At 64.2% G+C, this 48,107-nt stretch carries 51 protein-coding genes and 1 pseudogene (1 of these 52 cut by a window edge); 11 read left to right on the top strand and 41 right to left on the bottom strand.

Annotated features, from left to right (window positions below):
- Positions 1-1,042: pseudogene (locus tag QZ634_RS20430) on the bottom strand (methionine aminotransferase); the annotation flags it as partial.
- A 55-nt stretch (positions 1,043-1,097) separates the two neighbouring features.
- Here QZ634_RS20430 and QZ634_RS20425 point away from each other — a divergent pair.
- Entirely contained in the window at positions 1,098-2,342 is a 1,245-nt protein-coding gene (locus QZ634_RS20425) for a poly(3-hydroxybutyrate) depolymerase (RefSeq protein ID WP_291991331.1), read from the top strand.
- A gap of 25 nt (positions 2,343-2,367) precedes the next feature.
- Here the strand turns inward: QZ634_RS20425 and lysM are convergent, their stop codons facing one another.
- The 23 genes from lysM to QZ634_RS20310 all read right to left on the bottom strand — a co-directional run bounded on the left by lysM (position 2,368) and on the right by QZ634_RS20310 (position 21,776).
- Positions 2,368-2,880: a peptidoglycan-binding protein LysM gene (lysM, locus tag QZ634_RS20420; protein WP_291991330.1), complete on the bottom strand. Its 513-nt coding sequence runs from the start codon at positions 2,878-2,880 to the stop codon at positions 2,368-2,370.
- 184 nt (positions 2,881-3,064) lie between these two features.
- The gene (locus QZ634_RS20415; RefSeq protein WP_291991329.1) at positions 3,065-3,871 is read right to left on the bottom strand and encodes a phosphate ABC transporter ATP-binding protein; all 807 of its coding nucleotides are present in this window, start codon (positions 3,869-3,871) and stop codon (positions 3,065-3,067) included.
- A 212-nt stretch (positions 3,872-4,083) separates the two neighbouring features.
- The gene (locus QZ634_RS20410; RefSeq protein ID WP_291991337.1) at positions 4,084-4,305 is read right to left on the bottom strand and encodes an ATP-binding cassette domain-containing protein; all 222 of its coding nucleotides are present in this window, start codon (positions 4,303-4,305) and stop codon (positions 4,084-4,086) included.
- Positions 4,275-4,451 carry a hypothetical protein gene (locus QZ634_RS20405; RefSeq protein ID WP_291991328.1) on the bottom strand — a complete coding sequence of 59 codons (177 nt, stop codon included), beginning with the start codon at positions 4,449-4,451 and terminating at the stop codon, positions 4,275-4,277. The genes QZ634_RS20410 and QZ634_RS20405 overlap by 31 nt, the downstream gene beginning before the upstream one ends.
- Positions 4,448-4,807, bottom strand: coding sequence for a hypothetical protein (locus tag QZ634_RS20400; RefSeq protein ID WP_291991327.1), 360 nt, complete (start codon positions 4,805-4,807; stop codon positions 4,448-4,450). Before QZ634_RS20400 ends, QZ634_RS20405 begins: the two co-directional genes overlap by 4 nt.
- Complete coding sequence (pstA, locus tag QZ634_RS20395; protein WP_291991326.1) at positions 4,801-5,691, bottom strand: phosphate ABC transporter permease PstA; 891 nt, start codon at positions 5,689-5,691, stop codon at positions 4,801-4,803. Before pstA ends, QZ634_RS20400 begins: the two co-directional genes overlap by 7 nt.
- A 3-nt stretch (positions 5,692-5,694) precedes the next feature.
- Positions 5,695-6,279, bottom strand: coding sequence for a phosphate ABC transporter permease subunit PstC (gene pstC, locus QZ634_RS20390; RefSeq protein WP_291991325.1), 585 nt, complete (start codon positions 6,277-6,279; stop codon positions 5,695-5,697).
- Positions 6,280-6,363: 84 nt separating this feature from the next.
- Positions 6,364-6,642: a hypothetical protein gene (locus QZ634_RS20385; RefSeq protein WP_291991324.1), complete on the bottom strand. Its 279-nt coding sequence runs from the start codon at positions 6,640-6,642 to the stop codon at positions 6,364-6,366.
- 1 nt (position 6,643) lies between these two features.
- Complete coding sequence (locus QZ634_RS20380; RefSeq protein WP_291991323.1) at positions 6,644-7,729, bottom strand: PhoU domain-containing protein; 1,086 nt, start codon at positions 7,727-7,729, stop codon at positions 6,644-6,646.
- A 90-nt stretch (positions 7,730-7,819) separates the two neighbouring features.
- Positions 7,820-8,695, bottom strand: coding sequence for a phosphate ABC transporter substrate-binding protein (locus QZ634_RS20375; protein WP_291991322.1), 876 nt, complete (start codon positions 8,693-8,695; stop codon positions 7,820-7,822).
- Positions 8,696-9,518: 823 nt separating this feature from the next.
- Positions 9,519-10,688, bottom strand: a complete 1,170-nt coding sequence (locus tag QZ634_RS20370; RefSeq protein WP_043567370.1) for a VWA domain-containing protein — start codon at positions 10,686-10,688, stop codon at positions 9,519-9,521.
- A gap of 35 nt (positions 10,689-10,723) precedes the next feature.
- Positions 10,724-11,566 carry a MoxR family ATPase gene (locus tag QZ634_RS20365; protein WP_043567372.1) on the bottom strand — a complete coding sequence of 281 codons (843 nt, stop codon included), beginning with the start codon at positions 11,564-11,566 and terminating at the stop codon, positions 10,724-10,726.
- A gap of 122 nt (positions 11,567-11,688) precedes the next feature.
- The gene (locus QZ634_RS20360) at positions 11,689-12,117 is read right to left on the bottom strand and encodes a DUF1841 family protein (protein ID WP_291991321.1); all 429 of its coding nucleotides are present in this window, start codon (positions 12,115-12,117) and stop codon (positions 11,689-11,691) included.
- A complete protein-coding gene (locus QZ634_RS20355) occupies positions 12,098-13,231 on the bottom strand; it encodes an FIST C-terminal domain-containing protein (RefSeq protein WP_291991320.1) in 1,134 nt (377 codons plus the stop codon). Before QZ634_RS20355 ends, QZ634_RS20360 begins: the two co-directional genes overlap by 20 nt.
- Positions 13,228-13,881, bottom strand: a complete 654-nt coding sequence (gene nth, locus QZ634_RS20350; protein WP_291991319.1) for an endonuclease III — start codon at positions 13,879-13,881, stop codon at positions 13,228-13,230. Before nth ends, QZ634_RS20355 begins: the two co-directional genes overlap by 4 nt.
- Positions 13,882-13,915: 34 nt before the next feature.
- Positions 13,916-14,611, bottom strand: a complete 696-nt coding sequence (locus QZ634_RS20345) for an electron transport complex subunit E (RefSeq protein ID WP_291991336.1) — start codon at positions 14,609-14,611, stop codon at positions 13,916-13,918.
- Positions 14,611-15,294, bottom strand: a complete 684-nt coding sequence (gene rsxG / locus QZ634_RS20340; RefSeq protein WP_291991318.1) for an electron transport complex subunit RsxG — start codon at positions 15,292-15,294, stop codon at positions 14,611-14,613. The genes QZ634_RS20345 and rsxG overlap by 1 nt, the downstream gene beginning before the upstream one ends.
- Positions 15,291-16,316, bottom strand: a complete 1,026-nt coding sequence (locus QZ634_RS20335; protein WP_291991317.1) for an RnfABCDGE type electron transport complex subunit D — start codon at positions 16,314-16,316, stop codon at positions 15,291-15,293. The genes rsxG and QZ634_RS20335 overlap by 4 nt, the downstream gene beginning before the upstream one ends.
- A complete protein-coding gene (gene rsxC / locus QZ634_RS20330; RefSeq protein WP_291991316.1) occupies positions 16,313-18,214 on the bottom strand; it encodes an electron transport complex subunit RsxC in 1,902 nt (633 codons plus the stop codon). The genes QZ634_RS20335 and rsxC overlap by 4 nt, the downstream gene beginning before the upstream one ends.
- 10 nt (positions 18,215-18,224) lie before the next feature.
- Positions 18,225-18,776: an electron transport complex subunit RsxB gene (gene rsxB, locus QZ634_RS20325; protein WP_291991315.1), complete on the bottom strand. Its 552-nt coding sequence runs from the start codon at positions 18,774-18,776 to the stop codon at positions 18,225-18,227.
- Between the two features lie 13 nt (positions 18,777-18,789).
- Entirely contained in the window at positions 18,790-19,374 is a 585-nt protein-coding gene (gene rsxA, locus QZ634_RS20320; protein ID WP_291991314.1) for an electron transport complex subunit RsxA, read from the bottom strand.
- A 97-nt stretch (positions 19,375-19,471) separates the two neighbouring features.
- The gene (locus QZ634_RS20315; RefSeq protein WP_291991313.1) at positions 19,472-20,527 is read right to left on the bottom strand and encodes a quinone-dependent dihydroorotate dehydrogenase; all 1,056 of its coding nucleotides are present in this window, start codon (positions 20,525-20,527) and stop codon (positions 19,472-19,474) included.
- Positions 20,528-20,570: 43 nt separating this feature from the next.
- On the bottom strand, positions 20,571-21,776 hold the full coding sequence (locus QZ634_RS20310; RefSeq protein ID WP_291991312.1) for an HDOD domain-containing protein: 1,206 nt from the start codon (positions 21,774-21,776) through the stop codon (positions 20,571-20,573).
- Between the two features lie 169 nt (positions 21,777-21,945).
- On the opposite strand from QZ634_RS20310, the gene QZ634_RS20305 reads away from it, so the two are divergent.
- The 3 genes from QZ634_RS20305 to QZ634_RS20295 are packed head-to-tail and all read left to right on the top strand — an operon-like array spanning position 21,946 to position 24,141.
- Positions 21,946-22,776 (top strand): substrate-binding domain-containing protein, encoded by an 831-nt coding sequence (locus tag QZ634_RS20305; protein ID WP_291991311.1) that lies wholly within the window; start codon positions 21,946-21,948, stop codon positions 22,774-22,776.
- Between the two features lie 10 nt (positions 22,777-22,786).
- Positions 22,787-23,479 (top strand): ABC transporter permease, encoded by a 693-nt coding sequence (locus QZ634_RS20300; RefSeq protein WP_291991310.1) that lies wholly within the window; start codon positions 22,787-22,789, stop codon positions 23,477-23,479.
- Positions 23,476-24,141, top strand: coding sequence for an ATP-binding cassette domain-containing protein (locus tag QZ634_RS20295; protein ID WP_291991309.1), 666 nt, complete (start codon positions 23,476-23,478; stop codon positions 24,139-24,141). Before QZ634_RS20300 ends, QZ634_RS20295 begins: the two co-directional genes overlap by 4 nt.
- Positions 24,142-24,198: 57 nt before the next feature.
- Here the strand turns inward: QZ634_RS20295 and truB are convergent, their stop codons facing one another.
- The 12 genes from truB to QZ634_RS20235 form a co-directional block, all read right to left on the bottom strand.
- Positions 24,199-25,092 carry a tRNA pseudouridine(55) synthase TruB gene (gene truB, locus QZ634_RS20290; RefSeq protein ID WP_291991308.1) on the bottom strand — a complete coding sequence of 298 codons (894 nt, stop codon included), beginning with the start codon at positions 25,090-25,092 and terminating at the stop codon, positions 24,199-24,201.
- Positions 25,089-25,475: a 30S ribosome-binding factor RbfA gene (gene rbfA, locus QZ634_RS20285; protein ID WP_291991307.1), complete on the bottom strand. Its 387-nt coding sequence runs from the start codon at positions 25,473-25,475 to the stop codon at positions 25,089-25,091. The genes truB and rbfA overlap by 4 nt, the downstream gene beginning before the upstream one ends.
- The gene (gene infB / locus QZ634_RS20280) at positions 25,476-28,352 is read right to left on the bottom strand and encodes a translation initiation factor IF-2 (RefSeq protein ID WP_291991306.1); all 2,877 of its coding nucleotides are present in this window, start codon (positions 28,350-28,352) and stop codon (positions 25,476-25,478) included.
- 19 nt (positions 28,353-28,371) lie between these two features.
- Positions 28,372-29,844: a transcription termination factor NusA gene (nusA, locus tag QZ634_RS20275; protein ID WP_291991305.1), complete on the bottom strand. Its 1,473-nt coding sequence runs from the start codon at positions 29,842-29,844 to the stop codon at positions 28,372-28,374.
- Positions 29,845-29,858: 14 nt separating this feature from the next.
- Positions 29,859-30,326, bottom strand: a complete 468-nt coding sequence (gene rimP, locus QZ634_RS20270; RefSeq protein ID WP_043566008.1) for a ribosome maturation factor RimP — start codon at positions 30,324-30,326, stop codon at positions 29,859-29,861.
- A 153-nt stretch (positions 30,327-30,479) separates the two neighbouring features.
- The gene (gene rluB, locus QZ634_RS20265) at positions 30,480-31,454 is read right to left on the bottom strand and encodes a 23S rRNA pseudouridine(2605) synthase RluB (protein WP_291991304.1); all 975 of its coding nucleotides are present in this window, start codon (positions 31,452-31,454) and stop codon (positions 30,480-30,482) included.
- Positions 31,444-32,034, bottom strand: coding sequence for an SMC-Scp complex subunit ScpB (gene scpB / locus QZ634_RS20260; RefSeq protein ID WP_291991303.1), 591 nt, complete (start codon positions 32,032-32,034; stop codon positions 31,444-31,446). Before scpB ends, rluB begins: the two co-directional genes overlap by 11 nt.
- Positions 32,000-32,839, bottom strand: coding sequence for a ScpA family protein (locus QZ634_RS20255; RefSeq protein WP_291991335.1), 840 nt, complete (start codon positions 32,837-32,839; stop codon positions 32,000-32,002). The genes scpB and QZ634_RS20255 overlap by 35 nt, the downstream gene beginning before the upstream one ends.
- 41 nt (positions 32,840-32,880) lie before the next feature.
- Positions 32,881-34,083, bottom strand: a complete 1,203-nt coding sequence (locus QZ634_RS20250; RefSeq protein WP_291991302.1) for a tryptophan--tRNA ligase — start codon at positions 34,081-34,083, stop codon at positions 32,881-32,883.
- A 17-nt stretch (positions 34,084-34,100) separates the two neighbouring features.
- Positions 34,101-34,754, bottom strand: a complete 654-nt coding sequence (locus QZ634_RS20245) for a site-2 protease family protein (RefSeq protein WP_291991301.1) — start codon at positions 34,752-34,754, stop codon at positions 34,101-34,103.
- A 10-nt stretch (positions 34,755-34,764) separates the two neighbouring features.
- Positions 34,765-35,391 carry an L-threonylcarbamoyladenylate synthase gene (locus QZ634_RS20240; protein WP_291991300.1) on the bottom strand — a complete coding sequence of 209 codons (627 nt, stop codon included), beginning with the start codon at positions 35,389-35,391 and terminating at the stop codon, positions 34,765-34,767.
- A gap of 15 nt (positions 35,392-35,406) precedes the next feature.
- Entirely contained in the window at positions 35,407-36,237 is an 831-nt protein-coding gene (locus tag QZ634_RS20235) for a 3',5'-nucleoside bisphosphate phosphatase (protein WP_291991298.1), read from the bottom strand.
- A gap of 418 nt (positions 36,238-36,655) precedes the next feature.
- Between QZ634_RS20235 and hpnC the strand changes: the two genes are divergently transcribed.
- The 3 genes from hpnC (at position 36,656) to hpnE (ending at position 39,656) form a co-directional block, all read left to right on the top strand.
- Positions 36,656-37,465 (top strand): squalene synthase HpnC, encoded by an 810-nt coding sequence (gene hpnC / locus QZ634_RS20230; protein WP_291991297.1) that lies wholly within the window; start codon positions 36,656-36,658, stop codon positions 37,463-37,465.
- A 62-nt stretch (positions 37,466-37,527) separates the two neighbouring features.
- The gene (hpnD, locus tag QZ634_RS20225; protein ID WP_291991296.1) at positions 37,528-38,361 is read left to right on the top strand and encodes a presqualene diphosphate synthase HpnD; all 834 of its coding nucleotides are present in this window, start codon (positions 37,528-37,530) and stop codon (positions 38,359-38,361) included.
- Positions 38,358-39,656: a hydroxysqualene dehydroxylase HpnE gene (gene hpnE / locus QZ634_RS20220; RefSeq protein WP_291991295.1), complete on the top strand. Its 1,299-nt coding sequence runs from the start codon at positions 38,358-38,360 to the stop codon at positions 39,654-39,656. Before hpnD ends, hpnE begins: the two co-directional genes overlap by 4 nt.
- An 8-nt stretch (positions 39,657-39,664) precedes the next feature.
- On the opposite strand, the gene QZ634_RS20215 is transcribed toward hpnE, so the two are convergent.
- Positions 39,665-40,066, bottom strand: coding sequence for a hypothetical protein (locus tag QZ634_RS20215; protein ID WP_291991294.1), 402 nt, complete (start codon positions 40,064-40,066; stop codon positions 39,665-39,667).
- A gap of 148 nt (positions 40,067-40,214) precedes the next feature.
- Complete coding sequence (locus QZ634_RS20210) at positions 40,215-40,904, bottom strand: ABC transporter ATP-binding protein (protein ID WP_291991293.1); 690 nt, start codon at positions 40,902-40,904, stop codon at positions 40,215-40,217.
- Positions 40,905-40,931: 27 nt separating this feature from the next.
- On the opposite strand from QZ634_RS20210, the gene QZ634_RS20205 reads away from it, so the two are divergent.
- Both QZ634_RS20205 and mnmH read left to right on the top strand, forming a co-directional pair.
- Positions 40,932-41,549, top strand: coding sequence for an arylesterase (locus QZ634_RS20205; protein ID WP_291991292.1), 618 nt, complete (start codon positions 40,932-40,934; stop codon positions 41,547-41,549).
- 45 nt (positions 41,550-41,594) lie between these two features.
- Positions 41,595-42,647: a tRNA 2-selenouridine(34) synthase MnmH gene (gene mnmH / locus QZ634_RS20200; protein WP_291991291.1), complete on the top strand. Its 1,053-nt coding sequence runs from the start codon at positions 41,595-41,597 to the stop codon at positions 42,645-42,647.
- 76 nt (positions 42,648-42,723) lie between these two features.
- Here mnmH and QZ634_RS20195 read toward each other — a convergent pair whose 3' ends face one another.
- A complete protein-coding gene (locus tag QZ634_RS20195; protein WP_291991290.1) occupies positions 42,724-43,269 on the bottom strand; it encodes a class I SAM-dependent methyltransferase in 546 nt (181 codons plus the stop codon).
- A 50-nt stretch (positions 43,270-43,319) separates the two neighbouring features.
- Between QZ634_RS20195 and QZ634_RS20190 the strand changes: the two genes are divergently transcribed.
- Positions 43,320-43,766, top strand: a complete 447-nt coding sequence (locus tag QZ634_RS20190) for an OsmC family protein (protein ID WP_291991289.1) — start codon at positions 43,320-43,322, stop codon at positions 43,764-43,766.
- 228 nt (positions 43,767-43,994) lie between these two features.
- On the top strand, positions 43,995-46,685 hold the full coding sequence (locus QZ634_RS20185) for a bifunctional acetate--CoA ligase family protein/GNAT family N-acetyltransferase (RefSeq protein WP_291991288.1): 2,691 nt from the start codon (positions 43,995-43,997) through the stop codon (positions 46,683-46,685).
- Positions 46,686-46,812: 127 nt separating this feature from the next.
- Here QZ634_RS20185 and QZ634_RS20180 read toward each other — a convergent pair whose 3' ends face one another.
- Entirely contained in the window at positions 46,813-47,010 is a 198-nt protein-coding gene (locus QZ634_RS20180) for a DUF3460 family protein (protein WP_291991287.1), read from the bottom strand.
- An 84-nt stretch (positions 47,011-47,094) separates the two neighbouring features.
- Positions 47,095-48,107, bottom strand: partial view of a PIG-L family deacetylase gene (locus QZ634_RS20175; RefSeq protein ID WP_291991286.1) — the 3' portion only. Its footprint extends 415 nt past the window's final position; only the last 1,013 of its 1,428 coding nucleotides appear in the window; the start codon falls outside the window, past its right edge — the gene reads right to left on this strand; it ends in the stop codon at positions 47,095-47,097.

Raw genomic sequence — 48,107 nt, 5'->3', positions numbered from 1 at the left:
ACCGCCACACCGACGTCGCGGGTCAGCCAGCGGGCAAACTCCTGGTCGGGGAGGTCGGAAATGGCGCTGTAACGCGCCAGTTGAAAGTAGGTGCCGCGGCAGGGCAGCAGCTCGAAGCGCGAAGCGCCGAGCTGGCGGCGGAAAAACTCGCGCTTCCCTTCGTAGAACGCGGCCAGGCCGAGATGCCGCGAGGCGTCGCGCATGTACTCGGCAATCCCCAGCTGGCAGGGCGTATTGACCGTAAACACGTTGAACTGATGGACCTTGCGGAACTCGCGCATCAGTTCGCGAGGACCCAGCACGTAGCCGATCTTCCAGCCGGTGATGTGATAGGTCTTGCCAAAAGACGAAACGACGATGCTGCGCGCGGCCAGTTCCGGATGCGCAGCGACGCTCTCGTGCCGGGCACCGTCGAAAACGATGTGTTCATAGACCTCGTCGGCGAGAAGCACGATGTTCGTATCGCGCGTCAGTTCGGCCAGGGCCGCGAGATCGTCAGCGTCGAACAGGCAGCCGGTGGGGTTGTGCGGCGAATTGATGATGATCATCCGCGTGCGCGGGCTGAGCAGCGAACGAACCTGCTGCCAGTCCGGCCGGTAATCGGGGAAGCGCAGCGCCGCGTAAACGGCCTTCCCGCCAACCGTTTCGATCGCCGGCACGTAGCTGTCGTAGACCGGCTCGAAGACGATCACCTCGTCGCCACTGCGCACGAAGGCGGCAATCGCCGTGAAGATCGCCTGCGTGGCACCGGCGGTCACCGTGATTTCGTCTTCGGCGTCGTAGTCGGCGCCATAGAGCGCCGCGACCTTGTCGGCGATCGCCGTGCGCAGTTCGGCCACACCGGCCATTGGCGGATACTGGTTGCGCCCCGCGCTCATCGCCCGCAGGGTGGCGTCGAAAAGCGCCGCTTCGGCTGAAAATCGGGAAACCCCTGCGACAGGTTGATCGCGCCGCAGTCGGCGGCGAGCTTCGACATCACCGTGAAGATGGTGGTCCCCACCCAGGGAAGTTTCGAGTCGATGGCGACTGGGGACTGGCGCATGGCGATCCGCGACAGCCGCGGTGGAGAGTGAGCAAGGGCGTAGTTTAGGGGCCCCATGGCGATCAAACAAGGCACCGCCGCTTCAGGTCGGCGAAGCATCGAGCGGGCGGTCGCCGCCAGCCGCCCTGGTCGTCGGCAAGGCGATCTGCTAGCATTTGCCGGTCGCCGTTTTCATCGTTCTTGCCCGGCAACCACCATGGCCACCGCGAATACCCTCCGGCGCAGCCTTGCCGCCACGGCTCTCGTCCTCCTGCTGAGCACCGGCCACGCCCGCGCAGCGGAAGCCCCGCCGCCGCTGCCGGCGCTGGGCGCCGAGTTGAGCGGCCTGACCGTCTCCGGCATCTCGTCGGGGGCGTTCATGGCGGTGCAGTTTCATGTCGCGCACGCGAAGCTGGTTGGCGGCGCAGGCGTCCTCGCGGGCGGCCCGTATTACTGTGCCGAAGGATCGATCTGGCGAGCGCTCACCCATTGCATGGCGCCCTCGTGGTGGGCAGCGCTGCCGTCGGTGGAGGAACTGCGCGCCAAGGCGGAAGCACTTGCCGGCGCGGGCCGCATAGATCCGCTGGACAGGCTGAGCGACGATCGCGTGTGGCTGTTCTCAGGCGGCAAGGACAGCATCGTTGACACCACGGTGATGGAGCGGCTGGCTGCTTTCTATGGCCAGTGGATCGTGCCGACGGCGATTCGCTTCGTCAAGCTGACGGAGGCCGGGCACGCCATGATTTCGGTCGTCGCCCCGGCGGCCAAACCCTGCAGCAGCGAGCAATCGCCGTTCATCAACCGCTGCGGCGACTTCGATGCCGCCGGCGAAATGCTCAACCATCTGCTGGGCCGATTACGGCCGGCGGCGACGACCCTCAGCGGCGAAATGCTGCGCTTTGATCAGAGCGCCTTCGTCGCCGGCAAAGCGATCGACGCCGGACTGGCAGACGCCGCTTACGCTTTCGTGCCGCAGGCCTGCCACAGCAATGCCTGCCGGGTGCATGTCGTCTTCCATGGGTGTCGTCAGAGCACGGCGCAGATCGGCCGCCGCTTCGTCGATGGCGCCGGCTACAACCGCTGGGCGGACAGCAATCGCATCATCGTCCTCTATCCGCAGGTGGAACCACGCTATGGCCTGGCGATCGGATCCTGGCGGTGGCTGAACAACCCCTTCGGCTGCTGGGACTGGTGGGGCTATTCGGGCAGCGACTACGCCACGCAGGGTGGCGTGCAGATCAAGGTCGTGCGCGCCATGCTCGAACGCCTGGCGGCGCCCCGCCAGCCACAGGCCGACACCGCGGCGGCACGCCAGCCCTGAGCGCGCAGCGCGCCGCGGGTCCGGATCAGAGGGGAGGAATGCGCAGCATCTGGCCGGGATAGATCCTGTCCGGGTGACCGAGCATTGGCTTGTTGGCCTCGAAGATGAGCATGTACTTGTTCGGATTGTCGTAGTGCAGCTTCGAGATCTTCGACAGGTTGTCGCCGGAGACGACGGTGTAGAAGAGGGCTTCCGGCGCGCTCTGGTCTACCGAAAGCATGTCGTTGACCCGGGCGACGCCGCTGACGTTGCCACAGCACAGGAGGATTTTCTCCTTGCTGGTCTGATCAGCGGCGACACCGAAAACGGTCGCCGCCCCACTGGCGCCGTCAAAGGTCACGGTCAGCCCGGTTACGGTCAAGCCCTGCGTGATGACGTAAGCCTCAATGGCATCGCCAGCGGCACGGTTCATCTGGTCCAGTCTGGCTTTGGCCGCATCGTCGTTGGGCGCATTGGTCACCGCATCCGACGCGACTTGCGCCTCCTGGGAGCGAAAAAGCTTCTCACCTGCTTCCTTGACGAAATCGAAAAGGCCCATGCTGATTCCTCCGGTTGAGCGACGCCCGGTGGCGCCGGAAAGTGACTTGGCGGTGGTTTGACGAGGGTCGGCAAACGGCAGCGAGTCTAGCAGTTTCTCCCGGCTTGGCAAGCCAGTGGCAGCGCCCCGCACGGCACAACGCCCGGCGGGCCGGGCGTTGCCTCGTTGCGCGCAAACCGTAGGCTCAACCGTAACGGCCTTCGATATAGTCAGAGGTCTCCTTGTGTACCGGAGTCACGAACATTTGCTCGGTAAGCGCATGCTCGACCACCTTGCCCATCAACATGAAGATGCATTCCTCGCTGGCACGACGGGCCTGCGCCATGTTGTGGGTGACGATGAGTATTGTGTACTGGCCGCGCAGTTCCCAGAGCAACTCCTCGACCGCTTCGGTCCCCTTCGGGTCGAGGGCTGAACAGGGCTCGTCCATCAGCAACAGCTTCGGCTTCACGGGTAGCAGACGAGCGATACACAGCTTCTGCTGCTCTTCCAGCGACAGTTCGGTCGCCTTGCGCTTGAGTCGATCCTTGACCTTGTCCCACAGCAGCACGGTGCGCAGGGACTCCTCGACGATTTCGTCCGCAGTGCCCTGGTGCACGTCACCGCCGCCCTTGGCGTGCAGACGGTGACTGAAAAGGATATTGTCGCGAATCGAAATGGGCAGCGGATTGGGACGCTGGAAAACCATCCCCACCTGCTTGCGCACCTGGATCAGTTCGACGCCCGGGTCGTAGATATTCTGGCCCATGACGTCGATACTGCCCTCGATGCGCACGTAGCCGAGACGCTCGTTGATGCGGTTGACGCTGCGCAGATAGGTACTCTTGCCACATCCCGAGGGCCCGATCATCGAGGTGATCATGCCCTGGCGGATGCGCAGATCCACGTCGTACAGAGCCTGGAAGGTTCCGTACCAGAGGTTCAGTTTTTTGGTATCGATCGCGTATTCTGGAGCTGGCTGCTGCAGAGCAGCGGCTTGGACGGCGGTCATCTCGTTATGTCCTTCGTTGGCATTCAAGTCAATTCAGTGGCAAGCGGCGTCGCCCGGCGCGAAAGCTGGCGCCCTGCTGCCGTCGGCAACAGGGCGCCAGCTAGGCAACCGGGCTCAGCCGAATCGTCCCTCTACGTAGTCGCGGGTCCGCTGATCCTTCACCTCACCGGTGAACAGATCCTCGGTGACGCCCACCTCGACGCACTCGCCATTCAGGAAGAACGCCGTGCGGTCGGCCAGGCGCCGCGCCTGCTGCACGAGGTGGTGACCAGGATGATGGTCACCTCCCGGCGCAGCTCCTTGAGCACATCTTCGATGCGCATCGTGGTCACCGGGTCGACGGCGATCGAGAACTCGTCGAGCATCAACAGATCGGGCTCCTGCGACAAGGCCCGGGCGATCGTCAGGCGCTGCTGCTGGCCGCCGGAAAGCAGGCTGCCAAGCGCATGCAGACGATCCCTTGACCTCGTCCCAGAGGGCCGCCCGGGTCAGGACAGCGCTGCACGATCACGTCCAACTCGGCCTTGTTCTTGATCCCCCGCAGGCGCGGCGACAGGGCAACGTTCTCATAGACCGTCATCGGCAGGGCCGACCGGCAGCGGAAAGCGACACCGATGCGGACTGCGCAGCGCATAGACATTTTTCAGGTGGCGGGTATCGAGGCCGTTGAAGCGGATTTCGCGGCACGTGCATTCCCGTGTTGAACACGTCCATGCGGTTGACCGCCTTGAGGAACGAGGTCTTGCCGGCGTTGGCGGGGCCAATGATGCCGAAGATCTCGTGCTCGCGAATCTCCAGGTTGACGTCCTTCAACGCCACTGCCTTGCCGTAACTGATGGTCAGGTCCTTGGCCGCCAGCTTGATCCGCGGCGCCGCGGAAGCGGCACCGTCCTGACCGGTAGCCGCCACTCGTTCGAGAGCGCTTTGACTTACCATTTCTTCTTCCCCCTGAGCCACATGCGAAACGCGATCGACGCGCTGTTCATCAGCAACACCAGTCCGATGAGGACCAGAGCGATACCGAACGGGACCTCCTCGGCGATGCCCGGAACCTGGGTCGCGGCGACGAACAGGTGCAGCGACAAGGCCATGGTCTGGTCAAAGACGCTTTGCGGCAGGAAGGGCGTGAAGAACACCGCGCCGGTGAACATGATCGGTGCGGTCTCGCCAGCGGTGCGCGAAACCTCGAGGATCACGCCGGTCAGGATGCCGGTGATCGAGTTCGGCAGCACCACCTTGCGGATGGTCTGCCAGCGCGTCGCTCCCATATTCCAGCAGGCCTCGCGAAACGCCAGCGGGACCGACTGCAGCGATTCTCGGGTGGCGACGATGACCACGGGCATGGTCATCACCGCCAGCGTCATGCTCGCCGCCAGAATGCTCGTCCCGAACTTGAAGAAGATGACGAAGGCGCCGAGCCCGAACAGGGCATGCACGATCGACGGCACGCCGGCCAGGTTGATGATCGCCAGATTGATCACCCGCGTGAACCAGTTGTCGCCGGCGTACTCGCTGAGGTAGATGGCCGCGAAGATGCCGATCGGAACCGACAGCAACAGGGCGACCATCACCAGCCAGACGGTGCCCAGCAGCGCTGGCAGCACGCCGCCGGTACGCATGCCGTCGGTCGGCGCAGTAAACAGAAACTCCCAGGAGATCGCCCCGCCACCCTTGTGGATCAGGGTTCCGAGAATAATCAGTACCGGCGCAATCAACATCAGGGTCATCAAACCGAAGAGCATTCGATAGAGGCTCTGGACCCTGGCATTGCGGTGATTCAGGCTGCTCGCCTGGAACATGGCTGCGTTGGCAGTTGTCATTTTCTATCCCTTGCGAATGCCGCGCACGATCAGATCGGCGGTCAGGTTGACGGTGAAGGTGACCAGGAAGAGCAGAATGCCGATGGTGAACAGCGCCTGATAGTGCTCGCCACCCACCACCGTTTCACCCAGCTCCGCGGCGATGGTGGCGGTCAGCGCGCGCACCGAGTCGAAGACGCTGTCGGGGATATTGACCGCGTGCCCGGTGGCCATCAGCACGGCCATCGTTTCTCCGAAGCCACGTCCGACGCCGAGCAGCACGCCACCGAGGAGACCGTTCTTGGCCGCCGGCAGCACCACCTTGTAGGTCACCTGCCAGCGCGTCGCGCCCATCGCCTCGGCGGCTTCGCGGTAGCGATCGGGAACCGCCTTGAGCGCATCCTCGGCGATCGAGGTCATGATCGGCGCGGCCATCAAACCAAGGATGATGCCCGCGTTGAGCACGCACAGACCCACCGGCACGTCGAACCACTTGATGATCAATGGATTCATGATCACCAGGCCGATGAAACCCCAGACCACCGACGGAATCGCCGCCAGCAGCTCGACCAGCACTTTCAGCGTTTTCGCGCGTCTTGCCGCTGGCAAACTCGGCGATGTAGATCGCCGCGCCGAGCGAAAACGGCACGGCGACCAGCATCGCCAGACCGGTGACGCTGGCGGTACCCGCCATCAGCGCCAGGATCCGTATTCGGGGGCGTCGGCGTCGCTCGGGAACCAGTACGGCGTGAGAAAGAACTCCCGAACGTTCATGTGGTGGAAGATGAAGCCGACACCTTCCTTAAAGACGAAGATGAAGATTCCCAGGACGAAGACGATCGCCGAGATGCCGCAGAGGAACACAAGCGCCTGAACGGCCTTGTCTACGTACCAGTCTAAATCGCGACGATCGAACGCGCCCGCCCCCCCGGCAGCCACAGCGGCGCCGGGTACAGTGTTGCTGTTGGCCATGTCAGTCGGCCTCCTCGCCCCGCAGGGTGGTCATCAGGTTGTTCACCTGCACGGCGATCTCGCGACTCAGCGCCTCGTAGCGCTCGCGCTGCTGTTCGCCGGGAAGTTCGGCCGCAACCAGACCGCCGACGTCCCATTCCAGTGCCGCGGTGTGGAACGGTATGTTGTCGACGTAGGACTTGACCGGACCCTGCAGGCTGACGATGACGTGAAAATCGGCAAGATCGCGAAGACTCAGATTGATCGCTCGTGGCTGATGGCGGGCCAGATCGACGCCGCTCTCCTGCAGCAGGCTGACCACCTCCGGCGCCGTCGTACCGGCCTGGCGACCGAGGCTACGGAATTCGCCCCCCTCGGGGAAATTCTTGCGGGCGACGGTCTCGGCAATCGGACCGAGGACGCTGTTGTCCTCGTCGAGGAAGAGGATGCGAAAGACCTTGTTCGCCTTGGTCTGCCCGGTGACCGCGAACACCGTTTCCTCGCAGATGTTCTTGGCCTGGTCGGAAACGCGCTCGAGCGAGTTGAAAACACCCAGATAGGCGAAGAGATCCTCGATGCTGAATTTTTCCCCTTCCGTGACCAGATCGGCAAAGACCACATCGAAAGTCCGCTCGACCTGATCGGCCATGATCATCGTCGCCTTGGCCTTCTCGGCGTTGCCGTCGATGAAGGCGCAAACCGCCTGCTTGAACATCTGCCGTGACTCGCCGGCAAGCAGTTCGACCTCGCGCTTGATCAGCGCGTCCGGCCGCTTGGCCAGATGCACCGACTCGCGGGCGATGGTCACCGCGTAGTCGCCGACGCGTTCGAGCGCGATATTGGCGTGAATCATCGCCGTCATCAGGCGCAGATGCCCGGCGCTTGGCAGATGGACGCCGATGAAAGCGTGGCACATCTTGTCCAGCTTGGTGTTTTCGGCGTTGATTCGCTGATCACCCAGGACGGTTGCGTAGGCCAGCTTGTCGTCGCCGGTCAGCAGCGCGCGGACCGCGGTGCCGAGGGCCTCGTCGACGCGCTTGGCCAGCAGGGTCGCTTGTTGTTTGATTCGGGACAGGTCTCTCTCGAGACGTTCTTCATAATGACTCATCGGTTGCGGCTCCCCACAGCGCTAACGGACAACAGATCGCAGAACGGGCACGGGAACTGCAGCGTCCCCGTGCCCGGCATCGAGAATGATTTACTTGCAGGTGACTTTCTTGATTGGCGCGTAGCCTTCCTTGGCCACGATGCACTGGCCGACGTCGCTCTTGATCCAGTCCATGTACTTCTTGGTATCGGCCTTCGGCTGACCATCGGTGTACATGAACAGCGGACGGGCGATCGGATAGGTGCCGTCGAAAGCGGTATCCTCGGTCGGCTTGACGCAGGGCTTGCCTTTCTCGGGCGCGATGCACAACGCCTTCAGGTGATCGGTGGCGTAGGCCAGGCCGCTGTAGCCGATCGCGCAAGGCGTCTTCTCGACCAGGTCGGCAACGTCCTTGGAGCCGTGCATGTCCAGCGTTCCCTGGCGGAACTTGCCCTTCTCACCGAGAACGGCCTCCTGGAAGTAGGCGTAGGTTCCCGAGTTGTTCTGCCGGCTGACGACGACGATCTCGTCCTTGCAACCCGGAATGGTGATTCCCAGATCGCTCCACTTGGTCGCTCCGCCGCCGCGTCCGTAGATCTTGGCCAAGTCGGTGATGGTCATCGAATCGCCGGGGAAGTTCTTGTGTACGAAGATGGCCAGGGCATCGTAGCCAACGACGTGCTCGACCGGATCGTGACCCTTGGCCTTGGCCTCGGCGATTTCCTTGTCTTTCATCTTGCGGCTGGAATTGGCGATGTCCACGGTGCCGTTGATCATCGCTGCGATACCGGTACCCGAACCGCCGCCGGAAACGGCAACGGCCACATTCGGATTGATCTTGCCGTATTGCTCGGCCCACGACTGGGCAACGTTGACCAGGGTATCCGAACCCTTGTTCTGGATCTCGGTTCGTGCGGAAACAGCGCCGGAAGCAAGGGCGCCGGCGACGGCAAGACTGATGCTCAACAACATCGATTTCGAAGTCATTTGGGATTCTCCAAGGGTGGGAAATTTTTTGAAGTCTCTAGATGCAGATCAAAGACTTCGGTGCAACGGAAAGCATTTGAGGGACAAAGACTATCAGAAAAATTTTGTCTGACAAGCCCCATAGGCGCAGGAAATAATAATAAAAATTGGCCTGACCAATAACCGGCGCAAGTTTTGCCGACAAGCCAAAAATATCATGCTAAACGCATGTATCAAAAAACCACACGAAGGTATAAAAGCTCAGCTTTTTTACGTACACTGCTGTTGTAGTTGTGTTTTTTTGTATCCAAAAGATGCTGAAAGCATTTTTGTTGGCCGATAACTGCTGCGCACATGAATTTTTAGGCGATTAACAGAATCTCGCGATGAAATGCCATGGCCAGAGAATTTTTGGCTAAACGTTTTCAACCGCGATGGTGGCGTAAAACCCGCAATAACCGCCAGAGTTAATCGTCACTACATAATATTAATTGTTTTTTATCATCGAGTTGCACGGCGTTTTCGGAAGTCTTCCGCAGGCGTACAATCCTTCGCCAGTTTTCCAAGGATCATGACATTGGAACGTCCTCGGGGAGGCGCCGGAAGGGCCGGGTTTCCGGCCTTCATTTCCATACTTCCAGAATTCCGGTTCATGCGTTCAACATGCACTGGGGCGGATTGCGGGCGCGTTCTCAGGACGCGAACGCGCGGGGAACGTCGGCGATCTGGTCGGCAAGCGAAGGGTATGGCGAAGACGGGTGCGAGCCGTCTGCACAGCCGACGACACACTGCGGGGTCGGGCGGCACTGGCGCGGGCAAATCCCGGGCGAGCGAGCCGCCGCGCCTACTTGCTGAGCAGCCGCATCCCCCGCTCCAGCCCGTCGAGCGTCAGCGGGAACATGCGCCCGCCCATCAGGTTGTGGATCAGCGACGTCGATTGGCGGTACTGCCAGGCGTGCTCGGACTCGGGGTTGAGCCAGATCGCGTGCGGCCAGGTGTCGGTCAGCCGGCGCAGCCAGGTGGCGCCCGGCTCGGCGTTGTTGTATTCGACGCTGCCCCAGGGCTGCAGAATCTCGTAGGGGCTCATCGCTGCGTCGCCGACGAAGATCAGCTTGTAGTCATTGCCGTACCTGTGCAGCACGTCGTGGGTGTCGATACGCTCGCTGTGGCGGCGGCGATTGTCCTTCCACAGGTATTCGTAGACGCAGTTGTGGAAGTAGTAGTACTCGAGGTGCTTGAATTCGCTGTGGCAGGCCGAGAACAGCTCCTCGCAGACGCGGATGTGATCGTCCATCGAGCCACCGATATCGAGAAACAGCAGCACCTTGACGGCGTTGTGGCGCTCGGGCCGCAGGCGCAGGTCGAGCCAGCCGGCGTTGCGCGCGGTGCCGGCGATGGTGCCTTCGAGGTCCAGTTCCTCGGCCGCGCCCTGGCGGGCAAAACGGCGCAGCCGGCGCAGGGCGACCTTGATGTTGCGTGTGCCCAGTTCGACGCTGTCGTCGAGGTTGCGATACTCGCGTTTCTCCCAGACCTTGACCGCCGAGCGGTTCTCGCTCTTGCCGCCGACGCGGATCCCTTCGGGATGGGTGCCGCCGTGCCCGAAGGGCGAAGTGCCACCGCTGCCTATCCACTTGCTGCCGCCGGAGTGACGTTCCTTCTGTTCGGCGAGACGCTTCTTGAAAGTCTCCATCAGCTTGTCCCAGCCGAGTTTTTCGAGCTTGGCGCGTTCGGCGTCGGTGAGGTGTTTCTTCACTGCCTGCCGCAGCCAGTCTTCGGGGATCAGTGCTTCCATGCCGGGCAGTGCTTCGACGCCCTTGAAGTACTCGCCGAAGGCGCGGTCGAACTTGTCGAAGTGCGTCTCGTCCTTGACCAGAATCGCGCGCGAGAGGACGTAGAAGTCGTCGAGGCTGTGCTCGATGACGTGCTGCTGCAGGGCTTCGAGCAAGGCCAGGAACTCCTTGATCGACACCGGCAGCCGGTTCTCTTTGAGATGCAGGAAGAAATCGATCAGCATGGTGGCTATCGTTCAGCCGAAGCGGCTGTCAGCGCTCAGCGATTCTGGCGGGCCATGAAGATGAGCCGTTCGAAGAGGTGGACGTCCTGCTCGTTCTTCAGCAGCGCCCCGTGCAGCGGCGGGATGGCGCTCTTGTTGTCCTTGCTGCGCAGCGCTTCCGGCGGGATGTCCTCGGCGAGCAAAAGCTTGAGCCAGTCGAGCAGTTCCGAGGTCGACGGCTTCTTTTTCAGGCCGGGGATTTCCCGCAGATCGAAGAACACTTCCAGCGCCTCGCGCAGCAGGGCCGGCTTCAGTCCCGGGAAATGGACGTCGACGATCTGCTTCATCGTCTCCCGGTCGGGGAACTTGATGTAGTGGAAGAAGCAGCGGCGCAGAAAAGCGTCGGGCAGTTCCTTTTCGTTATTCGAGGTGATGAACACCGCCGGCCGGTGACGCGCACGAACGTTCTGCCGCGTCTCGTAGACGAAGAACTCCATGCGGTCGAGTTCGCGCAGCAGGTCGTTGGGGAATTCGATGTCCGCCTTGTCGATTTCGTCGATCAGCACCACCGACGGCGTCTCGCATTCGAAGGCCTGCCAGAGCACGCCCTTGAGAATGTAGCTGCCGATGTCGGCGACCTTGGCCTCACCGAGCTGCGAATCGCGCAGGCGGGAAACGGCGTCGTATTCGTACAGCCCCTGCTGCGCCTTGGTCGTCGACTTGATGTGCCACTGGAAAAGCGGCCGCCCGAGCGCGGCGGCAACCTCTTCGGCAAGCATCGTCTTGCCGGTACCCGGTTCACCCTTGATCAGCAGCGGTCGCTGCAGGGTGACGGCGGCATTGACCGCCAGCGTCAGGTCACCGGTCGTGACGTATTTGTCGGAGCCGGAAAAGCGCATGGGGAATCTTCCTCTCGAAGCGACCCGTCGATTCTACGCGCAAAGTCCGCACGCCGGGTTCGCTGCCGCACCCTGCCGCACCCTGCCGCACCCTGCCGCACCCTGCCGCACCCCGCTGCGCCTCAGGCGCCGGCGGCACGCCGCACGCAGTCGAGGTAAGCGACACCGTCGATGGCGCTGCCGTCGCGCTGCGAGCGCCACAGCGCCTCGCCGAGACACTCGAGGATGGCGTGCTCGGCGTCATGGACTTCGAGCCGCCCGCGCAGCGCCTGATAGGCGGCACGTATGCCCGGCGGCTGATCGATGCTGATCTGCTCGGCGACGGCGAGGTGCAGCGAGAGGTGCAGGAAAGGATTCATCTGCCCGTTCTCGGGCGAAAACTCCTGCTCGACCGCCAGCTCGGGATTTTCGAGCAGCGCATGATATTCCGGATGCTCGACGATCAGATCGGCGGCCGTGACTTCGGCGCCCTCGAGGATGGCGCGATCGAGATGCTTGCGCCAGGCGGCACAAAAGAACTGCCGTACCTGCTCACGACTGGGATTGAACACTGGACCTCCGGGACGAGTTGCTGATCAGGGCGGTGACCACGGCATTGTGCAGCGAACGATTGCCGCCCGCTGCGCAGGCCGCGATTTGCCCGGTTCCGTAAACACCCAACAGCGGCAGACCGGGAAACGCCTGGCGCAGGCAGTCAAGCTCAGGTTCATGTGCGCCATGAAAGTACGGACCGCGACCGATGCACGAGAAAACCAGGCCGGCAACCGGTTCTGCCACAACGGCGGCCAGTTGCTCGACGCTGCGACGCATGTCGTCCTCGGCCGACTGTGGCCGGCGAATCGCCCAGGCCAGCCTTTGCCCCGGCCTTGTCCCTTCGGCCAGGGTCAGCGAGCGATCAGCTGCGTTGGCCGAAAGAATGGCGATCGAATGCCGGCCAGCGGCACTGAAAGCGTCCCGGTTGGCGCCACTCTCCTCATCGATCAGCAGCGCCGACAGTGCGGCCAGCGGTAGCGGTCCCTGCTCGCGCAAGTCGTCTGGCAGGGCGCCGAGCAGGCTGTCGAGCGCGGTTTCACCCCCCAGCGAGAGCAGATCGTAAGCGCGGCTGCGCTCTATCCGTCGCGGCTCGGCGAGCAGGCTCCAGCCACTCGAGACGCCGATGTCGACCCGCGCTCCGTGCACGCGCACGCTACAGCTTGCCGCCAGGCGGCTGTGCTGCCAGACCGTGGGCGCGCTGCCGCCAGTGCTGCCAGCGAAGCTGCCGCCGAAGCGCCGCTTCGTCGCGTCCCCCCAGGGGTACGGAAAGCTGCCCCCGGCATAGCTCATGAATGCTTCCTGATGCGCCTCGCCCGCAGGCGCGCCGCCTTCGCGATGATCCAGCGACAGGCTGCCGGCGAAGACCATGACGGCTGCCGCAGGTCGATCGATCACCCAGCCGTGCTCGCTGAAGACACCGGCCGCGATGCCACCGGCGACCTCGGTGCACTGGGCGACCCGGGCCACGGCGCTGACCGTCTGCTGCGCGCAGCGGGAGAAGTCCGGGGTGAGGAAGAGCAGCACCCCCGTGGCATGGCTGGCGCCGGTCCTGGCGAGCGCCTTCGCCAGCGCCTCTTCGGCCAGCGCGGGCAGCGCATCGTTGCCCGCGACCAGCGCGCTGGCGACGCTCATGGCAGCTGCGCTCCGTAGGGATCGGCCTTCCCGGACCAGGCGCACAGATCGGCGATCGCGCAGCGCCAGCATTCCGGCTTGCGCGCCTTGCACACGTAGCGCCCGTGCAGGATCAGCCAGTGATGCGCCGATTGGCGAAACTCCGCGGGAACGCACTTGAGAAGCTCGCGCTCGACCGCCAGCGGCGTCTTGCCGGGGGCCAGTCCGCTGCGGTTGGCAACACGGAAGATGTGCGTGTCCACGGCGATCGTCGCTTCGCCAAAGGCGGTATTGAGGACCACGTTGGCCGTCTTGCGACCGACTCCCGGCAAGGCTTCGAGCGCCGCCCTCGAGGGCGGCACCTCGCCGCCGTAGAGCTCGACCAGTTGCCGACAGGTGGCGATGACGTTGCGCGCCTTGCTCGGGTAAAGACCGATGCGATTGATGTACGCGGCCAGCCCCTCCTCGCCCAGGGTCAGCATCGCGGCCGGCGTCGGCGCATCGGCGAAGAGCCGGCGGGTGGCCAGGTTGACGCTCTTGTCGGTGGCCTGCGCCGACAGGATGACGGCCACCAGCAACTGGAAAGTCGTCGCGTACTCGAGCTCGGTGGTCGGCTCGGGATTGGCCGCGCGTAGCCGCGCGAAGAGCTCTTGCCGCTGCTGGCTGTTCATCCGCAACCCTGGAGGGGGAGAAATCCGGCGCTGCTCAGACACCGTCGGCAAGGGGCAGCGGCGACCCATGGTCCGACCCGGCCGCGGGCTTGCGCGCCGCGGCACGCGCCTCGACCCAGTTCTTCCAGGCGATCAGCAAGCCAAGAAGAATGAAAGCACCGGGCGGCAGAACGGCGAGCAGGAAGCCCGGGTAGTCGGCAGGCAGCAGTTGCAGCCCGTGGACGCCGGGAAAGACCATGTCGATTCCCGCAAACAGCGTGCCGCCGCCGATCAGCTCGCGCAAGCCGCCGAGCAGGGCCAGCGTCCACAGCAGGCCGATACCCATGAAAATACCGTCAAGCAGGGATTGGAGAGGGGGATTCTTGTTGGCAAAAGCTTCGACCCGCGCCAGGACGATGCAGTTGGTGACAATCAGCGGGATGAAGATGCCAAGGACCAGGTACAGCTCGTGGAAATAGGCGTTGAAGATCAGGTCGACGACGGTCACCAGTGCGGCAACGACAAGGATGAAGACCGGAATGCGAATCTCGTGCGGAATCAGGTTGCGCAGCGAGGCGACGGCGACATTGGCCACCGCCATGACGATGATCGTCGCCAGGGAAAGCATCACCCCATTGACCAGCGTCGTGGTCACTGCCAGCAGCGGACACAGACCAAGCAGCTGTATGAGGCTGGCGTTCTGGTGCCAGACGCCGTTGTCCAGGATCTGGCGGAATTGTTCGCGATCGATCACTTGCTTTCTCCTTGGCTGGCCGCGGGGAGTGTGGGGAAGAACTGCTGGCGGTTTTCGGCGACGTACTGCAGCGCCTTGTGCACCGCCTTGATCACCGCACGGGGCGTGACCGTCGCGCCGGCGAGCGAGTCGAAACGGCCATGGTCTTTCCTGACCGCCCAGTCGCGCTCGGCAACGCTGGCCAGCGAGAGACCGTTGAACTGGCTGATCCACGGCCTTTTCTTGTCCTTGTCCTTGCGCGGGTCGATGTAGTCGCCGAGTCCGGGCGTCTCCTTGTGCTGCGTGACGCGAACGCCAAGCAGGGTGCCATCGGCAGCCACCGCCAGCAACAGGCGAATCCTGCCCGAATAGCCGTCCGGGGCGACGGCTTCGAAAACCAGCGCACTGGCGCTGCCGTTCCTGCGCGCCAGATAGGCTGTCGACGGCTCGTCGAGCCCGAGACCGGCGCTTGCCGGCAACTGCCGCTGGTCGTTGAGCAGGTCGTTGTCGTAAAGCCCGCGCGGCAGTACTTCGCCGATCAGTTTCATTTTCTCGGCCGCCGCCGCGGCTTCGATGGCCGGCTCGGTCGACGTGTAAACCGCCGCCAGCAGAGCAGTGAAGACGACGACAAAGACGAACAGGACGATGGCCGTGCGCACCGCCATCGCTGCGGCGCCGATCGTCTTCAGCGGCGGCGTCATGGCTCGCCCTTGAGACCGAAGATCGGCGGCTGCGAATACATGTCGATCAGCGGCACACAGAGATTCAGCAGCAGCACCGCAAAAGCGACGCCGTCGGGAAAACCGCCGAAGACGCGGATGATGTACGCCAGCAGGCCGGCAAGCAGGCCGAAGATCAGCTTCCCTTTCGGCGTCGTGCAGCCAGAAACCGGGTCGGTGACGATGAAGAAGGCGCCGAGCAGCGCGCCGCCCGAAAAAAGATGAAAAACCGGGTTGGCGAACTGTTGCGGATTCCACCCCCAGAGCAGCAGCGCCAGCAAGCTCAGGCCGACAATGAAGCCGAACGGCGCGTGCCAGCTGATCAGCTTGCGCTGCCACAACCACAGACCACCGAGCAGATAGGCGCTGGCCACCCACTCCCAGCCACGGCCGGCGAAATTGCCGAAAACATCCTGCGTGGCCAGCAATGTCGGCACATCGACGCTGCCATTGGAGAGCTTCAACGCGGTCTTCAGCGCATCGAGCGGCGTCGCGCCGCTCATCACGTCGACACGCGGCGCGAGACCGGCAATGATCTTCAGCTGCTCGGCGAAACCGAGTTCCAGGCCGAGCGTCGGCCATTGCGACATCAGCGCCGGAAACGAGACGATGCAGGCGGCAAAGGCAACCATCGCCGGGTTGAACGGGTTCTGGCCCAGGCCCCCGTAGAGATGCTTGGCAACGATGATGGCAAACAGCGTGCCAACGACAATCAACCACCAGGGCGCCAGCGGCGGGAAGCTCAGCGCGATCAGCCATGCGGTGACGATGGCACTGCCGTCGCTCAGGAACAGGGCCAGCGGCTTGCGCCGCAGGCCGAGCACCAGTGCCTCGCCGGCGAGCGCCGCCAGAGTCGCCAGCCCCAGCTGCACGACGATACCCGGACCGATCAGCCAGACGTAGGCGGCAATGCCGGGCAGCAGTGCGAGCAGCACCTGCACCATGACGCGGCGAACGCTGGTGCCTTGCTGCAGCAGATAGGGGGGCGTGCTGAAATCGCTCATTCGGCCGTTTGCCCGGGTTTCTCGCCGGGTGTCGACGTGGCCCGCCCGGCTGTCGCCGCCGCCAGCTCCGCCGCGTCTTCTGCCTGCAGCGCCGCCCTCCTCGCGTCGACGGCAGCGAGCTGGCGCTTCTGCTCGGAAGTCAGTTGCTCGGTGTTGCGCGGTTGCACCGCCGCGCGCTGGGCGCGCGCACGTTCCATCGCCGCGACGATGGTCGCCTTCTTGATCGCTTCGGCGTCGGGCGCGGGAGTTTCAGGGGCCGCAGAGGCGTCGGGCGCGGAAGCTTCAGGGGCGACAGAGGCGACGGGCGCAGACGCGTCGCCGGATTGCGCCGACGGCCCGGCGACCGCTGGCAGCGCTTCGGCTTCGGACCCGACGGCGCCCGGTGGCCTATCCGCCGCCGCGGCAGGACCTTGAGCGGCAGCCGGCAGCTCGCCCGCTGCCGCCAACCGCGCCTGCTTCTCGGCCGCGCGCGCGGCAGCGCCTTTGGCCAGGCGTGCTGCTTTTTCGGCCTGTTCGCGTTCCTCGCGCGCGTTGCGCAGCTCGAAGCGCGCCTTGGCGGCGTCGGCGCCCTTCTTTTCCCGCTCGCGCGACCAGATCTCGCTCTTGGCGAAACGAAAATACTGCACCAGGGGAATGTGCGACGGGCAAACGTAGCTGCAGCAGCCGCACTCGATACAGTCGAAGATGTGGTACTCCTGCGTCTTGCCGAAGTTGCGCGCCCGTGCGAACCAGTACAACTCGAACGGTTGCAGCTCGTGCGGACAGACTTCGGCGCAGGCGCCGCAACGGATGCACGGCATCTCCGGCGGACTCGCCGGGAACATCGTCGGCGATGCAGCGATGATGCAGTTGGTCGCCTTGACCACCGGCGCATCGAGGCTCGGCAAGGCGAAGCCCATCATCGGCCCGCCCATCAGGTAGCGGTCGGTATCGGCTTTCGGCCGGCCGAGCGCGACCAGCTCGCGCAGCGGCGTACCGAGCCGCACTTCCCAGTTACGCGGCTGTTCGAGATTGCCGGTCAGGGTGACGATGCGCGAGATCACCGGCTCGCCGAAAGCCAGGGCGCGATACGCCGAGTAGACCGTGCCGACGTTGAAGCACTGCACGCCCAGTTCGGTCGAGCGCTTGCTCGCCGGGACCTCCTTGCCGGTCAGGACGCGAATCAGCTGCTTGGCGCCGCCGGCCGGGTAGCGAGTCGGGACGGCGATCACTTCATAGTCTTCACCGACCTGCTGCACCGCTCGTTGCATGGCGACGACGGCTGCCGGCTTGTTGTCTTCGATACCGATCAGTACCCGCTGCGCGGCGAGCAGGTCGCGAAAGATGGCCGTTCCGCGAACGATCTCCTCGGCACGCTCGCGCATCAGGACATCGTCGCAGCTCATGTAGGGCTCGCACTCGGCGCCGTTGATGACCAGCTCGTCCACAGCCACGCCTGCGGCAGCCGTGAGCTTGGCGTGACTGGGAAAGACGGCACCGCCGAGACCGACGACACCGGCGTCACGCAGCGCTTCGCGCACCTGCTCGGGAGGCAGACTGCGGTGATCGAGCGGCGTGCGCGCGATCCACTCATCGCGGCCGTCGGGCTCGATGACCACGGTAAGCGTCGGCAGGCCCGAGGGATGCGCAGCCATATGCTCCTCGATGGCCAGCACGGTACCGGAAGTCGACGCGTGCGCGGCCGCCGACAGCCAGCCGTCGGCGCCGCCAATGACCTGTCCCTTGCGCACCCGCTCACCGACTTCGACGAGCGGGTTGGGCTGGCCGCCGATGCTCTGATGCAGCGGCACGTAGAGGCGCGACGGCAGTGGCGCCCGGGCGATCGGTTCCTGCACCGAAGGCGTCTTGTGCGTCTGCGGCTTGACGCCGCCCTTGAAGCTGAAGAGTCGCTGCAGCATTCCGCTCGCCTCAGGCGGCACGCTTGGCTGGCTTGATTTCGATCACCGGGTATTTCCACTTCCAGTTGTCGAGATTTTCGCTGATCGGCCGCATTTCGATGCACTCGACCGGGCACGGTTTGACGCACAGCTCGCAACCGGTGCACAAGGGTTCGACGACCGTGTGCATCTGCTTGGCGGCGCCAACGATGGCGTCGACCGGGCAGGCCTGGATACACAGGGTGCAGCCGATGCACGTTTCCTCGATGATGATCGCCACCTGCTTCGGCTTCTCCTCGGCCTCCAGGGGTTTGACTTCACGGCCGAGCAGGTCGGCGAGTTTGCGCACGCCATCCATGCCGCCTGGCGGACAAAGGTTGATGTCGGCTTCACCCGCCGAAATTGCCGTGGCGTAGGGTTTGCAGCCCGGGTAGCCGCACTGCCCGCACTGGGTCTGCGGCAGGATGGCGTCGATCTTGTCGACCAGCGGGTCGCCCTCGACCTTGAACTTGATCGACGCATAACCGAGCGCCGCGCCGAGGACGATGGCCCCGAGCGCCATGACCGCCAGGGTGATGATCATTGGCTGGCGACTCTCACTGGTAGCGGTCCAGTCCGGCGAAACCCATGAAGGCGAGGCTCATCAGCCCGGCGGTGACCATGGCGATCGCGTTGCCCCGAAAGTAGGCAGGCACGTCGGCGCCTTCGACGCGCTCGCGAATGCCGGCAAAGAGCACCAGTACGAGAGAGAAGCCGATGGCGCTGCCGGCACCGAAGAGCAGCGATTCGACGAAGTCGTTCTTGTTGGCGATGTTCAGCAGCGGCACTCCGAGAACGGCGCAATTGGTGGTGATCAGCGGCAGATAGATACCGAGCACCTGATGCAGCAGCGGACTGGTTTTCTGGATGACCATCTCGGTGAGTTGGACGACCGCGGCGATGGTGATGATGAACGACAGCGTGCGCAGGTATTCGAGATCAAAGGGCATCAACAGGTAATGGTCGATGATATAGCTGGCACCGGTGCCGACGGTGAGCACGAAGGTCGTCGCCGCACCCATGCCGAAAGCCGTCTCCAGTTTCCTGGAAACGCCCATGAATGGACAAAGGCCGAGAATTTTCACCAGCACGACGTTGTTGACGAGAACCGCGCCGATGATGATGAACAGGTAGTGGGTCATGGTGAGCGTAGGCTGTTGGCAGCGCAGTCCGGGGCGCAGCGATTATCCCGTGTCGAATGCGAGCGTTCAACCACCTTGTCAGTAGCGCCTTCCGGGCTCAGGCCGTGCCCGGCATGTGCAGCGTGCGCTGCCTGGCGATGGCGACGGCGGCCTCGGCCACCAGTTCCGGGCCGCGGTAGATGAAACCGGTGTAGAACTGAACCAGACTGGCACCGGCGGCGATCTTGGCCGCCGCATCGGTCCCGCTCATGATCCCGCCGACACCGATGATCGGCACTTCGCCGCCCAGCGCTGCCGCCAGCTTGGCAAGCACCGCCGTCGACCGGGCAAGCACCGGCGCACCGGAAAGGCCGCCGGCCTGCTCGGCATTCGGCAGCCCCTCGACGCCGGCGCGCGAGAGCGTGGTATTGGTGGCGATGACGCCGTCCATGCGGTGCTGACGCAGCAAGGCCGCGATCGCCCGGACCTGCTCGTCTTCGAGGTCCGGGGCGATCTTCAGCGCCAGCGGCACATATTTGCCGTGACGGTCGGCAAGCCTGGCCTGCGCCGCCTTCAGGCGGCCGAGCAAGGCGTCCAGCGCGTCGTCGCGCTGCAGCTCGCGCAGGTTGCGCGTATTCGGACTGGAAATATTGACCGCCACGTAACTCGCCGCCGGGTAGACGCGGTCAAGGCAAAGCAGATAATCGTCGGCCGCTTTCTCCATCGGAGTATCGAAATTCTTGCCGATATTGATCCCCAGAATACCGCCCTGGCGGGCGAACCTGGCGGTGGCGACATTGCTCAGAAGTTTTTCGACGCCGTCGTTGTTGAAGCCCATGCGGTTGATGATCGCCTGTCTTTCCGGGATGCGGAACAGGCGAGGCTTGGGATTTCCCGGCTGCGCACGCGGCGTCACCGTGCCCACCTCGATAAAACCGAAACCCTGTGCAGCCAGGGCGTCGACATGCTCGCCGTTCTTGTCCAGACCAGCAGCCAGGCCGACCGGGTTGGGGAAATCCAGTCCCATCACCTGCACCGGGTCGGGAGCCACCGGGCGGGCGAGCAGCGAGGCCATACCGGCGGCCTTGATCAGGTCGATACCCGCCATTCCGACACCATGTGCGGTCTCGGCATCGAGCGCGAAAAAGAACTTGCGAAGCAGTGGATAGATCATCGGCACATTTTACCGCATCGCAGCATGCGGCGGCTGCAGCACACTAGCGCTCGGCGTTGATTCGGCTCGCCCAGCAAAAGGCACTCAATTGGGCCATGGCGTGGCACGCCGGACTGATCCCCAGGCCTGCCAGGAGTGTCTGCGCCTTTTCCAGCTCACCGGCCTCTCCGGCAACGATGGCCGCCAGCAGTGCACCCAGCGTACCCTGCCGCGACGACAGCGCCTGCCCGACCTCTACCGACAGAGGCAGCTCGCCGAGAATTTCGCTCATCGGCATCTTGAGCAGGATATCGAGCAAGGAAAAGATGCCGGTCATGAAAGCGGCGTCGCCGCCGTCTGCAAGCTCGCCTGTCGCGGCCAGGCCCAGGGAGAGCAGTTCCATCTGACGGCCGCGTTCAGCGGCCAGTTGCAACAGGGGGTTCGGCCGGTTGGCGTGGGTCAGTTGATCGGCGTAGATGAGCAGTTGCAACCAGCGTTGCAACTGGCGGCGGCCGAGCAAGGCAATCGCCTGATGGAAACTGCTGATACGCGTCTTGGCGCCAACGGCGACCGAATTGACCAGACGCAGCAGGTTGTACGCCAGCCGCGCTTCCTGACGGAAGACCTCTTCGATCTCGGCAGTGTCGGCATCCTGAATGACCAGGGTCAACAATCTGAGGACCTTCAACCGCGCCAGGTCCGGCTGGCCACCTGCGTGGGCGTCGACAACGGTCACGAATCTGCTGTCGGCAAGCTCGAAGTTCTTTTCCGCCAGCCACTCGAAGGAATCCAGGGAAGCGACGCCTGCCGCGATCCGGCCCAGACGTTGGCGTTGGAGGGCGCTCCAGTCGCGCGCCGTGAGTTCGTAGCGCGCCATCGCCGCGTCGATTTGCAGGTAATCGAAAGGAGCGCCGGCAAGGCGCTCGATCAGTTGGCGGCGGTCGAGCTGTACGCCGAGATGACGCCCCTGCTGACGCAGGTCCTGGCACAGAGCGAGGCTTGGTGCATCTTCCAGGACTCTCGCCGGGAGGACGAATATGGCTTGGTCGGGCTCGAATTTGTCGATAAACTCGCTCTCCGGCAGCCATTCCGGTTCGATTGACACCACCAGTGGCGCGCGCTTTGCCAGAGCCGCCGCACCTGCATCGACGAAGCGCGCGGCCAACTCGCTGGCGGCAAGCAGACTCGGGTCGGCGAAACAGCACTCCAGCGCAGCCCAACGCTTGTCAGCGGCCAGCAGGGGGCGAAAAAAAGAATAGAGTTCAGGCATGATCCTGGTTCTTTTTGGATTGTTCTTGGGTTTATGCCGGCTTCTGCTGGCCTTGGTCGAATGCCTGTGGTCGGCAATCGCTGCAGCCGGTCACAACCAGGTACAGAGCTTATGGCGATGGCCGTGAATCCTGAGCTTCAAATCATCGCCTTCTAGCAAGGGTAACGACATGGCAGGCAGTTTCTTTAGCGTCTATCGCCTGGCAACGGCATTCATCCTGCTCTTCGTCCTGCAGTCGACGGCGATCGAGGCGCGCGATTTGCGCCTGGCGACGACGACCAGCACCGACAATTCAGGTCTCCTGCGGGCCATCCTGCCGCCGTTCGAACGGCAGCAGGGAATCAAGGTGCATGTCATTTCGGTGGGCACCGGCAAGGCTCTCAAGCTGGCCGAGAACGGCGATGTCGACGTCGTCCTGGTTCATGACCGCCAGGCCGAGGAGGCCTTTGTCGCCGCCGGCCACGGCAGCGAACGGCACGACGTGATGTACAACGACTTCGTCCTCGTCGGCCCGAAAAGCGATCCCGCCGGGGTGCGCGGCGGTGGTGACGTGCTGGCTGCACTGCGGCAGATTGCGGCGACGCAGGCGCGCTTCGTCTCGCGCGGCGACGATTCCGGGACCGAGCGCATGGAGCGCAGCTACTGGCAGGAACTGGCCATCGCCGCCCAGGGAAAGCCATGGCACGTTGCGGCGGGTCTCGGCATGGGCGAGGTGCTGACCATGGCTGGCGAGATGCACGCCTACACCCTGTCCGATCGGGCCACCTACGCGACCTACCAGGCGCGGACGGGGCTGGAAATCCTGGTCCAGGGTGACCCGCGCATGTTCAACCCCTATGGCATCATGGCCGTCAGCCGCAGCAAGTATCCGGACATCAACTTCAGCGGTGCTCTGGCGCTGATCGACTGGTTGACCAGCGCCAGCGGGCGCGCGGCAATCAGCGCTTTCAGGCCCAACGGGGAACAGTTGTTCTTCGTGACGCCGGTCGGCAAAAAGTAGCGGCCGCTCGTTGGGCTTGCTCGACGCCACCCACGCCGCACTACGACTGCTGCTCTCCGGAGATGCGGAGCTGTGGACGATCGTCGGCGTCTCCCTGTCGGTGACCCTGCGTGCCATGCTCATCGCCATGCCGTTGGGCATTGGCTGCGGCTATCTGTTGGCCACGCTTCGCTTCCCGGGGCGGCGCGCGCTGATCGTCGTCATCCAGGGACTGCTCGCCTCGCCAACGGTGGTTGTCGGCCTGCTGCTCTACCTGCTGCTTTCGCGCCAGGGCGTCTTCGGACAATTGCATTTGTTGTTCACCCAGACGGCGATGGTCATCGGCCAGGTGCTCATCGCCCTGCCCGTACTCATCGCCTTCTCGCTATCGGCGATTCAGGGCGCCGACCCGCGCGCACGCGAGACCGCCGTGGCGCTCGGTGCGTCGGGCCCACGTGTCGCCTGGACGCTGCTCTTCGAGGTGCGCTTCGCGCTGATGGCGGCGGTCTGCAATGCCTTCGGTCGCGTGGTTTCGGAAATCGGCTGCTCTTTGATGGTGGGCGGCAATATTGCCGGCGTGACCCGCAACATTCCCACGGCGATCGCCCTGGAAACCAGCAAGGGCGACTTTGCGCAGGGAATTGCCCTGGGCATCGTGCTCCTGGTCGTCGCCCTCGGCGTCAATTTCTCGTTCGCCTTCTTTCAGGGGGAATCGCGACGATGAGCCTGCTGGCAGTGGCCGGGCTGGCCAAGTCTTTCGCCGACCGGCGCTTGCTGTCGATCGAAACACTGAGCCTCAGCGCCGGCGAGCGCTACGTGCTGACCGGCGAAAACGGCAGCGGCAAGTCGACTTTGCTGCGCATCCTGGCCGGCATCGACGCGCCGGACGGCGGCAGCGGCCACTTCGGCAAGCACCGTTTCGACTGGCACCCGTATCCTGACTGGCTGCGGCGGGAAGTCATCTACGTCCATCAACAGCCCTATCTGTTTCATACCAGCGTCGCCGAGAACATCGCCTACGGCTTGCGCGCGCGCGGTATCGAGGCCAGCCAGCGTGAGCGCCTGGTCAGTGCAGCGATCGCCTGGGCACGCCTTGGCCATCTGCTGCGCACACCGCCGCAGAAACTGTCGGGGGGGGAAAGACAACGCGTGGCGCTGGCACGGGCCTGGGTACTGGCGCCGAAGGTGCTCTTGCTCGACGAACCCACGGCCAACCTCGACGCCGAATCGCGCCAGCAGACGATCGATCTGGTGCACGGCTTCTGCGGTCCAGAAAGCACCGCCGTCGTCGCCTGTCATGATCGCGACATGATTGCGCTGGCCAACAGGCGTCGGCTGCACCTGGTCGACGGTGAGATTCGCCACGACAGCGAAGCGGCACTCTGAGCCTGCAGAAAGGAGTGCGTGCCGGTCGGGGCTGGTAGGGGCACAAACCGGGCGGCGCTACGCCGAGCCGATCACCCGCCGCGGTTGAACGCTGCCCTGGCCATCGACTTCGCCGAGGCCGAGGAGCCTGCCGTTCCCGTACACGCGGCATTTTCCCGGCGCGGCTGCGCTGCCCACCGGATTACCGTGCGCGAAGCGCGCCGCGGCGTCGTCGTCGAGAGTGACCGCAGGCAGACTCTGCAGCAGGGTGTCCGGGGGCAGTAGCCAGCGCTCGCGCCCGTCTTCGGCCAGCGCCGCCAACTGATCGAGGGTCACGGCTTCGGCGACCACAAGGGCGCCAACGGCGACGCGGCGGAGCGCGGTCAAGTGCGCGCCGCAGGCGAGCGATCGCCCCAGGTCCTCGGCCAGGCTGCGGATATAGGTGCCTTTGCTGCAGGCGACCCGCAGACGACAACGATCACCGGAAAAGTCCAGCAGGCGCAGCTCGTGGACCGTCACCTGGCGTGCCTCGCGCTCGACTTCGATTCCCTGGCGGGCAAGCTCGTAAAGCGGCTTGCCATCGCGCTTCAATGCCGAGTACATCGGCGGAACCTGGCGAATCGGCCCGCGCAAGCTGACCAGAGCGAGCTCGAGCTCGCTCAGCCCGAAAGCGACCGGGCGACGCTCGATGACGCTGCCGTCGGCGTCACCGGTATCCGTCGTGACGCCGAAGAGAAGATCGGCTTCGTAGGTCTTGTCGGCGGCGAGCAGGTCGACCGCGAACTTGGTCGCGTCGCCGAAACAAAGGGGCAGCAGGCCGCTGGCGAGAGGGTCGAGGGTGCCGGTGTGGCCGCCCTTGGCCGCTGAAAACAGGCGTCGGGCAGCTTGCAGCGCCGAGTTCGAAGTCATCCCCGTCGACTTGTCGAGGAGCAAGACGCCATCGACGCGCTGCCAGCTCTTGCGGGTAGTCAAGCCTGTTCGGGAGGATCGGTTTGATCCGAAATGGCCGCCGCCTCTCTGATCAGCTTGGACATCTTCTCGCCGCGTTCCAGCGACTCGTCGAAGATGAAATGCAGCTGGGGGGTGCTGTGAATACTGATCCGCTTGCCCAGCTCGCCGCGCAGGAAACCCGACGCTTTCTGCAAACCGAGCAGAACCGAGTCCAGCTGCTCACCAGCGGCCAGGCTGCTGAAGTACACCTTGGCATGCGCGTAGTCGGCACTGATATGCACCTCGGTCAGACTGATCATGCCCACGCGCGGGTCGCGAAGCTCGGTACGGATGACCTCGGCGAGCTCGCGGCGGATCTGCTCGCAGATCCGGTCCCGGCGCAAAAACCCCTTGTTGGCAGGCATTTACAGCTTCCGCGCGACTTCCGTGACGTCGTAGGCTTCGAGCTGGTCACCCTCTTCGTAGGCATTGTAGTTCTTCAGCGACAGACCGCATTCGAAGCCGGAACGCACTTCCTTGGCGTCATCCTTGAAGCGCTTCAGGCCATCGAGCTCGCCGTCCCAGACGACGATATGGTTGCGCAGCAGACGCACACGCGAGTTGCGCCTGATCACGCCTTCGAGAACGTAGCAACCGGCGATGGTGCCAATGCGCGTGGCCCGGAAGACCTGCCTGATCTCGACCAGACCGGTAATGTCTTCGCGCTTCTCTGGTGAGAGCATGCCGGAGAGCGCGTTCTTCACCTCGTCCACTGCGTCGTAGATGATGTTGTAGTAGCGGATATCGACACCGGCATGCTCGGCTGCCTTGCGCGCACCGGCGTCGGCACGGGTATTGAAACCGATGATCACGGCATTCGACGCCTGCGCCAGGTGCACGTCCGATTCGCTGATCGCACCGACGGCGGCGTGGATGACGTTGACCTTGACTTCACTGGTGGACAGCTTCTGCAGCGACTGCACCAGCGCTTCCTGCGAGCCCTGCACGTCGGCCTTGATGATCAACGGCAGCACCTTGGCTTCGGCCGTGGTCATCGTCTCGAGAATATTCTCCAGATTGGCCGCCTGCTTGGTCGCCAGTTTGACGTCGCGGTACTTGCCCTGGCGGAACAGCGCGATCTCGCGCACCTTGCGTTCGTCAGCCAGCACGACCGCCTCTTGCCCGGCCGCGGGAACATCGGAAAGACCGAGGATTTCGACCGGGATCGACGGTCCCGCCTCCTTGATGACCTTGCCGTTCTCATCCAGCATGGCGCGCACCCGACCAAAAACCTGGCCTGCCAGCAGCACGTCGCCCTGTCGGAGCGTTCCCGACAAAACCAGCATCGTCGCCACCGGCCCGCGACCCTTGTCGATACGCGCCTCGATGATCAAACCTTTGGCCGCCGACTCCCTCGGCGCCTTGAGTTCGAGCATGTCGGCCTGCAGCAGGACGTTCTCGAGCAATTCGTCGATACCCGCCCCGGTCTTCGCCGAAACCAGGATGAACGGCACGTCGCCACCATACTCTTCGGGAACGACCTCTTCGGCAACCAGTTCCTGTTTCACGCGTTCGGGTTGTGCGCCGGGTTTGTCGATCTTGTTCACGGCGACCACCAGCGGGACACCGGCGGCCTTGGCGTGGTGAATCGCCTCGCGCGTCTGCGGCATGACGCCGTCGTCAGCGGCAACGACCAGGATAACCAGGTCGGTCGCCTTGGCACCGCGGGCACGCATGGCCGTAAAGGCTTCGTGACCAGGGGTGTCGAGAAAGGTCACCATGCCACGCTCGGTTTCAACGTGATAGGCACCAATGTGCTGGGTGATGCCACCCGCTTCGCCGCTGGCCACACGCGTACGACGAATGTGGTCGAGGAGCGAGGTCTTGCCGTGGTCGACGTGGCCCATGACAGTCACCACCGGCGCGCGCGGTTCGAGCGGCGCATCCTTGTGGTCGGCGGCGTCCACGTCAAGGAGGAAGGCGTCCGGATCGTCGAGCTTGGCGGCAAACGCCTTGTGGCCCATCTCCTCGACGATAATCATCGCCGTTTCCTGATCGAGCACCTGATTGATGGTCACCATCGAACCCATTTTCATCAGCGCCTTGATCACCTCGGTGGCCTTGACGGCCATCTTGTGGGCCAGGTCGGCAACGGAAATGGTCTCGGGGACAGAGACCTCGTGAATGACCGGGTCGAGCGGTGCCTGGAAGGAATGCTCCTCGTCGACCCCGCTGCCGCGCCCGCCGCGCTTGCCATGCTTGTTGTCGCGCCAGCCACTGGCCCCCGTTGCGCCACGCGTGCGCAGCCCCGCCCGCTTGTTGGCGCCTTCGTTCTTCCACTGGCCCTTCTTGTCGGCGGCTTTCTTGTCGGGCGTTTTCTTGTCGGTGCTGGCAGGCTTTCCCGCCGGCTTGTGCAAGGTCTTGTCTTCCGCCGGTCGCTCGCTGGCGGTCTGCGCGGCGACCTGCTTGGCAACACCGGCGGCCTTGGCCGCGACGGCCTTGGCTTCGGCGTCCTGCTTCGCCCGCGCCAGATCGACAACGCGTTGCTGCTTGTTCTTGAACTCGGCTTCCTGCAGCGCACGCAGCTCGGCGTTGCGCCGTTCTTCCTCGGCGCGCAGCTTCTGCTGCTCCTCGCCGATGATCGATGCCCGCGTCACCACTTTTCTGCCACCCGCTTCGGCCTTGGCTTTCTTGCCGGCCGGCTTGGCCTTTTCGGTGATGACGGGTTCGGATGTCGTGTCGACCGGCGCCTCGGCCGGCGTCTCGACGGGCGTTTCTTCGGCGGCCGCCTCGACCACCGGCTCGGGCTCTTTTTCGACCACCGGCTCGGGCTCTTTTTCGACGACCGGCTCGACAGCCACTTCCGCGACCGTGGTCTCAGGCAGCGGCTCGAATACCGGCTCGAAGACCGGCGCAGGCACCGGCACGGTAACTGCCTCGACCATCATCTCCTCGCCCGCGGCGGGGATTGCCGGCTGCGCCACCACCCCGGGTCGCGCCTCGACCGGATCACGTTTGACCAGCACCCGTTTCTTGCGCACTTCGACCTGGACCGTGTGCGATTTTCCGTGCGAATCATGCGACCGGATCTCGCTGGTCTCTTTGCGCGTCAGGGTAATCTTGGTCTTGGCGTCACCACCATGAGAGCGCCGCAGGTACTCCAGAAGTCTGGATTTGTCCTGCTCGGAGAGCAACTCGTCGGCCTCGCTCTTGGCCACGCCGGCACGGCGCAGCTGCTCGAGCAGGACACCCTCCGCCATCTTCAGTTGGGTAGCAAATTGGGCAACACTTGTTTGCGCCATATGAATTCCTTTTTCCCGCTTACTCGAACCAGTGCGCACGCGCCGTGGTGATCAGTTGTTTAGCCCGCTGGGTATCCATGCCGGTCAGTTCGGTCAGTTCGTCGACCGCCAGATCGGCGAGATCGTCGCGCGTCTTGATACCACTTCCTGCCAGTTTCCCGGCCAGGGACTTGTCCATCCCTTCGAGGCTCAGCATATCCTCGGCGACATCCTCGATCTTCTCTTCGGTGGCGATCGCCTCGGTGAGCAGGACGTTACGTGCACGCTCGCGCAGCTCCTGAACGGTTGCCTCGTCGAAGGACTCGATCTCGAGCATCTCGTGGACCGGCACATAAGCGACTTCCTCGAGCGTCGAGAATCCTTCCTCGATCAGGATATTGGCCACTTCCTCGTCGACATCGAGCTTTTCCATGAACAGCACACGGATCGCCGCAGCCTCGGCCTCGACCAAGGTCTGCGACTCTTCTTCGGTCATCAGGTTGATCGTCCAACCGGTCATTTCCGAAGCGAGACGGACATTCTGACCGCCACGACCAATGGCAATCGCCAGGTTCTGCTCGTCGACCACCACGTCCATGCAATGCTTCTCTTCATCGACGATGATCGAACTGACTTCCGCCGGAGCCAGCGCCCCGACGACGAACTGGGCCGGATCTGGCGACCAGAGCACAATATCGACACGTTCGCCGGCCAGCTCGTTGGTCACCGCGGTGACCCGCATACCACGCATGCCGACGCAGGTGCCGATCGGATCGATGCGCTGGTCGTTGGACTTGACCGCGATCTTGGCACGCATGCCGGGGTCACGCGCAGCGGCCTTGATTTCGAGCAAGCCGTCATCGACTTCCGGCACTTCCAGGGCGAACAACTTGACGATGAACTCCGGCGCCGTGCGCGAGAGGATCAGCTGCGGCCCACGGGCGGCACGATCGATACGCAGCAGAAAGGCCTTGACACGGTCACCGACACGCAGATTCTCGCGCGGGATCATCTGGTCACGCGGCAGCAGGGCTTCGATCTTGCCAGTCTCGATGATCGCGTTGCCCCGTTCCATGCGCTTGATGGTCCCGATCACCAGGTGTTCCTTGCGCCCCAGGAAATCGTTGAGAATCTGTTCGCGCTCGGCGTCGCGGATTTTCTGCAGAATCACCTGTTTGGCAGCTTGTGCGCCGATCCGACCGAAATCGATCGGCTCCAGCGCCTCTTCCAGAAAATCCTCGACTTCGACCTCGGGATCCTGACCCTGCGCTTCCGACAAGGGAATCTGTTGCTCCTCGTCAAGAAAGTCATGATCGGCAACGACCTCCCAACGGCGGAAGGTTTCGAAATCGCCGGTTTCGCGGTCGACCACCACGCGAACGTTGGCATCGTCGTGGATGCGCTTCTTGGTAGCCGACGCCAGCGCCAGCTCGAGCGCGCCGAAGACGATGTCCCTGGTGACGTTCTTTTCGCGCGCCAGGACATCTACCAGCAGCAAGATTTCGCGGCTCATTTGCTCATTACCTCCTAAACCAGCCTGTCAGTCGATTTTGCCCGGTCGAAGTTGGGCACCAGACGCGCCTTGTCGACGCTCATCAGGTCGAACACCACCTCGCCCGAATCGATCTGCAAGCGCACCTTGCCTTCGCGCACACCCTGCAGGACACCTTTGAAGTTCCGTTGACCGTTCACCGGCAAGCGCAGCTTGACCGTGATCTCGGACCCCGCGAAACGCTCGAAATCAGCCTCCTTCTTCAAGGGCCTGTCGATTCCCGGCGAGGAAACCTCGAGCTGATCGTAATCGAAGTTCTCGACCATCAACACCCGCGACAATTGATTGCTGACCAGCGCACAGTCTTCAACATCGACCCCACGCGGCTTGTCCGGCTTGTCGATGAAAACACGCAGCACACGGCCACGCGGACTGCGCTCGACATCGACCAACTCGTAGCCGAGGCCGGACACCGTTTTCTCAAGAACTTCGTGCACATCCATGGCTGCAAATAAAAAATGGGCGAAACGCCCATCCCCGAAAAATTGTGCCCACAAGGGGCGACCGGAAAACCGTTGGATTATAACGAAAATAGTGGCCGACGTAAATCGGCCTGCGAGCTTGCAGAGCTTGCTCGACGCTTGTTCACCGCTTGTTCAGCGCTCGCGGCTGCGCCGCGGCGGGCGATCGGCTTCCGGGTTCTCCATGTCGAAGCCGGCCAGCAAGCGTTTCACTTCGGCGTCGGCGAGTTCCAGAACCTGACCCCGCCTCAAGCTCGGCGGCAGCGCGATCGGGCCGTAGCGCACGCGCATCAGGCGACTGACGACGCCGCCGACGGCTTCGAACATGCGCCGCACCTCACGATTCCGGCCCTCGAAGAGCGAGACGCGGTACCAGCGGTTGGCACCTTCGCCGCCGGCCTCCTGAAAGCTGGCAAACTGCGCCGGCCCATCGTCGAGCTCGACGCCTTCGAGCAGGCGCTGGCGTGACTCGTCCGAAATTTCGCCGAGGATGCGCACGGCGTACTCGCGCACCAACTGATAGCGCGGGTGCATGAGCCGGTTGGCGAGCTCACCCGAGGTGGTCAGCAGCAGCAGACCACTGGTGTTGAAGTCAAGCCGGCCGACCGCCACCCAGCGTCCGGCCGAGAGGCGGGGCATCGAGGTGAATACGGTCGGGCGATGATCGGGGTCATTGCGCGAAACGATCTCGCCTTCGGGCTTGTGATAGAGGATCACCCGCGGCAGACGGTTGGAAAAGCGCAGATTGACCAGCTTGCCGTTGACCTTCACCCGGTCCCCGGGGCTGACGGATTGGCCGATGTGCGCCGGCTGGCCATTGACGTTGATCCGCCCGGCGGCAATCAACTCTTCCATCTCCCGCCGCGAACCGACGCCGCTCTGCGCCAGCGCCTTGTGCAGGCGTTCAGGCTTGCTCGGAACGTCATGATGCCGACCACGTTTCGACGCGTCACCGGCCGGGCTCGCCGCCGGGCGGGGCCGAGCCCGACCCTCCTCGCCAGCAGGCTCTGGCAACTCATCAGCGGACGGGCGTCGCCGGACGGTACCGGCGGCAGCCGGGCGTGGCGAACGGGAAGGGGCGGCAGGCAATCTGCGCTTGCTATTGGCCATCAGCGAGGTCCAGGGTTGAATTGATCTGTTGCAGAGGCGGCAACTCGGCAAGACTGCGCAAGCCGAGGTCGTCGAGAAATTTGCGGGTGGTCGCCAGCAGTCCGGGCCGCCCCGGCGTGTCGCGATGACCCACGACATCGACCCAGCCACGCTCCTCGAGCAGCCGGATGACCTGCGTGGCGACGGTCACCCCGCGGATATCCTCGATGTCGCCACGCGTCACCGGCTGACGATAGGCAATGATGGCCAGCGTTTCGAGGACTGCGCGCGAGTAGCGCGGCGGCTTTTCCGGATTCAGTCGCTCCAGATAGGGCATGAACTCGGCGCGCGTACGAAAGCGCCAGCCACTCGCCACCGGCAGCAGCTCCAGTGCTCGCGTGCTCCATTCGCTGCGCAGCTCGTCGAGCAGCACGCGCAGGACCTCGGCACTGATCTGGTCGTCGAAGACCTTGCGCAGCTCGAGAACGGACAAGGGCACGCGGGTGCTCAGGAGCACCGCCTCGAGCACGCGCTTGAGGTCGTCGGGAGCACCCGCCGGCGCTTCGTCACGCGCTGGTTTGTCGAGATTCGCTGCGCTCATCGCTCAACCTGAGATAAATAGGCTCGAAAACTTCCACCTGCGTCATTTCGACGAGGTGCTCGCGGGCCAGTTCGAGCAGCGCCAGAAAGTGCACCACCAGCACCGGCGCGCCCTGCCGGGGGTCGAATAGCTCGCCGAACTCGACAAAGCCGCCGGCGTCGCGCAGATGGCGCAGGATCAGCGTCATGTGCTCGCGCACCGACAACTCCTCGCGCTGCACCATATGATGCGTGTGCAGCCTGGCCTGGCGGAGGATGCCCAGCCAGGCATTCTGCAAATCCAGCACGCTGACCTCGGGCAGGCGGCGCAGCAGAGTCTTCTCGACCCACACCTCGACCCACTCGAAATCACGCTCGGCCTGTGGCAGTTCGTTGATCCCGTACGCGGCCAGTTTCATCTGCTCGTACTCGATCAGGCGGCGCACCAGTTCGGCGCGCGGGTCCTCGGCGTCGTCGCCAGCGTCGACCTTCGGGCGCGGCAAGAGCATGCGCGACTTGATCTCGATCAGCATCGCCGCCATCACCAGATAATCGGCCGCCAACTCGAGGTTTTGCGAGCGCATCGCCTCGACGTAGACCAGATACTGCTCGGTCAGCGGCGCCATCGGAATGTCGAGAACGTTCACGTTGGCCTTGCGGATCAGGTAGAGCAGCAGGTCGAGCGGCCCCTCGAAGGCGTCGAGCATCACCGCCATCGCGTCGGGCGGGATGTACAGGTCGAGCGGCAGCTGCGTCAGCGGCTGGCCGTAAATCCGCGCCAGCGGACTTGCCGCCGTCGCCGGAGGCGGCGCTTCTGCGGCGGCCATGGTCGCGCTATCGCTCATTTCCGTCATCCTCGGAGCAGTGCTCAGCCGTAGTTCAGCCCCATCGCGTCACGCACGTCGCGCATCGTCTCGCGAGCGAGCTGGCGCGCCTTGCGGTTACCTTCGGCGACGATCTCGCGCACCAGGCGCGGGTCATCCAGATAGGGTTGGGCACGCTCGTGCATCGGCGCCTGCTCGACGAGAATTGCGTCGATCACCGGCTGCTTGCAGTCGAGGCAGCCGATGCCTGCGCTGCGACACCCCTGCTGCACCCACTTCTGACACGCTTCGTCCGAATACACCTGATGCAGTTGCCAGACCGGACACCTGTCGGGATCGCCCGGGTCGTCGCGGCGAACGCGCGCCGGGTCGGTCGGCATGCGCCGCAGCTTGTGCGTCACCGAAGCGGCATCCTCGCGCAGGGTAATCGTATTGCCGTAGGATTTCGACATTTTCTGGCCGTCGAGCCCGGGCATCCGTGAGGCGGCGGTGAGCAGGGCACCCGGCTCGACGAGAATCATCTTTCCGGTGCCCTCGAGATAGCCGCAAAGCCGCTCGCGGTCGGCGTGCGCCAGGCCGGGAACTTCGTCGAGCAGCGCGTGCGCTCGCTCGATGGCCGTCCTGTCACCGTTCTGCTGAAAGTGGGTGCGCAACTGCGTATACGAGCGGGCGCGCTTTGAGCCCAGCTTCCTGACCGCCTCCCTGGCCTTGTCCTCGAAGCCTGCCTCGCGTCCGTAGAGGTGGTTGAAGCGCCGTGCCAGCTCGCGCGAGAACTCGATGTGCGGCACCTGGTCTTCGCCCACCGGCACCTTGTCAGCGCGATAGATCAGGATGTCGGCCGACTGCAGCAGTGGATAGCCGAGAAAACCATAGGTCGACAGATCCTTGCTCTCGAGCTTTTCCTGCTGGTCCTTGTAGGTCGGCACACGTTCCAGCCAGCCGAGCGGGGTCATCATCGACAGCAGGAGATGCAACTCGGCGTGCTCGGGAACCTGTGACTGGATGAACAGCGTCGCCCGTTGCGGATCGACGCCCGCCGCCAGCCAGTCGATGACCATGTCCCAGGAAGCGGTGACGATTCCCTGCGGATCGTCGTACTGGGTGGTCAGCGCGTGCCAGTCGGCGACGAAGAACAGGCAGGGATGCTTCTGCTGCAGCTCGACCCAGTTCTTGAGTACGCCGTGGTAGTGGCCAAGGTGCAGGCTGCCGGTCGGGCGCATGCCGGAGAGGACTCGTTCTGCGTACATGTTCGCGCTCCGGACGCTCAGGCGGAAAACTGAAATATGAAGAAAATCATTCCCATCACCGCGCTCATCACCGGCATCAGGAGCTTGCCCAGAATGCCGGTGAACAGCAGCAGCAGAAGGATCGGGAAACCGAAGCGCTCGAGCTGCGCGAAGCGCCAGGCGGCTTGCGGCGGCAACAGGCTGACCGCGATCCGGCCGCCGTCGAGCGGTGGCAGCGGAAAGAGATTGAGCACCATCAAGGCCAGGTTGACCAGGATGCCGATCTCGGCCATGCGCGCCATCGGCACGCTGAAAAAGTTGATCGGCAGGGTCACCGCCAGCTTCATCAGCACCGCCCAGAAGAGCAGCATGGCCAGGTTGGCCGCCGGCCCGGCCGCGGCGACCCACAGCATGTCCTGCTTGGGATGGCGCAAGCGACCGAAATTGACCGGCACCGGCTTCGCCCAGCCAAACAGAATGCCACCGGTCGACAGCAGCAGGATAATGATCGGCACCAGGATCGTGCCCACCGGGTCGATATGCTTGAGCGGGTTGGCGGTGATGCGGCCCTCCTGCCAGGCGGTCGGATCGCCGAAATGGCGTGCCGCGTAGCCGTGCGCCGCCTCGTGCAGGGTGATCGCCAGGATCACCGGCAGGGCGGCGATGGCGATGGTCTGGATCATCTCTTGCATCTGCGCTTCCTCAATCGAGACCGAGGGGCGCCAGTGGGCCCAGTCCGGGACGGACCAGCGTCGGCAGCGCGCCGGTCAGATCGACGACCGTCGTCGGCTCGATGCCGCAATTGCCGCAGTCGAGAATCAGTTCGAGCTGGCTGTCGAGCCGGTCCTGAATCTCCCAGCCTTCGGTCAGGGGCCCCTCGTCGCCGGCAACGATCAGCGTCGACGTCAGCAGCGGTTCGTCGAGCGCTGCGAGCAAGGCCAGGGTCACCGCATGCGCCGGCACGCGCAGGCCGATCGTCTTCCTTTTCGGGTGCAGGACGCGCCGCGGCAACTCGCGGGTCCCCTCGAGAATGAAGGTGTAGCTGCCCGGCGTCGTCGCCTTGAGCAAACGATAGGTGGCATTGTCGACGCGCGCGAACTGACCGATCTGCGACAGGTCGCGGCACATCAGGGTCAGCAGATGGCGCTCATCGACGCCACGGATGGCGCGAATTCGCTCGACCGCCGCCTTGTCGCCGAGATGGCAACCGAGGGCGTAGCTGGAGTCGGTGGGCAAGGCAATGACGCCGCCCTGGCGAATGATCTCCGCCGCGCGCTGCAACAGCCGCCCTTGCGGATTGTCGGGATGAATCGAAACGTGCTGTGCCATTGCTCTCTCCCCGGCTCAGAACGCTGCCCAGATGGGCTTCAACCCATCCGGCAAGGCGGCCAGCTGCCCCAGATCAAAATAACTCTCGCCGGGCCCGTGGAAATCGGAGCCACGCGAGGCCAGAAAGCCGTACTCCCTGGCGTAGCGCGCGAAGACATCGACGTGCTCCTGCGTGTGGCTGCCGGATACCACCTCGATCGCCTCGCCGCCAAGATCCTTGAACTCGGCGAGAAAGCGACGCATTTCGACCCGCGACAGCTTGTAGCGCCCGGGGTGTGCCACCGCCACCAGACCTCCGGCAGCGTGCACCCACGCCAGCGAGTCGGCTAGCGTCGCCCAGCGGTGATCGACATAACCCGGCCGACCGGGAACCAGGTACGACTCGAAGACGCTGCGCAGATCCTTGGCCACCCCACTGTCCACCAGAAAGCGGCCGAAATGCGCACGACTGATCAGGCTGGGGTTGGCCGCATAGCGCATCGCTCCGTCGAAAGCGCCTTCGATACCGACTTTCTGGAGCTCGGCCGACATCCGTTGCGCGCGCTCCACGCGCCCCGCGCGAATACTCGCCAGACCGGCATTGAGCGCCTGATCGCTGCGGTCGAACGCGTAGCCAAGCATATGTATCTGCAGCCCCTGCCACTCGATCGAAATCTCGACGCCATTGACGAACCCCATTCCCGCCGCTGTCGCCGCCGCTTGTGCCGCGGATAGGCCGTCAAGCGAGTCGTGGTCGGTCAGCGCCAGCAGGTCGACGCCGTTGGCCGCCGCCCGCGTGGCGACGTCGGCCGCAGCCAGAAGGCCGTCGGAGCAGGTGGAATGACAATGAAGATCGCAGTTGAACACGGTAGCGGATAGCCTTGGGCAGCGCAAAATCGTAGACCGCGCATGATAGCACAGCCGCCGGATGACGCCCCGCCCCGCCGGCTCGCCTTGTCGATCGATCAGCCTGGCCGCCACCGCGGCCGGACACTACCGGATGCCGGCACGATGGCGCGCTTCTACCGCGCCGGCGACGATGCGCATCTGGCGAAGATCATCAAGGTCAATCTGGCGGCGGAGGTATCTACCGACGAAATCGACCCACTAAACGAGATTCGGAGCGGGTGCTTTTGCCACTATCCCTTTCCATACACCCTCTATACTGACTTCCCGAGCCGAGGTTCGGGAGAGAAAGGTGCTGCCAGTTTCCCTGCGCGCCGCCTGAGAGGACCAGTTTTCCCCGAGGCACTTCGCCGCAATCGCCGTCGCCCAGCCGCTACCGATGCCTGTCGATCACTACGAAAACTTCCCTGTTGCTTCGCTCCTGCTACCCCGGCGCCTGCGCCGGCCGATCGAGGCCATCTATCGTTTTGCGCGCGGCGCCGACGACATTGCCGACGAAGGTGACGCCAGCGACGCGGCGCGCCTGCAAGGCCTCGCCGATTATGGCGAGGAAATCGAGCGCATCGAACGTGGCGCAGCGCCTGTTCGGCCAGAGTTCAACGAGTTGGCCAGGGTCATCGCCGAGTGGCGCCTGCCGACGCAGCTGTTTCGCGACCTGCTCGACGCCTTTGCGCAGGATGTGGTCATCAAGCGCTACGCGGACTACCCGCAGTTGCTCGACTACTGCCGGCGCTCGGCGAATCCGGTCGGTCGCCTGCTGCTGCACCTCGTCGGGCGCGCCAGCGACGAGAATCTGCGCCGCTCGGATTGCATCTGCACAGCGCTGCAACTGGTCAATTTCTGGCAGGACGTGGCCATCGACTGGCAGAAGGGCCGCATCTACCTGCCGCAGAGCGACCTCGAACGCTTTGCTGTCTGCGAAAGGCAGATCGCCGCCGGAAACTGCAGCGCCGAATGGACGGCGCTGCTCGCCTTCGAGATCGAGCGTACGCACGACTTGATGCGCGCCGGGGAGGCGCTGGTGCACCAGCTGCCGGGCCGTATGGGCTGGGAAATCCGCTTTACGGTGCAGGGCGGTCTGCGCATCCTGGAAAGGATCGCGCATTCCCGCGGCGACGTTTTCCGGCAGCGTCCGCAACTGGGCGCGACCGATTACCTGTTCATCGCCGGCCGCGCCCTGTTCATGTAACTGCTGCAAGCGGGGCAAGTCATGTGAAAATTGCTGCCCTGTGCACTCCCCAGAGATTGCGAATGAGCCCCGACGAATACTGCCAACAGAAAGCCGCCCGCAGCGGCTCCAGCTTCTACTACAGCTTCCTCTTCCTGCCGCCGCCCAAACGCCGCGCGATCACCGCGCTCTATGCTTTCTGCCGCGAGGTTGACGATGTCGTCGACGAGTGCCATGACGCGCAGATCGCCGCGACCAAGCTGGTCTGGTGGCGGCAGGAATTGAGCAGCGTCTATGGCGGCAAACCACAGCATCCGGTAAGCCAGGCGCTGCAATCGGCCTGCGCCGAATTCAACCTGCCCGAAGAGCAGCTGCAGGAAATCATCGACGGCATGGAAATGGATCTGCAGCAGTCGCGCTACCTCGACTTCAAGGCGCTGTCGCTGTATTGCTACCGGGTCGCCAGCGTCGTCGGCCTGCTCGCCGCCGAAATCTTCGGCTACCAGGACCGCAGGACGCAGAAGTACGCGCACGATCTTGGCGTCGCTTTCCAGCTCACGAACATCATTCGCGACGTTGGCGAAGACGCGCGCATGGGACGCATCTACCTGCCCATCGACGAATTGCAGCGCTTCGAAGTGACCGCCGCCGACATCCTCAACGCGCGCCATGGCGACAACTTCCAGCGCCTGATGGCTTTCCAGGTCGAGCGCGCCGAGCACTACTACACGCAAGCCATCGACGCCCTGCCGGCCAGCGATCGGCGCACGCAACGCCCTGGCCTGGTGATGGCGGCGATCTACCGCACCCTGCTCGACGAGATCAAACGCGACGGCTACCAGGTCCTCACCCAGCGCACCTCGCTGACCCCGATACGCAAGCTGTGGATCGCCTGGCGGACCTGGGTGCGGGGATGAAAGTAGCGATCGTCGGTGGCGGCTGGGCAGGTCTGTCCGCCGCCGTCGAGCTGTCCGGAGCAGGCGTACGGGTCACCGTCTTCGAGGCCGCCAGACAGGTCGGCGGCCGGGCCCGCAGCGTCGAGGCGCAGGGACGGCGCCTCGACAACGGCCAGCACATTCTTATCGGCGCCTACCGCGAAACCTTGCGCCTGATGACGGTGGTCGGCGTCGACCCCGAGCGACTGCTCAAGCGCCTGCCCCTCGAAGTGAATTTCCCGGACGGCAAGGGCAGCCACTTCCGGATGCGCCTGCCGCGGCTGCCAGCACCCCTGCACCTCGCCGCTGGCCTGCTCGGCGCGCGCGGCGTCAGCGTCGCCGAGAAGTTCAGCGCGGTGCGCTTCATGCGATTTCTGCAGGACGCTCGCTACTGCCTCGGCGCCGACTGCACGGTGAGCACGCTGCTCGATCGCCATCGGCAGCACGGCAAGCTGCGCAGCTGTCTGTGGGAGTCACTTTGTCTGGCCGCGCTGAACACCTCGCCGGAACAGGCATCGGCGCAGATTTTCGTCAATACGCTGCGCGACAGCCTCGGTGGTGGTCGCGCAGCAACCGACCTGCTCTTGCCGGCAGCCGACCTCGATCGCCTGTTCCCGGCCGCCGCGGCAAGCTTCATCTCCGGGCACGGCGGGACAATCCGCTGCTCAACGCGTGTCGAGACCATCGACGACGGTTTCCAGGTCGCTGGCGAGCGCTTCGACGGCGTTCTTCTCGCCGTCGGCCCGCAGCACGCGGCGACCTTGCTTGCCCGGCAGCCGGCAACGGCCGACACGGCAAAGTTACTCGCCGGTTACCGCTTCGAGCCCATCGCCACCGTCTATTGCGGCTATGCCCTGCAGCTACGCCTTCCTTTCCCCATGCTCGGCCTGGCCGCACGCGACCGCGGCGAGATCGGACAGTGGGCCTTTGATCGCGGAGCGCTGTGCGGAACACCGGGAGTGATCGCCTTCGTGCTCAGCGGCCATGGCGCCTGGGAGGAACTCGACAGACAGGAGCTGGTTGCGCAGCTCGACGCCGAACTCGCATCGGCGCTGCACACCCGGCTGCCGGCGATCGAATGGCAACAGGTGATCCGCGAACAGCGTGCGACTTTCTCGTGCCGCCCGGGCTTGCGCCGCCCGGCCGCCCGCACCGCGCGCTGCGGTTTGTGGCTGGCCGGCGACTACGTCTGCGCCGAGTATCCGGCGACCCTCGAGGCGGCCGTGCGCAGCGGTCTTGCCGCTGCCCGCGGCATGCTGCTCGACAGGCGCGCCTGAGCGCGCTGTCAGCCGGGGGCTTTCCAGCCGTCGATGCGCGTCCGCGAACACTCGACACTGGCCGCCGAGAAGAGATCGGGGTGGCGGACGACGACCTCTTCGAAGGCGTAGTCCTCGAGGCCCAGTTCGCACAAAGCCGGATAACCGGTGACGTCCGGGTCGCGATTCACGGTGCGCTCGACGGCGCCGATGATGCCGTGGCGTTTTATCAGCTGCCAGGTGCGCAGGTCCCGTGTGGCCTTGCCATTCCTGGCCGAGAGCACGCCTTCGTAGGCATAAACCGCCTCCAGGCACTGACGCTCCGGTTCGCTGCCGGCGCCGTACTTCTGCGCACGCAGTTCGAGCGCGCGCTTGCGCGCCGCTACCGCCAGATCCGGGCGCCCGCGTTCGATAACATTTTTCTCGAACATGGCGCACTCTTCGGGCGTCTTGAGGTTTGCTACTCGTTCGACCATCAGCGACATAAGATTCCTAAGCTGTTGAACTACGGTGGTTACTGCCGGCGCGAAGGGAGATGGGCCATCTCCCTCCTCGGCGCCTCGTTTCTCGCCCAGCCGGCTACGACCTGTGCAGCCACTCGGCGCTGACCTCTTCCAGCTGCCCGGCGTCCATGCGCAGACGACGCCGACAACGCGCGGCGATCTCCTCGTCATGGGTGACCAGAATCAGCGTCGTCGCGCTTTCGGCATTGATGGCGAACATCAGTTCGATCACCTGATGGCCGGTCACCGCGTCGAGATTGCCGGTCGGCTCGTCGGCCAGCACCAGCCTCGGCCCCGGCGCAAAGGCGCGGGCCAGGGCGACGCGCTGCTGCTCGCCGCCCGAGAGATGCTTCGGGTAATGCTTCAGGCGATGCGCCAGCCCAACTCGCTGCAGCCAGCGCTCAGCCTCGCTGCGAGCGTTGGCGGCGCCCGCCAGTTCAAGCGGCAACATGACGTTTTCGATCGCCGTCAGCGACGGCAGCAGCTGAAAGGTCTGAAAGACGAAACCCAGCATCCGACCTCGCAACACGGCCCGCGCATCCTCATCCAGCGCCCCCAGATTCTCGCCCGCCAGGGTCACCGAGCCGCTACTCGGCTGGTCGAGACCAGCCATCAGACCAAGCAGGGTTGACTTGCCGGAACCCGAGGCGCCGACAATGGCCACCGTTTCGGCCGCCGCGACGGCGAACGAAATGTCGTGCAGAATGGTCAACGGCTGGCCACCGCTATCCACGCGCTTAGCCAGATCGCGAACCTCAATCACCATTGCTGCTGCCTCTCCTACCACGCCACCATGCTCCGTTTCCCGATATGCCGCTCCCTGTTGCTCGCCGGACTGCTGTTGCTTGCCCCCGCTGCTTTGGCGGCACGCACCATACTGGTCTTCGGCGATTCGCTGTCAGCGGGCTACGGTATCCGCCAGGATGCGTCCTGGCCAGCCTTGCTGGCCAGACGCCTGCAGGAGAAGAAGCTCGATTATAGCGTCGTCAATGCCAGCATCTCCGGAGAAACGTCCGCCGGCGGCCGCGCGCGCATCGGCGCGGCCCTGAACAGGTACTCGCCACAGGTCGTCATCGTTGCCCTCGGCGCCAACGACGGCCTGCGCGGCCTGCCAGTGGCGCAGCTGCGTGAGAACCTCAGCGCCATCGTCGCCAGCGCTCAGCAAAACAAGGCGCAGGTCCTGCTCGTCGGGCAACGCGTACCGCCCAACTATGGCGCCTACGCGACTGAATTCCACAACACTTTCGCCGCCGTGGCCCAGGCCCGCAAGGCCGCACTGGTGGGCTTCCTACTCGAAGGGGTGGCGACCAGAGCACAGTTCTTTCAGGCCGACAATCTGCATCCTACCGCTGCCGCACAACCCCTGCTGCTCGACAATGTCTGGCGCGGACTGGCGCCACTGCTAGAATAGCGGGTTGTCTCAGCCACAGGACTTGCGCAGCATGCAGGCAAGCGTATGAAACGCGATATCGCGACCGTCGAACAGCTCGGCGAGCTCTCTTCCTTTGACCAGATCATCGACGTCCGCTCGCCGGGCGAGTTTGCCGAGGACCATATTCCGGGGTCGATCAACTGTCCGGTACTCGACAACCAGCAGCGGATCGAAATCGGCACCCTCTACAAGCAAGCGTCGCCCTTCGAGGCCAAGAAACTTGGCGCGGCCTACGTATCCACGAACATCGCCAGGCATCTGCAGGCGCAGTTTCTCGACCGCCCGAAGAACTGGCACCCGCTGATCGTCTGCTGGCGTGGCGGACAGCGCAGCGGCGCCATGACCTACGTCTTCCGGCGTGTCGGCTGGGACGCGCAGCAGCTGGAAGGCGGCTACAAGGCCTATCGCCGACTGGTCGTCGACCAGCTCGCCGAGGTGCCCCGGCAACTGCAGTTCAAGGTCCTCTGCGGTGCCACCGGCAGCGCCAAGAGCCGCATTCTGCAGGCCATCGGGCGGCGCGGCGAACAGGTACTCGACCTCGAGGAACTCGCCTGCCACAAGGGCTCGGTGCTCGGCGTCCTGCCCGACTCGGCGCAGCCGTCGCAGAAAATGTTCGAGTCGCAATTGCTGACCACGCTGCGCTCGCTCGACGCCAGTCGCCCGGTCTACGTCGAAGCCGAGAGCCGCAAGATCGGTTCGCTGCAAGTACCGGCAACACTGATCGAAACCATGCGTGCCGGCGAATGCTTCAATATCGAAGCGTCTTTCGCCGCACGCGTCGATTTTCTCTTGCGCGACTACGACTATTTCCTGCTCGCACCCGAACGCCTGACCGCCTGCCTGCACCCATTGCGCAACCAGCAAAGCACGGAAACCCTCCTGCGCTGGCAAGGCTACGTGCGCGACGCGCAGTGGCGAGAACTGGTGAGCGAACTGCTCGAGTTGCACTACGACCCGCTCTACAGTCGCTCGCAGACGCGAAACTACGGTGGATTCGCAGCACCGGCGCGCTTCACCAGCGACGACCTGACGCCCGGCGGCATAGAAGCGCTGGCCCTGAGAGTCAGTGGCGAGTAGTGGTTCCGCAGGCACGTAGTCCGCAGTGCCGAGTCGCGCGGTCGGCGGGTTCGCTGCTCCAGTCTCCAGGTCGGCGTCAGAGCACGGCAGCAAGCGCCCCGCGGCTGGCGCACAGGCGCTGCAGCATCGCCGGCCTGGGAGAGTCGACCTGGCCTTCTTCGAAAGCCACCACCCGCCAGCCACGCCGCCCCATCCAGGCGAGCATTTCCTGCGAGCGCAGCAGGAAATCCGGATTCGACGGCTTGCCGTAGCGCTCATTGCCGACCATGAAGGTTTCGTAGATCAGGACCCCGGGTTCGGCCAGGCAGGCCAGGAGTTCGTCGATACGCGGGCGAAACAGGTAATTGGTGACCACGATCCCCGCGAACAGCCGACCGCGATAGGGCCAGCGGCCGTCTTCAAGGTCGGCCTGGAGCAGCGTCACGCGCTCGCTACCGTGCAGCGAAGCGAGCGCCTGCGAACTACGATCGACCGCCTCGACGCGGTAACCGAGCCCGGCCAGCAGGCGCGTATGGCGGCCACTCCCACAGGCCAGATCGAGGACCTCGCCGTGCTCGGGAATCAGCCGCGCAAAGCGCCGCACCCAGGGGGACGCGGGCAATTCTTCGGGCGAAGCTGCCATGTGGGGCCTTCCTTCCATTATCATTCGGCAAAACTCTCGGAGAGCACAGCATGGCACAGGAGCAAGCGGCCGTGGTCGTCAGCGAGAACGGCCTGGGACCCTACCAGCAGACGGTTCGCCTCGGCAGACACACGCTGATCGCCGACGAGCCGGTGGCGATGGGCGGCGAGGACGCCGGCCCGGAACCGATGGACTTCCTGCTCGCCGGCCTCGGCGCCTGCACCTCGGTGACGCTGCGCATGTATGCCGAACGCAAGCATTGGCCACTGGCCGCGGTCAGCGTCGCGCTGACGCACGACAAGCTCGAGCTTGACGGCGGCCGTGGCACGGTCGATCGCATCAGCCGCGTGATCACGCTGGCTGGCGAACTGACCGCGGAGCAGCGCGAGCGGCTGCTGGCCATCGCCAACAGGTGCCCGATGCACCGGACACTGCAATCCGACACGCGCATCGACAGCAGGCTCGACGACGTCTGCGCGGCAACAGCAGCCGCCTAGGCATGTCCATCTGCTCGGCTGCTCGGGAACCGGCTGCGGGCCCGCTCGGCGATGCCCGCAGCGCCGCGCACCGGTGCTTGCCCAGGTGCTCTCGCGGGGTGATTAATGTCACACTGCGGCGTCATCAAGAGCGTCGTATCTAGAGACTTGACAGACCATCTGTGATAAATTGATGCGGTGCAACATCCACCCGTACCGCGCCTCTCAAACACGAGGTGAAAGCCCCCCATGCTAGAACATCACTACCTCACCACCCTGTTTGAACCCAAGTCTGTCGCGGTCATCGGCGCTTCGGACCGAGAGAATTCGGTCGGCAACGTGCTCTTCAGGAACATCCTCGATTCTGGCTACAAGGGTCGTCTCTACCCGATCAACAAGGGGCACGACAACGTACAGGGCGTACCGGCCTACAAGTCCATCGAGGAGATCAGCGCTCGCGTCGAACTGGCGATCGTCGTCACTAGGCCGCAGACCGTTCCGAAGATCATCGAGCAATGCGGTCGCAGCGGCGTCAAGAACGCCATCGTCATCTCGTCCGGCTTTGCCGAAGCCGGTCACTCGGGCGCCGCGCTCGAACGCAAGATGATGGAAATCGCACGCAGCTACGGCGTTCGCCTACTGGGCCCCAACTGCCTGGGGATCATTCGCCCCGACCTCGGACTGAATGCCACCTTTGCCAGCGTGCACGCGCACGTCGGCAATCTGGCGCTGGTCGCGCAGTCGGGCGCCATCTGCTCGGCGGTCCTCGACTGGGCGGCGAGCAACCGCATCGGCTTCTCCAGCGTCATCTCGCTGGGTGGGACTGCCGACGTCGATTTCGGTGAAATCCTCGACTACCTGATCTACGACAACCGCAGCCACTACATCCTGCTCTACGTCGAAGGCATTCGCGACGCCCGGCGCTTCATGAGCGCGCTACGTTCGGCGGCACGCATCAAGCCGATTGTCCTGCTCAAGGCCGGTCGCCACGCCGGCGGGCTGGCCGCCGTCGAAACGCACTCCGGCATGGCCGGCGGTTCGGACATCGTCTTCGATGCGGCCGTGCGCCGTGCCGGCGTGGTGCGCGTAAAAAACATCGGGCAGCTGTTCTACGCCGCCAAAGCGCTGGCCTCGAAATTCCGTCCGCAAGGCAAGCGACTGGCGATCATCACCAACGGTGGCGGACCGGGAGCCATGGCCGCCGACCGCGCCGGCGACCTCGAAATTCCCCTCGCCGAGTTGTCGCCAAGCACCATGCAAGCGCTCAATGCGGCAATGCCGGGAACCTGGTCGCAAAGAAATCCGGTAGACATCGAGGGGGATGCGACACCCAAGCGCTATCACGATGCGATTCTCGCCGTTGCCGAGGACAGCGAAGTCGACGGCGTTCTGGTCATGCTCTCACCGCAGGCAATGACCGAACCGATGGAAGTCGCCAAGGCGGTCATCGAGGTGGACCTGCTGACCGCCAAGCCGATTCTCACCTGCTGGATGGGCGAGGAACAGGTCGGTGAATCGCGCAGCATGCTGGAAGAGGCCGGCATCCCGTCCTTCCGGATGCCCGAAACCGCCATCGAACTCTATTACCACATCTCGACCTACTACTGGAACCAGAAGCTGCTCTTGCAGACACCGGCCCCCCTGTCCAAGCACGCCCGCCCGGAAACCGAAGGGTCCAAGATGTTGATCGACGCGGTATTGCACGAGCGCCGCAAGATCCTCTCGGAAATGGAATCAAAAGCGATCCTGCGCGCCTTCCGCATTCCCGTCGCGCAGACCATGGTCGCGCACACGCCGACCGAATCGCTGCTGCTCGCCGAACAGATTGGCTTCCCTATCGCCATGAAAATCGATTCGCCGGACATCGTGCACAAGAGCGAAGTCGGCGGCGTGCGGCTGAACATCACCAACGCGCCGGCGGTTCGCAACGCCTATCACGACATCATCGAGACGATCAAGAAGCGGCACCCGACGGCACGCATCAATGGCGTATCGATCGAACCCTACCTGGCGCGCCCGAACGGCCGCGAGCTGATGATCGGCGTCTCGCGCGATCCGATCTTTGGTCCGATCATCACCTTCGGCGCCGGCGGCGCCGAAGTCGAGGTGTTCAGCGACCGGGCCGTCGCCTTGCCGCCGCTCAACCGCTTCCTGGCCCGCGACCTGATCGCGTCGACGCGCGCTTCGAAGCTGCTCGGCGAGTTCCGCAACATGCCGCCGATCAACCTCGAAGCGCTCGAAGACGTACTGCTGCACGTCTCGCAAATGATCTGCGAACTGCCATCACTGCACGAACTCGACCTGAACCCGCTGATCGTCGACGAGAACGGTGCCATCGCTGCGGACGCGCGCATCGTGATCGACTACGCGGCACCGTCGGGCGACCGCTATTCGCACATGGCGATCCACCCCTACCCGGTGCATCTGATCCAGGAATGGGAACTGCCCGATGGCCGCGTGGTAACCATTCGCCCGATCCGCCCGGAAGACGCCGAGCGCGAAAAGGAGTTCGTCATCGCGATGTCCGACGAAAGCAAGTACTACCGTTTCATGGACACCATTCGCGAGCTGACGCAGACCATGCTCGTGCGTTTCACGCAGATCGACTACGACCGCGAAATGGCGCTGGTCGCGACGATCCTCGACGCAGAAGGCAAGGAAGTCCAGATCGGCGTTGCCCGCTACGTCACCAACCCGGACGGCGAATCAGTCGAGTTTGCCCTGGCAATCGCCGATGACTGGCAAAAACACGGCGTTGGACGCAAGCTGATGAGTGCGCTGATCGCCTGCGCGCGGGCCAAAGGCTACCGGACCGTCGTCGGCGACGTGCTGTCGATGAACTCCAAGATGTTCAGTCTGATGAGCAAGCTTGGTTTCACCATCCACCCGCATCCCGACGACCCGGCGGTCAAGCGCGTCATCAAGCCCCTGGCCAGCTAGGCTGGCGGCGCCGCGGCCGGGCCATGGCACCGCCGTACCCAGTCTCCAGATCGAGCCGGAACAACGCTAAAAAGCGCCCGCGCCCTGCGCGGGCCGGTCACTTCTTGCGCAAACCCCCTGAAGAAGCTTACTGCTGTTCGAAATTCACGTCGTAAGGATAGGGCCGCGGCGGGTCGCCGGCTTCCCGGTAGGCTTTCTGCTCGTCGAGATCGGTCTTCCTGTCCCAGAAGATCGCCCGCCCGCGACGTTGGTCGTCAAGCCACTCGGGATGCTTGGCCATCATCTCGCGCATGAACTTGGTGTGCTCGGATTCGTACAAGGCCATCTGGCCTACTCCCCATAAAAAACAGCTTTGATCAGCGACATCGTCGAGCACCACATTATACGCTTGCCGCGCTCAGGCGCTCCCTCACTGTTCCAGCTGGCGAACCCAGAACAGCTCGTGCCGGCGAACAGCCTTGCGGAAAAATTCGTTCTCACCGCTGGCAGGCCACTGGCGAGCGGCGAGCAGTTTCTGGATCGTCCGCCGCAGGCGCTTCTTGCAGGGCAGCGTGCCCTGCAGGTCGTGCTGCATGGCCAATGCCATGGCCTTGTCGATCTGCGCTGCCGGGCTCAGGCAGGGGCTCCACAGCGCGTCGGGCGGCAATGGCGCCAGCGCCGGCGGCAAGGCGATTCCCTGCCCGGCCGGGCCCATCGGCCAACGGTCGTTGTCGTGCAGGTGATTGGCATAGAGGAGACCAATTTCCGGCTTCCAGAACGAGCCCTCGACCGCTTGCAGCAGTGCCTGCGTACCGGCAATGTGATCGGCGTGCGGGTCGAGCTCGGGGTGCGGCATGACGACCACTTCGGGGCGGAAGTGCTCGAGCAACGCCACCAGATCGGCGAGCAGGTTCTTGCCGGACGGCAAACCGTCGGCGTCCGCTGGCAGGGGGAGCGGGTTGTGCGCTCGCGCCTGGCGCACGTCTGTCGCCCCGGACTCGCGTGAAGCAAACGATTGCTCGGGTTCGGCGAGCATCGCCGGCAACTGCAGGCAGTAGTAGCCCAACTGCACGCAGCAGCTCTGCGCAACGCCTCCCCAGAGCGGTACGGCCAGGCTGTCCCAGGTCCGCAGACGCCCCTTCAGGCGCGCCGCAGCGGCGCTATCCAGGCCCAGGAACTGATACCGACCCGCCTCGATCTCGCCCTGTGTCAGGGTCACGATGGTCACCCCGCAATTATCGCGCGAGCGAGCGAACCCTGCAGCACGGCTGTACAGGCCATAGGCCGCCAGTTCGGCGTCGTCGGCGTGTGGCGCGATGAGCATCATGCGCCGCTGGGCGTAGTCGGGGTTGTCCAGCACGTGCAGGATGGCTGTCGGCGGCAGGCGGCAGAAGCGGCCACTGATCGACAACTCATTCCTGGCGAGGGCCGCGGCCTGCCCGG

The sequence above is a fragment of the Candidatus Accumulibacter sp. ACC007 genome (assembly GCF_907163205.1).
Classification (GTDB): Bacteria; Pseudomonadota; Gammaproteobacteria; order Burkholderiales; family Rhodocyclaceae; genus Accumulibacter; species Accumulibacter regalis.
Note: the sequence above shows the minus strand (reverse complement) of the source record. Positions and strands in the feature narration are given on the sequence as shown.

Bases quoted from the DNA above. Each gene is read 5' to 3' on its own strand.
- QZ634_RS20425 (WP_291991331.1), top strand. From the start codon at position 1,098: ATGGCGATCAAACAAGGCACCGCCGCTTCAGGTCGGCGAAGCATCGAG.
- lysM (WP_291991330.1), bottom strand. From the start codon at position 2,880: ATGGGCCTTTTCGATTTCGTCAAGGAAGCAGGTGAGAAGCTTTTTCGC.
- QZ634_RS20415 (WP_291991329.1), bottom strand. From the start codon at position 3,871: ATGACCGCCGTCCAAGCCGCTGCTCTGCAGCAGCCAGCTCCAGAATAC.
- QZ634_RS20405 (WP_291991328.1), bottom strand. From the start codon at position 4,451: ATGACGGTCTATGAGAACGTTGCCCTGTCGCCGCGCCTGCGGGGGATC.
- QZ634_RS20400 (WP_291991327.1), bottom strand. From the start codon at position 4,807: ATGGTAAGTCAAAGCGCTCTCGAACGAGTGGCGGCTACCGGTCAGGAC.
- pstA (WP_291991326.1), bottom strand. From the start codon at position 5,691: ATGACAACTGCCAACGCAGCCATGTTCCAGGCGAGCAGCCTGAATCAC.
- QZ634_RS20385 (WP_291991324.1), bottom strand. From the start codon at position 6,642: ATGGCCAACAGCAACACTGTACCCGGCGCCGCTGTGGCTGCCGGGGGG.
- QZ634_RS20380 (WP_291991323.1), bottom strand. From the start codon at position 7,729: ATGAGTCATTATGAAGAACGTCTCGAGAGAGACCTGTCCCGAATCAAA.
- QZ634_RS20375 (WP_291991322.1), bottom strand. From the start codon at position 8,695: ATGACTTCGAAATCGATGTTGTTGAGCATCAGTCTTGCCGTCGCCGGC.
- QZ634_RS20370 (WP_043567370.1), bottom strand. From the start codon at position 10,688: ATGCTGATCGATTTCTTCCTGCATCTCAAAGAGAACCGGCTGCCGGTG.
- QZ634_RS20365 (WP_043567372.1), bottom strand. From the start codon at position 11,566: ATGCGCTTTTCCGGCTCCGACAAATACGTCACGACCGGTGACCTGACG.
- QZ634_RS20355 (WP_291991320.1), bottom strand. From the start codon at position 13,231: ATGAGCGTCGCCAGCGCGCTGGTCGCGGGCAACGATGCGCTGCCCGCG.
- nth (WP_291991319.1), bottom strand. From the start codon at position 13,881: ATGAACAGCCAGCAGCGGCAAGAGCTCTTCGCGCGGCTACGCGCGGCC.
- rsxG (WP_291991318.1), bottom strand. From the start codon at position 15,294: ATGACGCCGCCGCTGAAGACGATCGGCGCCGCAGCGATGGCGGTGCGC.
- QZ634_RS20335 (WP_291991317.1), bottom strand. From the start codon at position 16,316: ATGAGCGATTTCAGCACGCCCCCCTATCTGCTGCAGCAAGGCACCAGC.
- rsxC (WP_291991316.1), bottom strand. From the start codon at position 18,214: ATGCTGCAGCGACTCTTCAGCTTCAAGGGCGGCGTCAAGCCGCAGACG.
- rsxB (WP_291991315.1), bottom strand. From the start codon at position 18,776: ATGATCATCACCCTGGCGGTCATGGCGCTCGGGGCCATCGTCCTCGGC.
- rsxA (WP_291991314.1), bottom strand. From the start codon at position 19,374: ATGACCCACTACCTGTTCATCATCATCGGCGCGGTTCTCGTCAACAAC.
- QZ634_RS20315 (WP_291991313.1), bottom strand. From the start codon at position 20,527: ATGATCTATCCACTGCTTCGCAAGTTCTTTTTCGCGCTCGATGCCGAG.
- QZ634_RS20310 (WP_291991312.1), bottom strand. From the start codon at position 21,776: ATGCCTGAACTCTATTCTTTTTTTCGCCCCCTGCTGGCCGCTGACAAG.
- QZ634_RS20305 (WP_291991311.1), top strand. From the start codon at position 21,946: ATGGCAGGCAGTTTCTTTAGCGTCTATCGCCTGGCAACGGCATTCATC.
- QZ634_RS20295 (WP_291991309.1), top strand. From the start codon at position 23,476: ATGAGCCTGCTGGCAGTGGCCGGGCTGGCCAAGTCTTTCGCCGACCGG.
- rbfA (WP_291991307.1), bottom strand. From the start codon at position 25,475: ATGCCTGCCAACAAGGGGTTTTTGCGCCGGGACCGGATCTGCGAGCAG.
- infB (WP_291991306.1), bottom strand. From the start codon at position 28,352: ATGGCGCAAACAAGTGTTGCCCAATTTGCTACCCAACTGAAGATGGCG.
- nusA (WP_291991305.1), bottom strand. From the start codon at position 29,844: ATGAGCCGCGAAATCTTGCTGCTGGTAGATGTCCTGGCGCGCGAAAAG.
- rimP (WP_043566008.1), bottom strand. From the start codon at position 30,326: ATGGATGTGCACGAAGTTCTTGAGAAAACGGTGTCCGGCCTCGGCTAC.
- rluB (WP_291991304.1), bottom strand. From the start codon at position 31,454: ATGGCCAATAGCAAGCGCAGATTGCCTGCCGCCCCTTCCCGTTCGCCA.
- scpB (WP_291991303.1), bottom strand. From the start codon at position 32,034: ATGAGCGCAGCGAATCTCGACAAACCAGCGCGTGACGAAGCGCCGGCG.
- QZ634_RS20255 (WP_291991335.1), bottom strand. From the start codon at position 32,839: ATGGCCGCCGCAGAAGCGCCGCCTCCGGCGACGGCGGCAAGTCCGCTG.
- QZ634_RS20250 (WP_291991302.1), bottom strand. From the start codon at position 34,083: ATGTACGCAGAACGAGTCCTCTCCGGCATGCGCCCGACCGGCAGCCTG.
- QZ634_RS20245 (WP_291991301.1), bottom strand. From the start codon at position 34,754: ATGCAAGAGATGATCCAGACCATCGCCATCGCCGCCCTGCCGGTGATC.
- QZ634_RS20240 (WP_291991300.1), bottom strand. From the start codon at position 35,391: ATGGCACAGCACGTTTCGATTCATCCCGACAATCCGCAAGGGCGGCTG.
- hpnC (WP_291991297.1), top strand. From the start codon at position 36,656: ATGCCTGTCGATCACTACGAAAACTTCCCTGTTGCTTCGCTCCTGCTA.
- hpnD (WP_291991296.1), top strand. From the start codon at position 37,528: ATGAGCCCCGACGAATACTGCCAACAGAAAGCCGCCCGCAGCGGCTCC.
- hpnE (WP_291991295.1), top strand. From the start codon at position 38,358: ATGAAAGTAGCGATCGTCGGTGGCGGCTGGGCAGGTCTGTCCGCCGCC.
- QZ634_RS20215 (WP_291991294.1), bottom strand. From the start codon at position 40,066: ATGTTCGAGAAAAATGTTATCGAACGCGGGCGCCCGGATCTGGCGGTA.
- QZ634_RS20210 (WP_291991293.1), bottom strand. From the start codon at position 40,904: ATGGTGATTGAGGTTCGCGATCTGGCTAAGCGCGTGGATAGCGGTGGC.
- QZ634_RS20205 (WP_291991292.1), top strand. From the start codon at position 40,932: ATGCTCCGTTTCCCGATATGCCGCTCCCTGTTGCTCGCCGGACTGCTG.
- mnmH (WP_291991291.1), top strand. From the start codon at position 41,595: ATGAAACGCGATATCGCGACCGTCGAACAGCTCGGCGAGCTCTCTTCC.
- QZ634_RS20195 (WP_291991290.1), bottom strand. From the start codon at position 43,269: ATGGCAGCTTCGCCCGAAGAATTGCCCGCGTCCCCCTGGGTGCGGCGC.
- QZ634_RS20190 (WP_291991289.1), top strand. From the start codon at position 43,320: ATGGCACAGGAGCAAGCGGCCGTGGTCGTCAGCGAGAACGGCCTGGGA.
- QZ634_RS20185 (WP_291991288.1), top strand. From the start codon at position 43,995: ATGCTAGAACATCACTACCTCACCACCCTGTTTGAACCCAAGTCTGTC.
- QZ634_RS20180 (WP_291991287.1), bottom strand. From the start codon at position 47,010: ATGGCCTTGTACGAATCCGAGCACACCAAGTTCATGCGCGAGATGATG.